General features: G+C 62.6%; 53 protein-coding genes and 2 tRNA genes (2 of these 55 cut by a window edge). 36 read left to right on the plus strand and 19 right to left on the minus strand.

Features of this window, described 5'->3' with window-relative positions; translation table 11 throughout:
- The 3 genes in view from GC125_RS10360 to GC125_RS10370 are tightly spaced (at most 2 nt apart) and all read right to left on the minus strand, a layout consistent with a single transcriptional unit that may run on beyond the window.
- A protein-coding gene (locus GC125_RS10360; protein WP_151985601.1) for a LutB/LldF family L-lactate oxidation iron-sulfur protein crosses the window boundary here: on the minus strand, window positions 1-780 show its 5' portion. 651 nt of this gene lie to the left of the window's left edge; 780 of the gene's 1,431 nt are visible here — the first part of the coding sequence; its start codon is at window positions 778-780; the stop codon falls past the left edge of the window.
- 2 nt (window positions 781-782) lie between these two features.
- Complete coding sequence (locus GC125_RS10365; RefSeq protein ID WP_502706050.1) at window positions 783-1,562, minus strand: (Fe-S)-binding protein; 780 nt, start codon at window positions 1,560-1,562, stop codon at window positions 783-785.
- A complete protein-coding gene (locus tag GC125_RS10370) occupies window positions 1,559-2,383 on the minus strand; it encodes a FadR/GntR family transcriptional regulator (protein ID WP_151985602.1) in 825 nt (274 codons plus the stop codon). The genes GC125_RS10365 and GC125_RS10370 overlap by 4 nt, the downstream gene beginning before the upstream one ends.
- 169 nt (window positions 2,384-2,552) lie before the next feature.
- Here GC125_RS10370 and GC125_RS10375 point away from each other — a divergent pair, with 169 nt between their 5' ends.
- On the plus strand, window positions 2,553-3,875 hold the full coding sequence (locus GC125_RS10375) for a DUF3422 family protein (protein ID WP_151985603.1): 1,323 nt from the start codon (window positions 2,553-2,555) through the stop codon (window positions 3,873-3,875).
- A 23-nt stretch (window positions 3,876-3,898) separates the two neighbouring features.
- On the opposite strand, the gene GC125_RS10380 is transcribed toward GC125_RS10375, so the two are convergent.
- Window positions 3,899-4,927, minus strand: a complete 1,029-nt coding sequence (locus GC125_RS10380; RefSeq protein ID WP_151985604.1) for a LysR family transcriptional regulator — start codon at window positions 4,925-4,927, stop codon at window positions 3,899-3,901.
- Between the two features lie 197 nt (window positions 4,928-5,124).
- Here GC125_RS10380 and GC125_RS10385 point away from each other — a divergent pair, with 197 nt between their 5' ends.
- The 6 genes from GC125_RS10385 (at window position 5,125) to GC125_RS10410 (ending at window position 12,276) form a co-directional block, all read left to right on the plus strand.
- Window positions 5,125-6,615: an FAD-linked oxidase C-terminal domain-containing protein gene (locus tag GC125_RS10385; RefSeq protein ID WP_151985605.1), complete on the plus strand. Its 1,491-nt coding sequence runs from the start codon at window positions 5,125-5,127 to the stop codon at window positions 6,613-6,615.
- Between the two features lie 23 nt (window positions 6,616-6,638).
- Complete coding sequence (glcE, locus tag GC125_RS10390; protein WP_151985606.1) at window positions 6,639-7,874, plus strand: glycolate oxidase subunit GlcE; 1,236 nt, start codon at window positions 6,639-6,641, stop codon at window positions 7,872-7,874.
- Window positions 7,875-7,902: 28 nt separating this feature from the next.
- Window positions 7,903-8,301 (plus strand): DUF4870 family protein, encoded by a 399-nt coding sequence (locus GC125_RS10395; RefSeq protein WP_151985607.1) that lies wholly within the window; start codon window positions 7,903-7,905, stop codon window positions 8,299-8,301.
- An 11-nt stretch (window positions 8,302-8,312) separates the two neighbouring features.
- A complete protein-coding gene (gene glcF, locus GC125_RS10400) occupies window positions 8,313-9,638 on the plus strand; it encodes a glycolate oxidase subunit GlcF (RefSeq protein WP_151985608.1) in 1,326 nt (441 codons plus the stop codon).
- A gap of 27 nt (window positions 9,639-9,665) precedes the next feature.
- The gene (locus GC125_RS10405; protein WP_151985609.1) at window positions 9,666-11,021 is read left to right on the plus strand and encodes an NAD(P)H-dependent oxidoreductase; all 1,356 of its coding nucleotides are present in this window, start codon (window positions 9,666-9,668) and stop codon (window positions 11,019-11,021) included.
- A gap of 115 nt (window positions 11,022-11,136) precedes the next feature.
- On the plus strand, window positions 11,137-12,276 hold the full coding sequence (locus GC125_RS10410; RefSeq protein ID WP_151985610.1) for a vWA domain-containing protein: 1,140 nt from the start codon (window positions 11,137-11,139) through the stop codon (window positions 12,274-12,276).
- Here the strand turns inward: GC125_RS10410 and GC125_RS10415 are convergent.
- A tRNA-Val gene (locus GC125_RS10415) sits at window positions 12,264-12,339 on the minus strand. The genes GC125_RS10410 and GC125_RS10415 overlap by 13 nt on opposite strands.
- 242 nt (window positions 12,340-12,581) lie before the next feature.
- Between GC125_RS10415 and GC125_RS10420 the strand changes: the two genes are divergently transcribed.
- From GC125_RS10420 to GC125_RS10540, 25 genes are all read left to right on the plus strand, one after another.
- Window positions 12,582-12,658 (plus strand) — tRNA-Asp (locus tag GC125_RS10420).
- 344 nt (window positions 12,659-13,002) lie between these two features.
- Window positions 13,003-13,368, plus strand: coding sequence for an NADH-quinone oxidoreductase subunit A (locus tag GC125_RS10425; protein WP_151985611.1), 366 nt, complete (start codon window positions 13,003-13,005; stop codon window positions 13,366-13,368).
- A 38-nt stretch (window positions 13,369-13,406) separates the two neighbouring features.
- The gene (locus tag GC125_RS10430; protein ID WP_164528007.1) at window positions 13,407-13,961 is read left to right on the plus strand and encodes a NuoB/complex I 20 kDa subunit family protein; all 555 of its coding nucleotides are present in this window, start codon (window positions 13,407-13,409) and stop codon (window positions 13,959-13,961) included.
- Window positions 13,962-14,026: 65 nt separating this feature from the next.
- Window positions 14,027-14,638: an NADH-quinone oxidoreductase subunit C gene (locus tag GC125_RS10435; protein ID WP_286165627.1), complete on the plus strand. Its 612-nt coding sequence runs from the start codon at window positions 14,027-14,029 to the stop codon at window positions 14,636-14,638.
- A gap of 3 nt (window positions 14,639-14,641) precedes the next feature.
- Complete coding sequence (locus tag GC125_RS10440; protein ID WP_151985612.1) at window positions 14,642-15,832, plus strand: NADH-quinone oxidoreductase subunit D; 1,191 nt, start codon at window positions 14,642-14,644, stop codon at window positions 15,830-15,832.
- Window positions 15,832-16,113 carry a hypothetical protein gene (locus tag GC125_RS10445; RefSeq protein WP_151985613.1) on the plus strand — a complete coding sequence of 94 codons (282 nt, stop codon included), beginning with the start codon at window positions 15,832-15,834 and terminating at the stop codon, window positions 16,111-16,113. The genes GC125_RS10440 and GC125_RS10445 overlap by 1 nt, the downstream gene beginning before the upstream one ends.
- Before the next feature lie 15 nt (window positions 16,114-16,128).
- Window positions 16,129-17,349: an NADH-quinone oxidoreductase subunit E gene (locus tag GC125_RS10450; RefSeq protein WP_151985614.1), complete on the plus strand. Its 1,221-nt coding sequence runs from the start codon at window positions 16,129-16,131 to the stop codon at window positions 17,347-17,349.
- A 14-nt stretch (window positions 17,350-17,363) separates the two neighbouring features.
- Window positions 17,364-18,671, plus strand: a complete 1,308-nt coding sequence (gene nuoF / locus GC125_RS10455; RefSeq protein WP_151985615.1) for an NADH-quinone oxidoreductase subunit NuoF — start codon at window positions 17,364-17,366, stop codon at window positions 18,669-18,671.
- A 78-nt stretch (window positions 18,672-18,749) separates the two neighbouring features.
- Complete coding sequence (locus tag GC125_RS10460; protein WP_151985616.1) at window positions 18,750-19,628, plus strand: helix-hairpin-helix domain-containing protein; 879 nt, start codon at window positions 18,750-18,752, stop codon at window positions 19,626-19,628.
- An 89-nt stretch (window positions 19,629-19,717) separates the two neighbouring features.
- Window positions 19,718-21,796 (plus strand): NADH-quinone oxidoreductase subunit NuoG, encoded by a 2,079-nt coding sequence (nuoG, locus tag GC125_RS10465; protein WP_151985617.1) that lies wholly within the window; start codon window positions 19,718-19,720, stop codon window positions 21,794-21,796.
- A gap of 18 nt (window positions 21,797-21,814) precedes the next feature.
- The gene (nuoH, locus tag GC125_RS10470) at window positions 21,815-22,861 is read left to right on the plus strand and encodes an NADH-quinone oxidoreductase subunit NuoH (RefSeq protein WP_151985618.1); all 1,047 of its coding nucleotides are present in this window, start codon (window positions 21,815-21,817) and stop codon (window positions 22,859-22,861) included.
- Between the two features lie 24 nt (window positions 22,862-22,885).
- Window positions 22,886-23,374 (plus strand): NADH-quinone oxidoreductase subunit NuoI, encoded by a 489-nt coding sequence (gene nuoI / locus GC125_RS10475; RefSeq protein WP_126010656.1) that lies wholly within the window; start codon window positions 22,886-22,888, stop codon window positions 23,372-23,374.
- 136 nt (window positions 23,375-23,510) lie between these two features.
- Entirely contained in the window at window positions 23,511-24,125 is a 615-nt protein-coding gene (locus GC125_RS10480; protein WP_151985619.1) for an NADH-quinone oxidoreductase subunit J, read from the plus strand.
- A 48-nt stretch (window positions 24,126-24,173) separates the two neighbouring features.
- Window positions 24,174-24,482, plus strand: a complete 309-nt coding sequence (gene nuoK, locus GC125_RS10485; RefSeq protein WP_126010654.1) for an NADH-quinone oxidoreductase subunit NuoK — start codon at window positions 24,174-24,176, stop codon at window positions 24,480-24,482.
- 8 nt (window positions 24,483-24,490) lie between these two features.
- A complete protein-coding gene (nuoL, locus tag GC125_RS10490; RefSeq protein ID WP_151985620.1) occupies window positions 24,491-26,479 on the plus strand; it encodes an NADH-quinone oxidoreductase subunit L in 1,989 nt (662 codons plus the stop codon).
- Window positions 26,479-27,984: an NADH-quinone oxidoreductase subunit M gene (locus GC125_RS10495; protein ID WP_151985621.1), complete on the plus strand. Its 1,506-nt coding sequence runs from the start codon at window positions 26,479-26,481 to the stop codon at window positions 27,982-27,984. The genes nuoL and GC125_RS10495 overlap by 1 nt, the downstream gene beginning before the upstream one ends.
- Before the next feature lie 16 nt (window positions 27,985-28,000).
- Entirely contained in the window at window positions 28,001-29,443 is a 1,443-nt protein-coding gene (gene nuoN / locus GC125_RS10500; protein WP_151985622.1) for an NADH-quinone oxidoreductase subunit NuoN, read from the plus strand.
- Between the two features lie 8 nt (window positions 29,444-29,451).
- On the plus strand, window positions 29,452-30,285 hold the full coding sequence (locus GC125_RS10505; RefSeq protein WP_151985623.1) for a biotin--[acetyl-CoA-carboxylase] ligase: 834 nt from the start codon (window positions 29,452-29,454) through the stop codon (window positions 30,283-30,285).
- 68 nt (window positions 30,286-30,353) lie between these two features.
- Window positions 30,354-32,021, plus strand: a complete 1,668-nt coding sequence (locus GC125_RS10510) for a ribonuclease J (RefSeq protein WP_151985624.1) — start codon at window positions 30,354-30,356, stop codon at window positions 32,019-32,021.
- A gap of 12 nt (window positions 32,022-32,033) precedes the next feature.
- Window positions 32,034-32,444: a methylmalonyl-CoA epimerase gene (gene mce, locus GC125_RS10515; protein WP_151985625.1), complete on the plus strand. Its 411-nt coding sequence runs from the start codon at window positions 32,034-32,036 to the stop codon at window positions 32,442-32,444.
- A gap of 27 nt (window positions 32,445-32,471) precedes the next feature.
- Window positions 32,472-32,738 (plus strand): DUF1467 family protein, encoded by a 267-nt coding sequence (locus GC125_RS10520; protein ID WP_151985626.1) that lies wholly within the window; start codon window positions 32,472-32,474, stop codon window positions 32,736-32,738.
- Between the two features lie 423 nt (window positions 32,739-33,161).
- Entirely contained in the window at window positions 33,162-34,493 is a 1,332-nt protein-coding gene (gene proS, locus GC125_RS10525) for a proline--tRNA ligase (protein WP_151985627.1), read from the plus strand.
- A gap of 31 nt (window positions 34,494-34,524) precedes the next feature.
- Entirely contained in the window at window positions 34,525-35,844 is a 1,320-nt protein-coding gene (locus tag GC125_RS10530) for a lipoprotein-releasing ABC transporter permease subunit (protein ID WP_151985628.1), read from the plus strand.
- Between the two features lie 26 nt (window positions 35,845-35,870).
- Window positions 35,871-36,563, plus strand: a complete 693-nt coding sequence (locus GC125_RS10535) for an ABC transporter ATP-binding protein (protein WP_126010644.1) — start codon at window positions 35,871-35,873, stop codon at window positions 36,561-36,563.
- Window positions 36,564-36,746: 183 nt separating this feature from the next.
- Window positions 36,747-37,253: a hypothetical protein gene (locus GC125_RS10540; RefSeq protein ID WP_151985629.1), complete on the plus strand. Its 507-nt coding sequence runs from the start codon at window positions 36,747-36,749 to the stop codon at window positions 37,251-37,253.
- Window positions 37,254-37,274: 21 nt separating this feature from the next.
- On the opposite strand, the gene GC125_RS10545 is transcribed toward GC125_RS10540, so the two are convergent.
- From GC125_RS10545 to GC125_RS10560, 4 genes are all read right to left on the minus strand, one after another.
- On the minus strand, window positions 37,275-38,510 hold the full coding sequence (locus GC125_RS10545; RefSeq protein WP_151985630.1) for a L,D-transpeptidase family protein: 1,236 nt from the start codon (window positions 38,508-38,510) through the stop codon (window positions 37,275-37,277).
- 107 nt (window positions 38,511-38,617) lie between these two features.
- Window positions 38,618-39,919, minus strand: a complete 1,302-nt coding sequence (locus GC125_RS10550; RefSeq protein WP_151985631.1) for a DNA polymerase IV — start codon at window positions 39,917-39,919, stop codon at window positions 38,618-38,620.
- A 97-nt stretch (window positions 39,920-40,016) separates the two neighbouring features.
- Window positions 40,017-40,673, minus strand: a complete 657-nt coding sequence (locus GC125_RS10555) for a hypothetical protein (protein WP_151985632.1) — start codon at window positions 40,671-40,673, stop codon at window positions 40,017-40,019.
- Between the two features lie 3 nt (window positions 40,674-40,676).
- Complete coding sequence (locus tag GC125_RS10560) at window positions 40,677-40,988, minus strand: DUF3572 domain-containing protein (protein WP_286165460.1); 312 nt, start codon at window positions 40,986-40,988, stop codon at window positions 40,677-40,679.
- A 108-nt stretch (window positions 40,989-41,096) separates the two neighbouring features.
- Between GC125_RS10560 and GC125_RS10565 the strand changes: the two genes are divergently transcribed.
- Both GC125_RS10565 and GC125_RS10570 read left to right on the plus strand, forming a co-directional pair.
- Entirely contained in the window at window positions 41,097-41,468 is a 372-nt protein-coding gene (locus tag GC125_RS10565; protein WP_151985633.1) for a response regulator, read from the plus strand.
- Complete coding sequence (locus tag GC125_RS10570; protein WP_151985634.1) at window positions 41,465-42,832, plus strand: PleD family two-component system response regulator; 1,368 nt, start codon at window positions 41,465-41,467, stop codon at window positions 42,830-42,832. The genes GC125_RS10565 and GC125_RS10570 overlap by 4 nt, the downstream gene beginning before the upstream one ends.
- A 559-nt stretch (window positions 42,833-43,391) precedes the next feature.
- Here the strand turns inward: GC125_RS10570 and rpmG are convergent.
- The 6 genes from rpmG to topA all read right to left on the minus strand — a co-directional run bounded on the left by rpmG (window position 43,392) and on the right by topA (window position 51,167).
- Window positions 43,392-43,559 (minus strand): 50S ribosomal protein L33, encoded by a 168-nt coding sequence (gene rpmG / locus GC125_RS10575; protein WP_126010637.1) that lies wholly within the window; start codon window positions 43,557-43,559, stop codon window positions 43,392-43,394.
- Between the two features lie 147 nt (window positions 43,560-43,706).
- The gene (locus GC125_RS10580; RefSeq protein WP_151985635.1) at window positions 43,707-44,873 is read right to left on the minus strand and encodes an MFS transporter; all 1,167 of its coding nucleotides are present in this window, start codon (window positions 44,871-44,873) and stop codon (window positions 43,707-43,709) included.
- 20 nt (window positions 44,874-44,893) lie between these two features.
- Window positions 44,894-45,628 (minus strand): NUDIX hydrolase, encoded by a 735-nt coding sequence (locus tag GC125_RS10585; protein WP_151985636.1) that lies wholly within the window; start codon window positions 45,626-45,628, stop codon window positions 44,894-44,896.
- Window positions 45,629-45,643: 15 nt separating this feature from the next.
- Window positions 45,644-46,093, minus strand: a complete 450-nt coding sequence (locus GC125_RS10590; RefSeq protein ID WP_151985637.1) for a DUF983 domain-containing protein — start codon at window positions 46,091-46,093, stop codon at window positions 45,644-45,646.
- 98 nt (window positions 46,094-46,191) lie between these two features.
- Complete coding sequence (gene rnr / locus GC125_RS10595) at window positions 46,192-48,507, minus strand: ribonuclease R (RefSeq protein ID WP_286165629.1); 2,316 nt, start codon at window positions 48,505-48,507, stop codon at window positions 46,192-46,194.
- Window positions 48,492-51,167 (minus strand): type I DNA topoisomerase, encoded by a 2,676-nt coding sequence (gene topA / locus GC125_RS10600; RefSeq protein ID WP_151985639.1) that lies wholly within the window; start codon window positions 51,165-51,167, stop codon window positions 48,492-48,494. The genes rnr and topA overlap by 16 nt, the downstream gene beginning before the upstream one ends.
- A gap of 264 nt (window positions 51,168-51,431) precedes the next feature.
- Here topA and GC125_RS10605 point away from each other — a divergent pair, with 264 nt between their 5' ends.
- A complete protein-coding gene (locus GC125_RS10605) occupies window positions 51,432-51,662 on the plus strand; it encodes a hypothetical protein (protein WP_151985640.1) in 231 nt (76 codons plus the stop codon).
- Here the strand turns inward: GC125_RS10605 and dprA are convergent.
- The 4 genes from dprA to GC125_RS10625 are packed head-to-tail and all read right to left on the minus strand — an operon-like array spanning window position 51,612 to window position 55,613.
- On the minus strand, window positions 51,612-52,766 hold the full coding sequence (gene dprA / locus GC125_RS10610) for a DNA-processing protein DprA (RefSeq protein WP_151985641.1): 1,155 nt from the start codon (window positions 52,764-52,766) through the stop codon (window positions 51,612-51,614). The genes GC125_RS10605 and dprA overlap by 51 nt on opposite strands.
- Window positions 52,766-53,380 (minus strand): glycerol-3-phosphate 1-O-acyltransferase PlsY, encoded by a 615-nt coding sequence (gene plsY / locus GC125_RS10615; protein WP_151985642.1) that lies wholly within the window; start codon window positions 53,378-53,380, stop codon window positions 52,766-52,768. Before plsY ends, dprA begins: the two co-directional genes overlap by 1 nt.
- Window positions 53,381-53,394: 14 nt before the next feature.
- Window positions 53,395-54,684 (minus strand): dihydroorotase, encoded by a 1,290-nt coding sequence (locus GC125_RS10620; protein WP_151985643.1) that lies wholly within the window; start codon window positions 54,682-54,684, stop codon window positions 53,395-53,397.
- Window positions 54,681-55,613, minus strand: coding sequence for an aspartate carbamoyltransferase catalytic subunit (locus GC125_RS10625; protein WP_151987794.1), 933 nt, complete (start codon window positions 55,611-55,613; stop codon window positions 54,681-54,683). Before GC125_RS10625 ends, GC125_RS10620 begins: the two co-directional genes overlap by 4 nt.
- Before the next feature lie 151 nt (window positions 55,614-55,764).
- Between GC125_RS10625 and GC125_RS10630 the strand changes: the two genes are divergently transcribed.
- A protein-coding gene (locus GC125_RS10630) for an acyl-CoA dehydrogenase family protein (RefSeq protein ID WP_151985644.1) crosses the window boundary here: on the plus strand, window positions 55,765-56,995 show its 5' portion. Its footprint extends 416 nt past the window's final position; 1,231 of the gene's 1,647 nt are visible here — the first part of the coding sequence; the start codon lies at window positions 55,765-55,767; the stop codon falls past the right edge of the window.

Below are 56,995 nucleotides of genomic sequence, written 5' to 3' on the forward strand. Positions count from 1 at the left end.
GAGCACCCGCAGGATCTGGCTCGTATCCTCGAGTGTCGGCACGATCTTCTCGATCGATGCGACGACGACGTGGCAGCGCCCGAGCGTCTGCGTCATGTCGCCGTTGCCCTCATTGGTCACGATGACCGAGGAACCCGTTTCCGCGACGAGGAAATTCGCGCCGGTTATGCCGACATCAGCCTCGAAATAGCGTTGGCGCAGCACCGCGCGGGCTTCGGCGAGCAGCGTCACCGGTTCGGTCAGGTCGCGATCGAGGGCAAGATGGGTGTGGACCCGGCGGAAATCGGCTTCGACCTGATCGCGGTTGAGGTGAACGGCCGGCGCGATGATGTGGCTCGGATGCTCGCCGCGCAGCTGGATGATGTATTCACCGAGATCGGTTTCGACCGGTTCGATGCCGTGTTCGGTCAGGTAGTCGTTGAGGTGGATCTCTTCCGAGATCATCGACTTGCCCTTGGTGACCGTCTTGGCGTTTCGCTTGCGGCAGATTTCGAGAATGATCCGGCGCGCATCTTCGGCGGTTTCCGCCCAATGGACGTGACCGCCGGATTCGGTCACCCGTCTCTCGTACTCCTCGAGATAGAGGTCGAGATTGGCGAGCGTGTGATCCTTGATTGCCTTGGCATTGTCGCGCAGTGCATCGAATTCGGGCAGCGCCTCGGCCGCCTTTGCCCGTTTTTCGATGAAGTTCTTCTCCACATTGCGCAGCGCCTTTTGCAGCTGCACGTCGGCAAGCGCCTTGACGGAGTTCTGTTTGAATTCGTGCGAGGTGAGTTGCATGGTCAGCGTCCCGATCCGGCGATGGGCGGCGTGTCGGTCATACCAGCCAGCACTTCCGCCACGTGCCGCACCTCTGTCTTCGCGCCCTGGCGCTTGAGCTTGCCCGCCATGTTCATCAGGCAGCCGAGATCGCCGGCAAGCAGCAGATCGGCATCGCTCGCCTCGATATTCGCCGCCTTTTTGGTGACGATGGCGTTGGAGATGTCGGGATATTTCACGCAGAAGGTACCGCCGAATCCGCAGCACACATCGGCATCGCGCAATTCCTTGAGTTCCAAACCGTCGATTGAACCGAGAAGCGCGCGCGGTTGGCTGCGAACGCCAAGCTCACGCAGGCCCGAGCAGGAATCGTGATAGGTGACGGTGCCGTCGAAGGACCCCGGCACATCCGTCATGCCGCGAATATCGGCGAGGAACGAGACGAGTTCGTGAACCTTCGCGGCGAACTCGGCCGCGCGTTTCTCCCAGCGCGAATCGCCTGCGAAGAGCTCCGTATAGTGCTTCTTCAGCATCGCCGCACAGGAACCGGAAGGCGCGACCACATAGTCGAAGCCCTCGAACGTTTCGATCACCTGCCGGGCAATGTCGGTCGTGTCCTTGCGGTCGCCGGAATTGTAGGCAGGCTGGCCGCAGCAGGTCTGCGCGCGTGGCACGTCCACCATGCAGCCTGCCGATTCCAAAAGCTTGATCGTCGCAAAGCCGACGCTCGGCCGGAAGAGGTCCACGAGGCAGGTGACGAAAAGGCCCACCCGCGGCGTGGTGGTGGGGACGTTCAGGCTCACTCGGCTGCCTCCTTGTTGGCAATCATGGCTGGTGCCTTGGCCGTTTTCGGCGCGCGGCGTTGTTTAAGGCGCATGGCGGCGATCTTTTCCCAGTCGTCGACGCGCTCGGCTTCTTCCATGGTTTTGGATACGAAATCGATATGGTCCTGCGCCGTCTTGCGGGCGCGGTCGGGGTCGCCCGCGATCACCGCTTGGGCAATCGCGCAATGCTGTTCGAGCAGGCTGTCCCGAGCGCCCGGCACTCCATAGATCATCGCGCGGTTATAGAAGACGCCGTCGGCGAGAAGCCGGTAGCAAGAACGCAGCGTGTGGAGCAGCACGATATTGTGCGCCGCTTCGCCGACCGCATCGTGCAATTCGACGTCGAGTTCCGCTTCCTCGGCGAAATCGGCGCGGCCGTGGGCTTCCTGCATCGTGTCGACCAGTGTGCAAAGCTGCGCGCGATCGGCAGCGGTTGCCCGCCGCGCCGCAAGCTCCGCCGTCATCCCCTCCATGGCGCGGCGATACTCCAGATAGTCCTCGGTCGCGCGTCGATGCCGGCCGATCAGCTGGACGAGCGCCGGTGCGAATATCTGGCCGACGATGTCGGCAACGAACGTACCGCCGCCATGCCGCGAATGGACGAGACCGCGAAGCTCCAGCTCTTTCAGCGCCTCACGCAGGATCGGCCGGGACACGTCGAGCTGTTGGGCAAGATCGCGCTCGCCGGGCAGGCGGTCTCCCGGCCGTAGCACGCTTTCCAGGATCAACCGCTCGATCTGCAGCACCACGGCATCCGCCGTGCGCGCATGGTCGATGCTGTGGAAAATGTCGGAACTCATGGGGCTTCGCTCCGCCGCGCTCTGTCGGCGCCTGATCATCGCCGAAACTATCAACTGGACCTGTCAGTGGTCAATAATCTTTGCCAGTTGTGTTCTGGTCCGACCCCTTGCCCAATTGCGCGACCACGCCGATAGTGCGCCGTGGGTTTGTGGTTTCGAGGGCGTTGAGTTGAGCAGGGGCAGTTTTGGGTTTCCCGTCGCACCGCAGCGTGCCAAGGCGCTGGGCGAGATCCACGCGCGGCCATCGCCGCTTCTTGAGTCCCCGCGGGTCATCGTACAACTGGCATTCATGACCGATGGCGGGGCAAGCGTCGACCATGCGGTCCTGGCCGATCTTATTCGAGCCCGCGGCCTTTCCGCACCGCAGAAAGATGCCCGCCATCACACCTTGTCCTGGGGGCAGGGCACGTTGCGTTGGGAGCGCCACACCGAATTCTCCACTTATGCCTGGGAAGGGCCGGTACCCGATCGCTTCGACGGCGACCTTGTCGGTCATCCGTTCGGCGATGGCTTCAATCCGCCCGGCAGCCTCATCTCCGGCGTCCGACTGGAAATCCGCAAATGGACCGACGAGGAGGAAGCGCAAGCGATCCGCATCTTCGATCCGTCGAGCCTCTGCTATTCGCTGGTCGAAGACGGGCGCGCCGCGGCGCTGACTGATTTTCGGCAGGACAAGGATGGGCTGACGCGGATTCTCGTGCTCGACAAGGGCTTGTCGCCGGCGCGTGCTGGTGCGTTGACCCAGCGCCTGATCGAGATCGAAACCTATCGAACCCTCGCGATGCTGGGCCTGCCACAGGCCCAGACCCTGTCTCCGGAGATCCGGCGCATCGAGGACCGGCTGACCGAGATCACCCAGAAGATGCGCGAGAATGCCCGCGAAGATGCCGATGCGATGCTGACGGACATCACGCGCCTTGCCGCTGAACTGGAAGCGAATGCCGCAGCCGGACTCTACCGTTTCGGCGCGAGCCGCGCCTATGACGGTATCGTGCTCGAGCGCATCAAGGCGCTGCACGAGCAGGCGGTGCCAGGCTACGACACCTGGGGCGCGTTTCTGGAACGCCGCGTCGCGCCTGCCATGCGCACCTGTCGGTCGATCGAAGAACGCCAGGTCAATCTGTCGCGCAAGCTCGCGCGTGCCACACAACTGCTTCGAAGCTGGATCGATGTGGAGCTCGAGAAGCAGAACTCGGCGCTGCTCCATTCGATGAACCGCCGCGCCAAGCTGCAATTGCGTCTGCAGCAGACGGTCGAAGGCCTCTCGGTCGCGGCCATCTCCTATTACGTCGTGGGGCTGGTTTCCTATCTCGCCAAAGCGTTGTCGGACCTCGGATTGCCGATCGATCCGGCTTTGGTGACCGGTCTGTCCGTGCCGGTCGTCGTGCTGGTCATCTTCCTGATCGTGCGCGGAATCCGTCAGCACCACCGTCGCGAAGACGAAGACGCTGCCGCCAAGGGCACGGCGCCCAGCGGCGACTACGATATCTGAGCGATCTCGGGAGAGCCTGACAACTATTCGGCCGCGGTAGCCTTGCCATTGGCGCGTGTAGAGGCAGCGTGTTCGGTTGCTTTGGCGGCCGATGCCGCCTCCGCCTGCTTCACGGCATTCTTCCGCAAAGCCGCGAGATCGGCCACCTGTGGTTTCGGCAGGTCCCAGTAAGGCGTCGGCCCGAACAGCGCGGCGAGAAAATCGATGAAGACGCGGATCTTGGCCGGCAGGAACCGTCGGCTCGCATAGACGGCGTGAATCGCCACGTTGCGCGATCCTTCGCAGTCCGGAAGCACGCGCACCAGCCGTCCATTCGCCAGCTCGTGTCCGACATCCCATGTCGACCGGAGCGCGATGCCGACGCCGCCGATCACGCATTCGCGCACGACCTCGGACGAATTGGTCGCGAGCGGTCCAAGCGGCCGATAGATCAGGGCGCCGTCTGGACCCTCAATCTTCCATGGCTCGCTGTTGTGCGACGCGATGCAGACATGGCGATCGAGTTCGCCGATCTTTTTGGGCTCGCCCATCCGTTCGATATAGTCGGGCGAAGCACAGAGTATGCGCTGGACCGGGGCGAGCTTGCGCGCGACGAGGCTGGAATCGGAGAGTTCCGCGATGCGGATCGCCACGTCGTAGCCGTCGCCGACGATGTCGACGAATTCATCCGAAAGCACCAGATTGACCGCAAGATCAGGGTTGGCCAGCATGAAGCTGTTGATGTGCGGCGCGATGTGCATGCGGCCGAAGGATGTGGGCGCGGAGACCTTCAAGGTGCCGCGCGCCAGCGCCGACCGACGCGAAACGAACGCCTCCGCTTCCTCGATGCCGGCAAGAATGGCAAGGACGCGCTCGTAGAAACCGTGGCCGGCCTCCGTCAGCGAAATCTGGCGCGTCGTGCGCTGAAGAAGGCGTGTGCCGAGCCGATCTTCAAGGCGGCGCAGACGCTTCGAAACCACGGCGGGGGAAAGGCCGAGTTCGCGCCCAGCGGACGACATGCTGCCGGCTGCGACAACACGCGCGAATATCTCAAGATCGCCCAGATTGTTCATGGCATCCTCGGCGTGTCCGCCCCCCAACTCACTCCGATCTTTTCGGAGCCCCATAAATGTTACGCAGGGTCTCACGGATTGGATTTCGACCTTCGCAGTATTCGCGTGAAAGCACCGTTTCGTCCGATTGCGGATCGCCCGGATTGTCTGGTAAACAAAATAGACCAGACGCCGGGAAGCTGAACGGGAGGCCACCCATGCTGAAGATGCCGGAGCCGGATGCGGACGTCCTTGCGCGCCGCAAAAGCATCGTTGCCGATCTGCGCGACATCGTGCCTGGCGAGGGCGTGGTCGATGCCACCAACGAGATGCGCGCCTTCGAAACCGATGCGCTGACGGCCTATCGCCAGATGCCGCTCGTCGTGGTGTTGCCGGAGACCGTCGAGCAGGTGAGCCGCGTGCTGCGCTACTGCCACAAGAACGGCATTCGGGTCGTGCCGCGCGGTTCGGGCACATCGCTTTCGGGCGGTGCGCTGCCGCTCGCTGATGGCGTGCTCTTGGTCATGTCGCGGTTCAACCGCGTCTTGGAGATCGATTTTGCCAACCGTGCGGTTGTCGTGCAGCCCGGCGTTACCAATCTCGGCATCACCCATGCGGTCCAGGACGAGGGCTTCTATTACGCGCCCGATCCATCATCGCAGATCGCATGCTCCATCGGTGGCAATATCGCGGAGAATTCGGGCGGCGTGCACAGCCTGAAATACGGGCTGACCACCAACAACGTTCTCGGCCTCGAAGTCGTGCTGATCAATGGCGATATCGTCCGGCTGGGCGGCAAGCATCTCGATTCGGAAGGCTACGACCTTCTGGCATTGATGACCGGCTCCGAAGGCCTGCTCGGCGTGGTCACCGAGGTGACCGTGCGCATCCTGCAGAAGCCGGAAACGGCGCGTGCCGCGCTCATCGGTTTCCCGACGTCGGAGACCGCCGGCCAGTGCGTGGCCGACATCATCGCTGCCGGCATCATTCCAGGCGGCATGGAGATGATGGACCGTCCGGCAATCCACGCCGCCGAGGACTTCGTCCACGCCAACTATCCGCTGGATGTCGAAGCGCTGTTGATCGTGGAACTGGATGGACCCGAGGCCGAGGTCGACTTTCTGCTCGCCGAGGTCGAGGCGCTTGCGTTGAAAAACGGCGCCACGACGATTCGGGTGTCGCGCAGCGAAGAAGAGCGCGCCACGTTCTGGGCGGGGCGCAAGGCCGCGTTTCCGTCGGTCGGCCGCATCTCGCCCGATTATCTCTGCATGGACGGCACCATTCCGCGCAAGGAACTGCCGCGCGTTCTGGCCGGCATGCGGGAATTGTCGGAAATTCACGGGCTTCGCGTCGCCAATGTCTTCCATGCCGGCGACGGCAACCTCCATCCGCTCATTCTCTACGATGCCAACAAGCCGGGCGAACTGGCCGCGGCGGAGGCATTCGGTGCCGATATCCTGCGGCTCTGCGTCAAGGTCGGCGGCGTTTTGACCGGGGAGCATGGTGTCGGCGTCGAAAAGCGTGACCTGATGCCGGAGATGTTCAACGAGATCGACCTCGACCAGCAGATGCGGGTCAAGTGCGCCTTCGACGAAAAGCATCTTCTCAACCCGGGCAAGGTCTTCCCGCAGCTGCGCCGCTGCGCCGAGCTCGGCCGCATGCATGTGAGCGCCGGCGCCCTTCCGTTCCCAGACATTCCGCGGTTCTGAACATGGCGGCAGGACAATTGAACATGAAAAGCGGCGATTCTCATCTTCGTCCCACGACCGAAGATCAGGTGCGCGACGCCGTCGCCTGGGCCGCGGCGGAAAAGACGCCGCTCGAGATCGTCGGCCATGGGTCGAAGCGCGCGATCGGCCGGCCGATGCAGACCGCGGAAACGCTGTCGCTCGCCGATCTGAATGGATTGACGCTTTACGAACCCGACGAACTGGTGCTGGCCGCCTGGGCCGGGACACCGCTCGTCGAAATCGAGAAAGTGCTTGCCGAGAACAACCAGCGCTTCGAATTCGAGCCGATGGATTATGGGCCGCTTCTCGGTGAGGAGCCGGGCAGGGGCACGATCGGCGGCATGCTGTCGGCCAATCTCGCCGGGCCGCGGCGCCTGAAGGCGGGAGCGGCCCGCGACCACGTTCTCGGCATCCGCTGCGTCACCGGCCGGGGCGAGATTGTCAAATCGGGCGGCCGCGTCGTCAAGAACGTCACCGGCTACGATCTCTCCAAGGGCCTTGCAGGTTCCTGGGGAACGCTGGCCGTGCTAACCGAAGTGACCATGAAGGTACTCCCGCGCGCGGAGACCGAAGCGACGCTGGTGCTGTTCGGGCTGACCGACAGCGATGCCACGGCCGCGATGTCGCTCGCCATGGGTTCGAGCGGCGAGGTGGCGAGTGCCGCGCATCTGCCGGAAAGCGTGAAAGGCCGTTTCATCGACGGTCAGTTACCGCGCGCCGCCACCGTCCTGCGTCTCGAGGGCTTCGGCCCCTCGGTCGACTATCGCATCGAAAAACTTGCGCAACTGATGACGCCCTTCGGCCCGGCCGAGAGGCTCGATGCGCCGATGTCTCGTACGCTCTGGCAGGAAATCCGCGACGTGAAGCCCTTCGCCGACGGCACGATGCGCCCGGTCTGGCGCGTTTCCGTCGCGCCGATGGAAGGCCATGCACTGGTTGCCGCGCTGCGGCTCAAGGCCGGCATCGACGCCTTCTATGATTGGCAGGGCGGGCTCGTCTGGTTGCGCATGGAGGCGGGCGCCGATGCCGTGGGGCTGCGCCAGGCAATCCGCGCCGTCGGCGGCGGTCACGCCACGCTGGTGCGGGCCGCGCCGGAACTGCGCCGTTCGGTCGATGTGTTCGAGCCACAGCCCGGCCCGCTCGCAGCGCTTTCGGCGCGTCTCAAGGCTGAGTTCGATCCGATCGGCATCCTCAATCCGGGACGCATGACCGCGCTGAAGGCGCACGAGCCCGCGTGAGCGCCCAAATGTCGAAAGGTACGCGTCTATGAGCTCGCATGAAGAGAGCCCACGGGCACCGCAACCCGGCGGCAGCGGCCCCATTGGTGGCGGCTGGTTCGAGCCCGGCAAGAACAACATCATGCTGATCTACGGCCTCTACCTGGCCAGCGCGGTCGTCGGCGTGACGGCATTCGTCGGCCTCATCATGGCCTATATGAGCCGCAGCACGGCGCAGCCCTGGGCAGAGACCCACTACACTTGGGCGATCCGAACCTTCTGGATCGGCGTTCTCTACACCATCATCAGTTCGATCCTCGCGCTCGTTGCGATCGGCTTCCTCCTGATGATCCTCGTCGCGATCTGGGCGATCGTCCGCATCATTGCAGGCCTGCAGAAAGCATCGCGCGAAGAGCCGATGCCCAATCCGCAGAGCTGGCTTTTCTAGGAACCGCTGCTTTGGAAACCAATTTCTCAGCTGCCCAGCTTGCCGATCCCGGCGTCGCCGAGTCGGAAAAGATCCTGCGCAAATGCGTCCACTGCGGATTCTGCACGGCGACGTGCCCGACCTATGTGACGCTCGGCAACGAACTCGACAGCCCGCGTGGCCGCATCTACCTGATCAAGGACATGCTGGAGAATGATCGGCCGGCCGACAAGGAGATCGTCACCCACATCGATCGCTGCCTCTCCTGTCTCGCCTGCATGACGACGTGCCCGTCGGGCGTAAACTATATGCACCTCGTCGACCATGCCCGCGTCCATATCGAGAAAACCTACAAGCGGCCTCTGATGAACCGACTGACGCGCCAGGTGCTCGCCGCCGTCCTGCCCTATCCCGCGCGGTTCCGCCTGGCGCTCAATGCTGCACGCCTCGGCCGGCCATTGGCACCCCTGTTCGATTCGGTGAAGCCGCTGAAGCCCTTCGCCGCGATGCTGCGCCTAACGCCCTCGTCGGTGCCAGGCAAATCGCAGTCCGCCGAGCCCGGCAACCACACGGCCACCGGCACCCGCCGCGGCCGCGTCGCCATCCTGACCGGATGCGCCCAGCCGGTCCTGAAGCCCTCGATCAACGAAGCGACGATCCGGCTTTTGACGCGCCTCGGCATCGAGGTGGTTGTTCCAGAAGGCGAGGGCTGCTGCGGCGCGCTCGTCCATCATATGGGCCGCGAGGAAGCGGCCCTCGAATCGGCACGGCGCAATGTCGATGTCTGGACGCGCGAGATCGAGCGAGGCCTCGACGCGATCGTCATCACCGCATCCGGCTGTGGGACGACGATCAAGGATTACGGCTACATGCTTCGGCTTGATCCTGACTATTCGGAGAAGGCGCGAATCGTGTCCGAACGGACCAAGGACATCACCGAATACCTGATGACGCTTGCGATCCCCGCGGTCGCTGCGCCGGAGCCGCTGACGGTGGCGTATCACTCGGCCTGTTCCATGCAGCACGGCCAGAAGATCACGCGCCAGCCGAAGGATCTTCTGAAGGCTGCGGGTTTCACCGTGAAGGATCCGCCCGAAGGCCATCTGTGCTGCGGCTCGGCCGGCACCTACAACATCATGCAGCCTGAAATTTCGGTCCGACTGAAAACGCGCAAGATCGCCAATATCGAAAAGACGCGGCCGGATGTCGTGGCGACCGGCAATATCGGCTGCATCACCCAGATCGCAAGCGGCACGGCCATCCCGGTCATCCATACGGTCGAACTGCTGGACTGGGCCCATGGCGGACCGAAGCCTGCCGGTCTCGCTGCCACACGGACGCTGGAGGCGGCCGAGTAACGTCAGGAAAACTCACCGGAGGATGGAATGAACCTATATGCCAAGCTCTGCCGCAGGGCAGAGGAGGGCCGGCCCGTTCGCGTCGGCCTCATCGGGTCGGGCAAGTTCGGCTCGATGTTCCTGTCTCAGGTTCGAACCATCCCCGGCATGCATCTGATGGGCATCGCGGACCTTTCGGCCGAGCGTGCCCGCAAGGCGCTTGAGGCAACTGGTTGGGATGCCGATTCGGCGATCGCTCAATCATTCGATGACGCCCGGTCTTCCGGCCGCACGATGATCACCGAGGACGCGCAGGCGCTGATCGCGGCCGACAGCCTCGATGTGGTCGTCGATGCTACAGGCAATCCCGCCGCCGGTGTGCGGCACGCAATTCTCGCCGCCGAGCACGGCCGGCACATCGTTATGGTCAATGTCGAGGCCGATGTGCTCGCCGGCCCGCTTCTGGCCGAGCGCTTCCGCCGTGCCGGGCTCGTCTACGCCATGGCCTATGGCGACCAGCCGGCGCTCGTCTGCGAAATGGTGGACTGGGCCCGCACCTGCGGGTTCCGGGTCGTGGCCGCCGGCAAGGGCACCAAATATCTGCCCGAATACAGCCGCTCCACGCCCGACACCGTCTGGGGTCACTACGGAATCACACCTGAAGATGCCGCCAAGGGCGGCATGAACCCGCAAATGTTCAATTCCTTCATCGATGGCACCAAATCTGCGATCGAGATGGCGGCGATCGCCAATGCGACAGGGCTTTCGGCGCCCGCCGACGGCCTGGCGTTTCCGCCCTGCGGCGTGCACGATCTGGCCGATATCCTGAAGCCGCGCGCCCATGGCGGGCTTCTGGAAAAGAGCGGCATGGTCGAGGTGATCTCCAGCGAGGAGCGCGACGGCCGCCATGTCTTCGGCGATCTGCGCTGGGGCGTCTACGTGACGTTCGAGGCCGAGGACGAGGGCGCACGCGGCGATTATGCAAGACGCTGCTTCAAGGAATACCAGGTCGTGACCGACCGCTCCGGCCGCTTTGCCTCGCTCTATCGTCCCTCCCATCTGATCGGGCTCGAACTTCCCGTCAGCGTCGCATCGGCCGCGCTGCGCAACGAGCCGACCGGCGAACCGGTCAGCTTCTCGGCGGATGTCGCCGCCGTCTCCAAACGTGCCATGAAGGCTGGCGAAATGCTCGACGGGGAGGGTGGTTATACCGTCTGGGGCAAGCTCATGCCGGCCGAGCGCTCCCTGGCGGCCGAAGCCTTGCCGATCGGCCTCGCCCACGGCGTGAAGCTCACGCGCGACGTGGAGGCCGGTGCGATCGTCACATGGGGCGACGTCGCGATCGAGGACAGCCAGGCAGTGCGCATTCGCCGCGAGATGGAAGCGGGCTTCAGCCGATCCTAGAATCGGCGATTGTCCCGTCGCGGAACGCTTCGCAGGCTAGCCGCTTTCCTATGGTCAGGTCGATTCGGTGCAATGTCGCCGCATCGTATGGGATGGCCGACTTCAGGAGAGCCCGATGAGAGCACGCATCATTGCCGCCGCCGCGATTCTTTCCGCTGGCACAGTCCATGCCCAGGAGCGCAACGTCGATGCGCTGCTACAAAGCTTCCTGGATTCGCGGGAAGAGACGGTCGAAGCCTGTTTCGGCGACATACCCGAGATGGATGCGGGGCTTCGCGACGCTGATTTCCGATCCGCCAAGCAGGACGGGCCGGTCGAGCCGCGTCGGTTGGTCGTGGCGTTCGACGCCTCCGGGTCGATGGCAGGCGCGCTGGGCAGCAGAACGAAGATGGAAGCCGCGCGCGAGGCGGTGGATGCCCTGCTGGAAGAAATGCCGGAAGACGTCACGCTCGGCCTCGTCGCTTTTGGGCATCGCGGGACCAACGACGATTCGGGAAGGGCGGAGAGCTGCGCGGGCGTCGAAGCCTTGGTCGACGTGGCCAGTGGCTCGATCGATCAGCTGAGCGACGAGCTCGCCGCGCTTGAACCAGCCGGATGGACCCCGCTTGCCGCAGGCCTCGAAGAGGCCGGGCGCCAGCTGACGGAAACGCAGACGCCGGGCGAGCAGGTGATCTATGTCGTCTCCGACGGCGAGGAAACCTGCGGCGGCGACCCGGTGGCGGCCGCTCGCGCACTGCACGAAGGGGACATCCGCGCCGTCGTCAACATTCTCGGCCTCGACCTTCCAGCGACGGACAGGGAGCAGCTGGAGGCGGTTGCCGATGCTGGCGGCGGGTTGTTCACCTCCATCGAAAGCGAGAGCGAACTGGCCCGCAGCATCGAGGAGATGCGCCGGCAAAACAGCAATTCCCTAGAGGTGCTTCGCAGCCGTAACCAGTCGGCCGGCACCCAACTTCGCAACAGCAACGTCACGTTCTCCGCGCTTCTGCAGCTCGATAATTGCGTTGCCGGTCGTGCGCTGCGCGAAAGCAATGGCCTATACAGCTGGATGCGGGACAACGAGACGCCGCCTGAAGTTCAGCAGATCCTGGTCGATACCCTGAACGAAGGGCACGATGCCTATCTGGCCCGCGCCGCGGCGATCCGCGAGGAAGCCGAATCGGCCCGCGACGACGCCAACAGCGACATCGAGCAACGCTTGGAAGAAACCGAAGAAGACTTTGAAGGAACCAAGTTAGGGAATGGTGGGCGATGACAGGCTCGAACTGCCGACATCCTCGGTGTAAACGAGGCGCTCTACCAACTGAGCTAATCGCCCCCGGCCGGTAGCGGTGACCGGCGGTACGGGCGTCCATCTAGGCGTTTTGATTGGGCAGTGCAAGAGAAAAACGCGGCCGTTGTGAAGACGAGTTGGGGGAGACCGGCCGCGAAAAAACTGGCGTCGCGCAATTGTCGTATTTCGCCGATCTCGCGCTTGACAGCCCTGAAGCAAGGTCCTATTCAGCCGCCACGAACGAAGCGCCGGCCACGCAAACACGGTCACTGCTTCGCTTCATGGATGCGGGTGTAGCTCAGTTGGTTAGAGTGCCGGCCTGTCACGCCGGAGGTCGCGGGTTCGAGCCCCGTCACTCGCGCCACTTTCCTCTGAAAATTCAGATTGTTGGAAAGTGGCGCTCACGCCTCGTGTGAGCACGCATCGATTTCTCCCTCTGCGTCATCGCTCGTCTACACGGGTCACGCCGTTCCACAGGTTCAGCAAAGCCTCCCGCATATCAATGACATTACAGCGCCCCGCGGCACGCCGTTCGTCTGTCATGAAGACGACATCGCGGGTTGGAATTGGCCGCGTTCGCCCTTGCTTCGCGGGTCCCCGTGCGATAGTCAGACACCGCATTGCAACATGACCTGCTTCCGGACGATTGGGCATCTCGGGCCGTCTCGCGCGACCTTCAGGTGGCCTCGGAAGCAAGAGGCAGCCATCATGAACGAACTTCTCGGTTCCTACGTCCCCATCGCCATCTTCCTGGGGCTTTCGCTTTTTATCGGATGCGCGCTTCTGCTAGCGCCTTTCCTCGTTGCCTATCGGGCGCCGGACCAGGAGAAGCTGTCGGCTTACGAATGCGGCTTCAACGCGTTCGACGATGCCCGCATGAAGTTCGACATTCGATTCTACCTCGTGGCGATTCTCTTCATCATCTTCGATCTTGAAGTAGCCTTCCTGTTCCCGTGGGCTGTGTCCTTCGGTGAAATTGGCTGGATCGGCTTCTGGTCGATGATGAGCTTCCTTGTCGTGCTGACCATCGGCTTTATCTATGAATGGAAGAAGGGAGCGCTCGAATGGCAGTAGCCTACCCGCAGCGTCCGGCGGCACAGGGCGGCGCGACCATGGTAGCCCCGGCTTCGTCGGGCATCATCGATCCGAATACCGGCAAGCCGATCGGTCACGACGATGCTTTTTTCGGCGAGATCAACAACGAGCTTGCCGATCGCGGATTTCTGGTCACCTCGACCGACGAGCTGATCAAGTGGGCGCGTACCGGCTCTCTCATGTGGATGACGTTCGGGCTTGCCTGCTGCGCCGTCGAGATGATGCAGATGTCGATGCCGCGCTATGACGCGGAGCGGTTCGGATTTGCGCCGCGCGCGAGCCCGCGCCAGTCCGACGTCATGATCGTGGCAGGGACGCTGACCAACAAGATGGCGCCTGCGCTGCGCAAGGTCTACGACCAGATGCCGGAGCCGCGCTACGTGATCTCCATGGGCTCCTGTGCCAATGGCGGCGGCTACTACCACTATTCCTATTCGGTGGTGCGCGGCTGTGATCGCGTCGTGCCAGTCGACATCTACGTCCCGGGTTGCCCGCCGACCGCCGAAGCCCTGCTTTACGGCGTCATGCTGCTGCAGAAGAAAATCCGGCGCACGGGAACCATCGAGCGCTGACACGTGCCGCGGCGTCCGGCGCTGGGCTGGACGGCCGCTTCCCTTTGTGGAGAAAACGGTTGGATATTGCTGTTACGAGCGCCGGGCTGAAAGAGCTTGCGGCCTATATTCGTGAAGAGCATGGCGCTCTCGTCACCGATGCGAAAATCTCGTTCGGAGAGCTGACGCTGCACGTGCAGCCTTCCGGCCTGATCGAGCTGGCGACGTTTCTGCGCGACGATCCGCAATGCCAGTTCGTCAATTTCATCGACATCTGCGGCGTCGATTGGCCCGGCCGGGCCGAGCGCTTCGACGTGGTCTACCATTTCCTGTCACCGCGCCAGAACCTTCGCATTCGTCTGAAGCTCATGACGGGCGAGGATGTGCCGGTGCCGTCGCTCTGCGGCGTCTTCCCCGGCGCCGACTGGTTCGAGCGTGAGGCTTACGATCTCTACGGCATCCTGTTCACCGGCCACCCGGATCTGCGCCGGATCCTCACCGACTACGGCTTCGAAGGCCATCCGCTGCGCAAGGACTTCCCGCTGACGGGCTTCGTAGAAGTGCGCTACGACGACGAGGTCAAGCGCGTCGTCTACGATCCGGTGGAACTGCGCCAGGAATATCGCGACTTCGACTTCCTCTCGCCTTGGGAAGGCACCGACTACGTGCTGCCCGGCGACGAAAAGAAGAGCCAGTAGGCCATGAACGAACACAACGTCCGCAATTTCAACATCAATTTCGGTCCGCAGCACCCGGCCGCCCACGGCGTTTTGCGTCTCGTGCTGGAGCTCGACGGCGAGATCGTCGAGCGCGTCGACCCGCATATCGGGCTCCTGCATCGCGGCACCGAAAAGCTGATCGAGCACAAGACCTATACGCAGGCGATCCCGTATTTCGACCGCCTCGACTATGTTGCGCCGATGAACCAGGAGCACGCTTTCGCGCTTGCCGTGGAGCGTCTCGCAGGCGTCGAGGTGCCGATCCGCGGCCAGTTGATCCGCGTGCTCTATTCCGAGATCGGCCGCATTCTCTCGCATCTTCTGAACGTGACCACGCAGGCGATGGACGTCGGTGCACTGACGCCGCCGCTCTGGGGCTTCGAAGAGCGCGAAAAGCTGATGGTGTTCTACGAGCGGGCGTCCGGATCGCGCATGCATGCCGCCTATGTGCGGCCGGGCGGCGTTCACCAGGACCTGCCGGAACAGCTCGTCGAGGACATCGGCAAGTGGTGCGACCCGTTCCTCAAGACGGTCGACGACATCGACGAGCTTTTGACGGAAAACCGCATCTTCAAGCAGCGTAACGCCGATATCGGCGTCGTGACGCTCGACGAATGCTGGGCCTGGGGTTTCTCGGGCGTGATGGTGCGCGGCTCGGGCGCTGCCTGGGATCTGCGCCGCTCGCAGCCCTACGAGTGCTATTCGGATTTCGAATTCGACATTCCGATCGGCAAGAACGGCGATTGCTACGATCGATATCTCATCCGCATGGAAGAGATGCGCCAGTCGGCCCGCATCATGAAACAGTGCGTCGAGCGCCTGCTCGGCAAGGAAAAACTTGGCCCGGTCTCATCGCGCGACGGCAAGATCGTCGCGCCGAAGCGGGGCGAGATGAAGCGCTCGATGGAAGCGCTCATCCACCACTTCAAGCTCTACACTGAAGGCTATCGCGTGCCGGAAGGCGAAGTTTACGCCGCCGTCGAAGCGCCGAAGGGGGAGTTCGGGGTCTATCTCGTGTCGGATGGCACGAACCGGCCGTATCGCTGCAAGATCCGCGCGCCGGGCTACGCGCATTTGCAGGCGATGGACTTCATCTGCCGCGGCCATCAGCTGGCTGACGTTTCGGCGATCCTCGGTTCGCTCGACATCGTGTTCGGCGAGGTCGATCGCTGATGCGCCGGCTGGTCGCGCTTATGGTGCTCGGGCTGGTAATGATGCCGGCCGCCGCGCAGACGGTTTCGCCGACACCTGGCCAACCGGGCCCGCTTGGTGGTTCGTCCAGCGCGCCGTCGTCCGGGTCGCGGTCCATGGGATCGCTGATCGCCGACGGCTACGAGATCAAGGCGTCATCGCCGACCGGAAACAGATTCGTCGTCTTCCTGCAGAAGGAAGGCTCCGCCTATGCCTGCGAATTCGTGACGCTGTCGAATTCGCGCTGTGGCGAAATCGACTAGAGAGGCAGTTGCGAAATGTCCGTGCGTCGTCTTGCTGAAGACCATGTCCAACCCTCGGCATTTGCTTTCAATGCCGATAATGCCGACTGGGCTGCAGCCACCATTCGGAAATACCCCGACGGACGCCAGCAGTCGGCCATCATCCCGCTTTTGATGCGGGCTCAGGAGCAGGAAGGCTGGGTCACCAAGGCTGCGATCGAAGGCATCGCCGATATGCTGTCGATGCCCTATATCCGGGCGCTCGAGGTCGCGACCTTCTACACGCAGTTCCAGCTGAAGCCGGTCGGTACCCGCGCCCACGTGCAGGTGTGCGGTACGACGCCCTGCATGCTTCGCGGCTCGGAAGACCTGATGCGCGTCTGCCGCGAGAAAATCCACTCCCAGCCGTTCCACACCAACGAGACCGGAACGCTCTCTTGGGAAGAAGTGGAATGCCAGGGTGCTTGCGTGAACGCACCGATGGTGATGATCTTCAAGGACGCCTACGAGGACCTGACGCCCGAGCAACTGGCCGACATCATCGACAGGTTCGATGCGGGCGAGGGCGCTTCGGTGACGCCGGGTCCGCAGAACGGCCGGCACCTGTCCGCGCCGCTCGGTGGGGCGACGACCCTGCTCGATGAGGAAGCGATGCAGCGTGTCGCCGATCGCGACGTGGCCGAGCGCGCCGTCAAGCCGTCCGCGCCCGAAGGCGCTGCCGGTGGCGAAGAAGCCGTCGAGAAGGGTCGACCGGCGCAGAAGGGCGTGCCGCTCGAAGCTGATCCAACGGTCGCAAGCCCGCAGGACGCCAAAGGCCCCGGCGGCCCCTCGAAGACCAAGGACGAGGCAGGCGGCGAGCCTGCCGATCCGAAGCAGGCCGAAGGCGACACGGCCCCGGCAGCAAGCGGCCGCACTGGCGGCGATCGCACCGACGCGCCGGCTGCCACCACAGCGTCGACGCAGGCGGCTCCAGTCGATGAAGCCAACAAGCCGGCGCCTGTCGAGAAGCCGGCACAGCCGGACGATCTCAAGCTCATCTCCGGTATCGGCCCGAGGATCGAAGCGAAGCTGAACGATCTGGGGATCTGGACCTATAAGCGCGTTGCGAGCCTGACGGCCGCCGAGCGCGCCTGGGTCGACGATCACCTGAAATTTTCCGGCCGCATCGAGCGCGACGACTGGGTCCGCCAAGCCGAGGCGCTCGCCAAGGGTGGCGAGGCGGAATACATCCGCGTCTTTGGCAAGAAGCCGCGATAAGGAAGGTCTGAACGATGCTGAAAGACGAAGATCGCATCTTCACCAATATCTACGGCCTCAAGGACAAGTCCCTGAAAGCGGCGATGAATCGCGGCCATTGGGATGGCACCGATATCCTCATCGCCAACGGCCGCGACTGGGTCATTTCCGAGATGAAGGCGTCGGGCCTCCGTGGACGCGGTGGTGCCGGCTTCCCGACGGGATTGAAATGGTCCTTCATGCCGAAGGAAAGCGACGGCCGCCCGCACTACTTGGTCGTCAACGCCGACGAATCCGAGCCCGGCACCTGCAAGGACCGGGACATCATGCGCAACGATCCGCATACGCTGATCGAAGGCTGCGTGATCGCGGGCTTCGCCATGGGCGCCAATGTCGGCTACATCTATCTGCGCGGCGAGTATATGCGCGAACGCGAAGCCCTTCAGGCCGCAATCGACGAGTGCTACGATGCCGGCCTGCTCGGCACGGGCAACAAGTGTGGCTGGGATTTCGATCTCTATCTCCACCACGGCGCAGGCGCCTATATTTGCGGTGAAGAGACAGCACTTCTCGAAAGCCTCGAAGGCAAGAAGGGCCAGCCGCGCCTCAAGCCGCCATTCCCGGCTAACGTGGGGCTCTATGGCTGCCCGACGACCGTCAACAATGTTGAATCGATCGCCGTTGCGCCGACCATTCTGCGTCGCGGCGGTGCCTGGTTTGCCGGCATCGGCCGGCCGAACAACACCGGCACCAAGCTTTTCTGCGTCTCCGGCCACGTCAACACGCCGTGCACGGTCGAAGAGGCCATGTCGATCCCGTTCCGCGAACTGATCGAGAAGCATTGCGGCGGCATTCGCGGTGGATGGGACAACTTGCTCGCCGTCATTCCCGGCGGCTCGTCCGTACCCGTCGTGCCAGCCGACCAGATCATCGATTGCCCGATGGATTTCGATTCGTTGCGCGACCTGAAGTCCGGCCTCGGCACGGCAGCGGTGATCGTGATGGACAAGTCGACCGACATCATCAAGGCGATTGCGCGTCTGTCGGCATTCTACAAGCACGAAAGCTGCGGCCAGTGCACGCCGTGCCGTGAAGGCACGGGCTGGATGTGGCGTGTGATGGAGCGCATGGTCGAGGGCCGCGCCCAGAAGCGCGAAATCGACATGCTCTTCGATGTGACGAAGCAAGTCGAAGGCCATACGATCTGCGCGCTCGGCGATGCTGCCGCATGGCCGATCCAGGGCCTGATCCGCCATTTCCGTCCGGAGATGGAAAAGCGCATCGAGGCATACACCTACCGGGCCGATTCGACCCGGAACACGACACTGCAAGCGGCCGAATAAGCCGCAGCTCAAAGACTGATCTAGAGGAAACGTCGAGACGGGAACGATGACTTCATGACGACTGCAAGGAGCACTCCTATGTCGCAAGCAGCATTTCCCTTTGGCATGACCCCGGAAACGATGATGCAACCGGTCGCCGATATGCAGAAGATGATGAGCGAGATGGCGTCGGCCATGCCGGCATCGCGCATGATGTCGCCACTGATGGCCCATCCGACGGCTGCCGCAGTTGCGGCAAGTGCCATCGGCATGGGTGCCGCCAGCCAGATGATGGGCATCTTCTTCGGCTCGATGCAGGGCGCGATGGAAGCATCCCGTCGGTTCGGTCTCCCCGTCGCGCCGGTGGCGTTCGATGCGAAAACAGCGTTCAGGACCGCTGACGTCGAAGGCATGGCCAATGCTGGCGCGAAAGTCGTCGATGACGCCGTGAAGCAGACTGAAAAGGCCTCGAAGGCCGTCGAAAAGACGGTGGCCGAAAGCGTCAAGACAGCGACCAAGACTGTCGATGCTTCCAGCAAAGTTGCCCGCAAGGCGGAGAAGTCGGTCAAGGAAGCCGTCGCCTCGAGTTCTGCAGCTATCGAGAAGGCCGTGAAGTCGGCTTCGACCGCTTCTGTCAGATCGGCCGAGCCTGTTTCGGCCAAATCGATGCAGAAAGCGGCGAATGCGACCCTCGAAACCGTTGCCAAGGCTCAGACGGACGCCGTCAAGGTCGTCGAAGCGATGATGGTCGCGCCGGCCTCCATGGCTAAGCCCGCCAGCCCGGACGATCTGAAGACGATTGCTGGAATCGGTCCGAAGGTCGAAGAAGTTCTGAACAAGCTCGGCGTCTGGTCGTTCGCCCAGATGGCCGCATGGAGTGACAAGGAAATCGCCTGGGTCGAGGATCATCTCCAGCTAAAAGGTCGCATCGGCCGGGATGATTGGATCGGCCAAGCGGCAGGATTCGCCAAGAAATAGGTTGCACTGGCGGCCTGTCCGATGCGAAAGCCGGGCCGGCCGCCGATGCGGTTCAAAGACACGCGGCATCGGCTGCATGAGGACTGAGAATGGCCAGGTTGAAAGTCGACGGAAGAGAGATCGAGGTTCCGGATCACTACACGCTGTTGCAGGCGTGTGAGGAAGCCGGCGCTGAAGTTCCGCGATTCTGCTTTCATGAGCGGCTTTCGATCGCCGGCAACTGCCGCATGTGCCTCGTCGAGGTGAAGGGCGGCCCTCCGAAGCCGGCAGCATCCTGCGCCATGGGCGTGCGCGACATGCGCCCCGGCCCGAACGGCGAATTGCCGGAAGTCTTCACCACCACGCCGATGGTGAAGAAGGCGCGCGAAGGGGTGATGGAGTTCCTCCTCATCAACCACCCGCTCGATTGCCCGATCTGCGATCAGGGTGGCGAATGCGACCTGCAGGACCAGGCAATGGCCTTCGGCATGGACAATTCGCGGTTCTATGAGAACAAGCGCGCCGTCGAAGACAAGTATATCGGCCCGCTCGTCAAGACGATCATGAACCGCTGCATCCACTGCACGCGCTGCGTTCGCTTCACGACCGAGGTCGCCGGCATTTCCGAGCTCGGCCTCGTTGGTCGCGGCGAGGATGCCGAGATCACCACCTATCTCGAACATGCGATGACGTCGGAGCTTCAAGGCAACGTCATCGACCTTTGCCCGGTCGGTGCGCTGACCTCCAAGCCCTACGCCTTCCAGGCGCGTCCGTGGGAACTCGGCAAGACCGAGTCGATCGATGTCATGGATGCCTGCGGCTCCGCGATCCGTGTCGATACGCGCGGTCGCGAAGTCATGCGCATCATGCCGCGCATCAATGAGGCGATCAACGAAGAATGGATCTCAGACAAGACCCGCTTCATCTGGGATGGCCTGCGTACGCAGCGCCTCGATCGTCCTTATGTGAAGCGCGACGGCCGTCTTCAGCCGGCAAGCTGGGGCGAAGCCTTTGCAGCCATCAAGGCGCAGGTTTCCGCTACCTCGGCAGACCGGATCGGCGCGATTGCCGGCGATCTGGCAGCCGTCGAGGAGATCTACGCGCTGAAGCTTCTCATGGATAAGCTTGGCTCGACCAATATCGACTGTCGGCAGGATGGTGCAGCGCTCGATCCTTCGCTCGGCCGCGCCTCCTACATCTTCAATCCGACGATCGAAGGCATCGAGGACGCCGATGCACTGCTGATTATCGGCGCCAATCCGCGCTTCGAGGCTTCGGTTCTGAATGCGCGCATCCGCAAGCGCTGGCGAATGGAAAACTTCCCCGTCGGCGTGATCGGCGATGAAGCCGACCTTCGCTACGATTACACCTATCTCGGCGCCGGTACCGATACACTCGCGGGCCTCGTCGATGGCTCGGGCGATTTCTACAAGGTTCTGCAGGACGCCGAACGGCCGATGATCATCGTCGGGCAGGGCGCACTCGCTCGCAACGATGGCGCGGCGGTTCTCGACAGCGTGCTCGCCCTTGCTGACGCAGTCGGCGTGGTGGGTGAGGACTGGAACGGCCTCGGCGTTCTTCACACGGCCGCTGCCCGCGTCGGCGCCCTCGATGTCGGCTTCGTGCCGGGCCAGGGCGGCAAGAATGCCGCGGAGATGCTCGGTGAAACCGACGTGCTCTTCCTTCTGGGTGCGGACGAACTGGATTTCTCCGCCCGCAAGGCTGGCTTCACCGTCTATATCGGCACCCATGGCGACAATGGCGCCCACCAGGCGGACGTCATCCTGCCCGGCTCGGCCTATACCGAGAAGTCCGGCACCTATGTGAACACGGAAGGCCGTGTGCAGATGGCGTCCCGCGCCGGCTTTGCGCCTGGCGATGCCAAGGAAGACTGGGCGATCCTGCGTGCTCTGTCGGACGTGCTTGGCCACAAGCTGCCGTTCGACTCGCTGCCGCAGCTGCGCGCGCATCTCTATGCCGCGCATCCGCATTTGGCAGCGATCGACGAGATCGCGGTCGGCGACGTGTCCGGCATTCGCGGCCGCAAGGCTGGCAGCAATTTCGACAAGACGCCGTTCCGCTCGCCGGTTACGGACTTCTACCTGACCAACCCGATTGCCCGCGCTTCAGCGGTCATGGCCGAATGCTCGGCGCTTGCGCGCGGCGACGTCAAAGTCGCAGCCGAATAGCCGCCGAGGGGGACGATGATGGACGGATTTTTCGCAACATACGCCTGGCCGACCCTGGTCATTCTCGGGCAGTCGCTTCTGCTTCTGGTCGCGCTGCTGGTATTCATCGCCTACGTGCTCTACGCCGACCGCAAGATCTGGGCGGCCGTGCAGATGCGCCGCGGCCCGAACGTCGTGGGTCCTTGGGGGCTGCTTCAGTCCTTCGCCGATCTTCTGAAATTCGTCCTCAAGGAGCCGGTCATTCCGTCCGGTGCCAACAAGGGCATTTTCCTTCTGGCACCGCTCGTCTCCGTGACGCTGGCGCTTGCCGCCTGGGCCGTGATTCCGATCAACGAGAACTGGGCGATCGCCTCGATCAATGTCGGCATCCTCTATGTCTTCGCCATCTCCTCGCTCGAGGTCTACGGCGTGATCATGGGCGGCTGGGCATCGAACTCGAAATATCCGTTCCTCGGCGCGCTGCGCTCGGCGGCCCAGATGGTGTCCTACGAAGTCTCCATCGGCTTCGTCATCGTGACCGTTCTTCTCTGCGTCGGCTCGCTCAGCCTGACGGACATCGTCCTGTCGCAGCGCGACGGCCTCGGCACGATGGTCGGCCTGCCCAATTCCTTCCTGGATTGGCATTGGCTCGCGCTGTTCCCGATGTTCATCATCTTCTTCATCTCGGCGCTTGCCGAGACGAACCGGCCGCCCTTCGACCTCCCGGAAGCCGAATCGGAACTCGTCGCCGGCTTCATGGTGGAATATGGCTCCACGCCGTACATGATGTTCATGCTCGGCGAGTATGCCGCCATCGTTCTCATGTGCGCGCTGACCACGATCCTGTTCCTCGGCGGCTGGCTTCCCCCGGTCGATTTCTGGCTCATCAACTGGGTACCGGGCGTCGTCTGGTTCGTCCTCAAGATGTGCATGGTCTTCTTCATGTTCGCCATGGTGAAGGCGTTTGTGCCCCGTTACCGCTACGATCAGCTGATGCGGCTTGGCTGGAAGGTGTTCCTGCCGATCTCGCTCGCTATGGTCGTCATCACTGCATTCGTTCTCAAACTGACCGGCTGGTCCGCCTGATCGGCCGGGAGAGGTTGAAAAGCCATGGCTCTTGCTCAAGCCGCTAAATCGCTGTTCCTCAAGGAATTCGTCGGGGCGTTCTTCCTATCGATGCGCTACTTCTTCGCGCCCAAGGCAACGGTGAACTACCCGTTCGAAAAAGGTCCGGTCAGCCCGCGCTTCCGTGGCGAGCACGCCCTGCGCCGCTATCCGAACGGCGAGGAACGCTGCATTGCCTGCAAGCTCTGCGAGGCGATCTGCCCGGCACAGGCGATCACGATCGAGGCCGGCCCGCGCCGCAATGACGGCACCCGCCGCACGGTGCGCTACGACATCGACATGGTGAAGTGCATCTACTGTGGCTTCTGCCAGGAAGCCTGCCCGGTAGACGCCATCGTCGAAGGTCCGAATTTCGAGTTCGCGACCGAGACGCGTGAAGAGCTTTATTACGACAAGGATCGCCTGCTCGAGAACGGTGACCGCTGGGAGCGCGAAATCGCCCGCAACATAAAGATGGATTCGCCGTACCGGTGATGATCTAGACGGGGCGAAGGCCCTGATCTAAGAGAACCGCGCGAGGTTCTGCCTCTCGCACCTGCGAAAGATACTCTTGAGCGCCGCTTTCGAATTTCGGAACTGCGCGGCATTCGGGAAGACAAAGGCACGCCAGATGGGTCTTCAGGCCGTATTCTTCTATCTCTTCGCCTTCGTCGCCGTGGCATCGGCGTTCATGGTGATATCGGCCCGCAATCCGGTTCATTCGGTGCTGTTCCTGATTCTGACCTTCTTCAATGCGGCCGGCCTGTTTCTGCTGACGGGTGCCGAGTTCCTCGCGATGATCCTGCTCGTCGTCTATGTCGGCGCGGTCGCCGTTCTCTTCCTCTTCGTCGTCATGATGCTAGACGTCGACTTCACGCAGCTCCGCTCGGGTGTGCTGGAATATGCGCCGATCGGCGCGCTGGTCGGCCTGATCCTGGCGGCAGAGCTCATCATCGTGCTCGGCGGGGCGACATTCTCGCCGGAGATCGCGGGTTCTGGCGCGATGGCGATCCCGCCATTGACCGAACGGCAGAACACGCAGGCGCTCGGCGACGTGCTCTACACTGACTTCATCTACTTCTTCCAGATCGCCGGCCTGATCCTTCTGGTCGCGATGATCGGTGCGATCGTTCTGACGCTGCGCCAGCGTGACAACGTCAAGCGCCAGGACATCGCAGCCCAGGTCGCCCGCGGCCCCGCCAACTCGATCGAGGTGGTGAAGGTCAAGCCGGGGCAGGGCGTCTGATTGCTTTATTATAGCCTTCCACGAGGGCTACGAGGGGTTTAGGGACTCATGGAAATCGGGATTTCCCACTATCTGACGGTCGGCGCGCTGCTCTTCACGATCGGCGTCTTCGGCATCTTCCTCAACCGGAAGAACGTCATCGTCATTCTCATGTCGGTCGAATTGATCCTGCTCGCCGTCAACCTGAACCTGGTCGCCTTCTCCGCATTCCTGAACGACATCGTCGGCCAGGTTTTTGCGCTGTTCATCCTGACCGTCGCGGCGGCGGAAGCGGCCATCGGCCTTGCCATCCTCGTCACGTTCTACCGCAACCGCGGCTCCATCGCGGTTGAAGACATCAACACGATGAAGGGCTGACCTGCGTCATGTATCACGCGATCGTCTTCCTGCCGCTGATCGGCGCCATCATCGCCGGGCTTTTTGGCCGCTCCCTTGGCGCCAAGGCCTGTGAGTACATCACGTCCGGCTTCCTGGTCTTTGCCGCGTTCCTGTCGTGGATTGCCTTCTTCTCGGTCGCCTATGGCGATACCGAAGTTCTGCGCGTTCCGGTTCTGCAGTGGATCCAGTCGGGCTCGATGTCCGTCGACTGGTCGTTCCGGATCGACACGCTGACCGCCGTCATGCTGGTTGTCGTCAACACCGTCTCGGCCTTGGTGCACATCTACTCGATCGGCTACATGCACCACGATCCGCACCGGCCGCGTTTCTTCGCCTATCTGTCGCTCTTCACCTTCGCCATGCTGATGCTGGTGACGTCCGACAATCTGCTGCAGATGTTCTTCGGCTGGGAAGGGGTCGGTCTCGCCTCCTACCTGCTGATCGGTTTTTGGTACAAGAAGCCTTCGGCCACCGCGGCTGCCATGAAGGCCTTCATCGTCAACCGTGTCGGCGACTTCGGCTTTGCGCTCGGCATCTTCGGCATCTTCGTCCTGTTCGGCTCGATCAGCTTCGACACGATCTTCGCCGGTGCGGCCGACTTCATGCCGGTCGAAGGGGGAGACCCGGGGACCGAAGTCGTGCTGAACTTCCTCGGCTACAGCCTGACCCGCGCCGATGCGCTGACCGTCACCTGCCTGCTGCTCTTCATGGGCGCCATGGGCAAGTCGGCCCAGTTCCTGCTTCACACCTGGCTGCCGGACGCCATGGAAGGCCCGACGCCGGTTTCGGCGCTCATCCATGCCGCCACCATGGTCACCGCCGGCGTCTTCCTTCTCGCCCGTATGTCGCCGGTCTTCGAACTCAGCATCGATGCGCGCACGGTCGTCGTCATCATCGGGGCCATCACGGCCTTCTTCGCCGCAACCGTCGGTCTCGTGCAGAACGACATCAAGCGCGTCATCGCTTATTCGACCTGCTCGCAGCTCGGCTACATGTTTGTGGCGCTCGGCATCGGCGCCTATGGCGCGGCGATCTTCCACCTCTTCACGCATGCCTTCTTCAAGGCGCTGCTGTTCCTTGGCGCCGGCTCCGTCATCCATGCGGTTTCGGATGAGCAGGACATGCGCCGCATGGGCGGCCTGCGCAAATACATCCCGCGCACCTACTGGATGATGATCATCGGCACGGTCGCGCTGACGGGCGTCGGCATTCCGGGCCTCTATTTCGGTACCGCCGGCTTCTTCTCCAAGGATGCGATCATCGAAAGCGCCTTCGTCGCCGAGAATGCGGCTGCCGGCTTCGCCTTCACCATGCTGGTCATCGCCGCGCTCTTCACGAGCTTCTACTCCTGGCGCCTGATCTTCATGACTTTCCACGGCAAGCCGCGCGCATCGGCCGATGTCATGCATCACGTGCATGAATCGCCTGCCATCATGATGGTGCCGCTCTACATTCTCGCCGCCGGCGCTCTTCTGGCAGGCATCCTCTTCCACAAGCAATTCTTCGGGGATTATTACGAAGGCTTCTGGCAGGGGGCGTTGTTCACGCTGCCGACCAACCAGATCCTGGAAGAGTTCCACCACGTTCCGTTCTGGGTGAAGCTGAGCCCCTTCATGGCCATGCTCATCGGCCTCGTGACGGCCTGGTACATGTATATCCGCTCGCCCGAGACGCCGAAGGAACTCGCCGCTCAGCATCGCGGGCTCTACCAGTTCCTCTTGAACAAGTGGTACTTCGACGAACTCTATGACTTCCTGTTCGTGCGCTCGTCCAAGGCGCTTGGCCGGTTCCTCTGGAAAGAGGGCGACGGGCGTGTCATCGACGGCTTCGGGCCGAACGGCGTTGCCGCTCGCGTTCAGGACGTGACGGGCCGCGTGGTCCGCCTGCAGACCGGTTACCTTTATCATTACGCATTCGTCATGCTGATCGGCGTCGCGGCGCTCGTCACCTGGATGATGCTCGGGAGTGCCTTCTGATGACCGATTGGCCGATCCTTTCCACGGTCACGTTTCTTCCGCTCGTCGGTGCGCTTCTGATCCTGATGATCCGGGACGATTCCGAGATCGGCCGGCGCAACATCCGCAATGTGGCGCTGCTGGCGACGAGCTTCACCTTCGTGCTGTCGCTGTTCATCTGGATCAATTTCGACATCGCCGAGCCGAACTTCCAGATGGTCGAGCGCGTCGACTGGCTGGCGACCGGCATCGCATACCACATGGGCGTCGACGGAATTTCGATGCTGTTCGTCATCCTGACGACGTTCCTGATGCCGATCTGCATCCTCGCCAGCTGGCGGGTGGAGAAGCGCGTCAAGGAATACATGATCGCGTTTCTCGTGCTCGAAACGTTCATGATTGGCGTCTTCTGCGCGCTTGATATCGTCCTCTTCTACATCTTCTTCGAAGCCGGCCTCATTCCGATGTTCATCATCATCGGTGTCTGGGGCGGCAAGCGGCGTGTCTACGCCTCGTTCAAGTTCTTCCTCTACACGCTGCTCGGTTCGCTGCTCATGCTGCTCGCCATCATGGCGATGTACTGGGATGCCGGCACGACGGACATTCCGCTGCTGTTGAACCATGATTTCTCGGCCGAGATGCAGTTCTGGCTGTGGATCGCATTCTTTGCGTCCTTCGCAGTGAAGATGCCGATGTGGCCGGTCCACACTTGGTTGCCGGATGCACACGTCGAGGCGCCGACCGCGGGCTCTGTCATTCTGGCGGCCATCCTGCTGAAGCTCGGCGGCTATGGCTTCATCCGCTTCTCACTGGCGATGTTCCCGCTGGCTTCCGCCGATTTCGCGCCCTTCGTCTTTGCGCTGTCGGTCATCGCCATCATCTACACCTCGCTGGTAGCCTTGATGCAGGAAGACATCAAGAAGCTGATCGCCTACTCGTCCGTCGCCCACATGGGCTACGTCACGATGGGTATCTTCGCAGCCAACGCTCAAGGCCTGCAGGGCGCGATCTTCCAGATGCTGTCGCACGGCCTCGTGTCCGGCGCGCTCTTCCTCTGCGTCGGCGTGATCTACGACCGGCTTCACACCCGCGAGATCGCGGCCTATGGCGGCCTCGTCAACAACATGCCGAAATACGCGCTGGTCTTCATGGTCTTCACCATGGCCAATGTCGGCTTGCCGGGAACATCGGGCTTCGTCGGCGAATTCCTGACACTCATCGGCATCTTCCGCGTGAACACCTGGGTGGCTCTCTTTGCCACGACCGGCGTCGTCTTCTCGGCCGCCTATGCGCTCTGGCTCTATCGCCGCATCATCTTCGGTGCGCTGGAGAAGGAGAGCCTGAAGGCGATGCTGGATCTCAGCCGCCGCGAGAAGGTCATTCTCTATCCGCTCGTCGTGCTCGTCATCTTCTTCGGTGTCTATCCGATGCCGATCCTCGATGTGACGGCGGCTTCGGTCGAAAATCTCTTGAACAACTATACGGCCGCGATCCAGTCCGCGGGCGATGTCGCCCTCTCGAACTGATGCTCCGAGGAACGAAATGACCGCTGAACTGCTGCTGCAAAGCATCCAACTGTCGATGCCGGAAATCATTCTGGCAGTCGGCGCCATGGCATTGCTCATGGTCGGCGTCTTCTCGGGCGAGCGCTCCACCAGCATGGTCACCGGCCTCGCGGTCGGCGTCCTGATCATCGCTGGACTTTGGCTCCTGCTGGTCACGAACACAGGCAGCGCCTTCGGCGGCGCATTCCTCGCGGATCCATTCGCCAAATTCATGAAGGTGCTGATCCTGATCGGCTCGATCACGGCGATGGTCATGTCCGTCGGCCAGGCGCGGGAAGAGCGCATCAACCGCTTCGAATTCCCGGTTCTGATCGTTCTGGCCACGCTTGGCATGATGCTGATGGTTTCTGCCAACAGCATGATCGCGCTCTATCTCGCGCTCGAGCTGCAGTCGCTGGCGCTCTACGTCGTCGCCGCGATCAATCGCGACAGCGTCCGCTCGACGGAAGCTGGCCTCAAATATTTCGTGCTCGGCGCTTTGTCCTCCGGCATGCTGCTTTACGGCGCCTCGCTCATCTATGGCTTCACTGGCCACACGGGCTTCCAGGAAATCGCGGCGGTACTTGCCGCTGACGAGCGGTCGCTCGGTCTGGTCTTCGGCCTCGTCTTTGTCTTGGCCGGCCTGGCGTTCAAGATTTCGGCCGTCCCGTTCCACATGTGGACGCCGGACGTCTATGAGGGCGCCCCGACAGCGGTCACGGCGTTCTTCGCGGCCGCTCCCAAGGTTGCGGCCATGGCCATGCTGACCCGCATCGTCATCGAAGCCTTCGAGCCGATTACGCCCGACTGGCAGCAGATCATCGTGTTCGTATCGATCGCATCGATGATTCTCGGCGCCTTTGCAGCCATCGGCCAGAAGAACATCAAGCGCCTGATGGCCTATTCCTCGATCGGCCACATGGGCTATGCGCTGGTCGGCCTTGCCGCCGGCACCCAGGCAGGCGTATCGGGCGTCGCGCTCTACATGCTGATCTACATGGTCATGACGCTTGGCACCTTCGCCTGCATCCTCGCGATGCGGAAGAAGGAAGAGGGCAATGTCGAGGAGATCGACGATCTTGCCGGTCTGGCTTCCACGCACCCTTTCATGGCGATGATGCTGACGATTCTCATGTTCTCGCTGGCCGGCATCCCGCCGCTGGCAGGCTTCTTCGCCAAGTATTTCGTCTTTGTCGCCGCCATCGAAGCCGAGCTTTATGCGCTGGCCGTCATCGGCGTCCTCGCCTCCTGCGTCGGTGCCTATTACTACCTGCGCATCATCAAGATCATGTGGTTCGATGAAGCGACGGAAAGCTTCGTGCCGGCGTCCGGCGAGCTGAAGCTCGTCTACGGCATCGCGGGCATCTTCACGCTTGGTTATCTGTTCATCGGCGGCCCGATCGGTGCCGCTGCGCAGGCAGCCGCAGCGTCGTTCTTTTGAGCCTGGGCGTGGCGGTCGAGCAAGCGCACTTCGCCCTGGCACCGACGGCCGCCCAATCGGGCTACCGCGTCACAAGCTTCGAGACCGTCGGCTCGACCAATGCCGAGGCGCTCGATGCAGCGCGCGCCGGCGACACGGGTCGGTGCTGGTTCGTATCCGATCATCAGCAGACCGGGCGAGGGCGCCGGGGTCGGCCATGGCAGACCGAGCGGGGAAACTTGGCCGCGTCGCTTCTGATCGTCGATGATCTGGAGCTCAAGGCGACAGCCACTCTCGGCTTCGTCGCGGGCCTCGCACTCCACGATGCGCTGAGCGCGCTCATTCCGGACGCCGGTCTCGCCGTGGCTCTCGACGGCGACTCGCGCCGGCGGTTCGAGCTGAAATGGCCGAACGACGTTTTGGCCGGCGGCGCGAAGCTTTCCGGAATTCTGCTGGAATCGACCAAGCTGCCGAATGGCCGCCAGGCGACCTCGATCGGCTGGGGCGTCAATGTGGTTTCCCATCCGAGCGACACGGAGTTTCCGGCAACCTCGCTTCGGGCCCTGGGCAGTCGCGCCGATGCCGGCGACGTATTCCTTGCGCTCAGCGATGCCTGGGCAGAGAATTATGCGCTCTGGAATGCGGCCTCCGGTCTCGATGTCATCAGGTCGCGCTGGCTCGAACGCGCAAGCGGGCTCGGCGGACAGGTTGCTGTCAGGATCGACGGACGGGTCGCGCGCGGTATATTCGAAACGATCGACAGCGATTGTCGCTTCGTCATCCGTGAAGATGACGGTCGCCTGACCCATATAGCAGCCGGGGACGTGCATTTCGGCGCAGTCGCGTCCGCGCGCGCGGTCTGAACGCACCTGGACGACGAGCGGCGCTGTCGACATCGATTACGCCAGAACAAGGAATTCGAAGAAAGCTCATGGCGAAACAGGACGAACTTGTATTTCTCCCGCTCGGTGGCGTCGGCGAGATCGGCATGAACATGGCGCTCTACGGCTGGGGTCCCGCCGGTGCGCGCCAATGGCTGATGGTCGATTGCGGCGTTACCTTTCCCGGCCCGGACTTGCCGGGCGTGGACCTTGTCCTCCCGGACATCTCGTTCATCGAGGAAGAGCGCGCCAATCTTCGCGGCATCGTCATCACCCACGCCCATGAGGACCATTACGGCGCGCTGTCCGATCTCTGGCCGGGCTTGAACTGCGCGGTCTACGCGACGCCGTTCACGGCAGGGATGCTGGAAGCCAAGCGGTCCTACGAGCGCGAGCGCAATCCCGTGCCGATCACCATCTACAAGCCCGGCGAACGCTTCACGGTCGGCCCGTTCCAGGTCGAGGCAATTCCGGTCAACCACTCGATCCCCGAACCCGTGTCGCTCGCGATCACGACCCCCGCAGGCACCGTCATCCATACGGGCGACTGGAAGATCGACGAGGAGCCCACACTTCTTCCCAAGACCGATGCGCATCGCTTCCAGCAACTCGGCGATGCCGGTGTGTTGGCTATGATCTGCGATTCGACGAATGCCATGCGCGAAGGCGTCTCGCCGTCTGAGCGCGCCGTCAGCGACAGCTTACGCTCGATCATCGAGCGCGCCGAGGGCAGGGTCGCGATCACCACTTTTGCTTCCAACGTCGGCCGAATTCGGTCGATCGCCGAAGCCGCGCGTGACGCCGGGCGCCAGTGCCTCCTGCTCGGATCCTCCATGAAGCGCGTCGCCGACGTCGCCACTGAAGTGGGTCTGATGGAAGGCATTCCACCGTTTATCGCTGAAGACGAGTTTGGCTATATCCCGCGCGACAAGGTCGTCGTGATCCTGACCGGGAGCCAGGGCGAGCCTCGGGCAGCTCTCGCCAAGATCGCGCGCGACGAGATGCGCCATGTGGCGCTTACAGCCGGCGACACGGTCGTCTTTTCCTCGCGCACCATTCCGGGCAACGAGAAGGCGATTCTCGATATCATCAATGGCCTGGTCGACCAGGGCATCAAGATCATCACCGATGGCGCCGAACTGGTGCATGTGTCGGGCCATCCGCGCCGCTCGGAACTCCAGCAGATGTATTCCTGGGTCAAGCCGCAGATCCTCGTGCCGGTGCACGGCGAGGCTGCGCATCTGACCGCTCATGCGGAACTCGCCAAGGCATCGGGCATCAAGCAGGTCCCGAGGCTTCGAAACGGCATGATGCTGCGTCTCTCGCCTGGCCCCGCCGAGATCATCGATGAGGCACCGGTGGGTCGGATCTACAAGGACGGCCGGTTGATCGGCGACCTGGAAGAGATGGCCATCGGCGAGCGCCGCAAGCTCTCATTCGTCGGTCATGTCGTCGTCAACGTGCTGCTCGATGCGAAGTATGAGCTTGAACGTGACCCCGAGATCATCACCCAGGGCGTTCCGGCCTTCGACGACGAAGGAGACGCCATCGCCGATTTGCTGGTCGATGCGGCGATTGGCGCGGTGGACTCAATCCCGCGTGCTCGGCGAAAAGACCTCGCGACCGTGCGTGAATCCGTGCGTCGATCGGTGCGCGCCGAGGTCAACAATATCTGGGGCAAGAAACCGGTGACAACCGTTCTCGTCACCCGGATTTAGGGAGGAGACGCCGTGCTGGGACGTTTGAACCACGTCGCGATCGCGGTTCCGAACATTGCCGCGGCAAGCGCCATCTATCGGGAAACGCTCGGCGCCGAGGTATCGGCGCCGCAGTCGTTGACGGATCACGGCGTGACGGTCGTCTTCGTCGATCTCGGCAACACCAAGGTCGAACTGCTCGAACCCTTGGGCGACGCGTCGCCGATTGCCGCCTTTCTGGAGAAGAACCCGTCCGGCGGCATGCACCATATCTGCTATGAGGTCGAAGATATTTTCGAGGCGAGAGACCATCTGATCAAGGAGGGCGCACGCGTCCTCGGCGATGGCGAGCCCAAGATCGGCGCCCATGGCAAACCCGTCCTGTTTCTTCACCCGAAGGACTTCTGCGGGACGCTCGTTGAACTTGAACAAAGCGCGGCCTGACCGCCTCCAAGCCAAGGCACTTAAGCCATGTCGTTCTTTTCCGGATTTGCCGTCTATTTCATCATCTGGTGGGTGACGCTTTTTGCGGTGCTTCCGCTTGGTGTTCGCACGCAGGAGGAAGCCGGCGACATCACCCTCGGCACGACGGAAAGCGCGCCGCTCGCCGCCAGGCTGGGTTGGAAGGCCATGATCACCACATTGATCGCGGGCGTCATCTTCGGCGTCTACATTGTCGTGACTTCAGTCTACGGCCTATCGGTGGACAGCATCCCGCGCATCGTGCCGAATTTCTGACGAACAGACGAAGCGCATTTCAGGGAAGAAGAAAGCAAAAAAAAACAAGGCCAAAGCCTTGTTTTTTGAAGTCCCGCGTGATCGACCCGATTTCTCGGTGGCAGCGATTTAACGCGCCGGCGACCTGATCCTCCCAAGACTTGACCGCGAATGGGCAGAAATTCATCGATCTCTGCCTCGTTTGTGGGCACAAGCTAACGCACGGGGCTTCGAATGTCACCATTAATCTTCGAAAAACTGTCACATTTCGTCGCAGGGTTGTAGCCCGCTCGCAAATGATGATTGGTGCCGCCGCAACTGTGCTGGATGCCAAGCCATGCGCGGGTTCCCTTCAATCCGCGAAGCCGCTATGAACGCGCGTCTTTCCATCGCCAATTCGCCTGATTCCGGGGCTAGCCCAATCAGGCCACACCTGGACACATCATGCGCCTTTCACGCTACTTCCTTCCCATCCTGAAAGAGATACCCAAGGAAGCGGAGATCGTCTCGCATCGGCTCATGCTGCGCGCGGGCATGATCCGCCAGCAGTCGGCGGGCATCTATTCATGGCTGCCGCTCGGAAAGCGTGTGCTCGATCGGGTGAATGCGATCGTTCGGGAAGAGCAGAACCGCGCCGGCGCCATAGAAATCATGATGCCGACCATCCAGTCGGCTGATCTCTGGATGGAAAGCGGCCGCTACGACGATTACGGCAAGGAAATGCTGCGCATCGAGGATCGCCAGAAGCGTGCGATGCTTTATGGCCCGACCAACGAGGAGATGGTGACCGACATCTTCCGGTCCTATGTGCGCTCCTACAAGAGCCTGCCGCTCAACCTCTACCACATCCAGCTGAAGTTCCGTGACGAGATCCGTCCGCGTTTCGGCACCATGCGCTCGCGCGAGTTCATGATGAAGGATGCCTATTCCTTCGACATCGACAAGGCGGCAGCGGTCCACTCCTACAACAAGATGTTCGTTGCCTATCTGCGCACCTTCGCCCGGCTGGGACTGAAGGCGATTCCGATGCGCGCCGATACCGGCCCGATCGGCGGTGATCTCAGCCACGAATTCATCATCCTGGCATCGACCGGCGAGTCGGAAGTGTTCTGCCACCGGGATTTCATGGATTTCGACATTCCCGGCGACGACACGGATTTTGACGACGTCGCGAGCATTCAGTCGACGGTCGATCGCTGGACGTCGCTTTATGCGGCAACATCGGAAATGCACGATGCGGAGGCTTTCGCAGCCGTTCCCGAGCACTCCAAGGTGTCGGCTCGCGGTATCGAAGTCGGTCACATCTTCTATTTCGGCACCAAGTATTCCGCGCCGATGAAGGCGACGGTGACTGGCCCCGACGGTAAGGATCACCCGGTCCACATGGGTTCCTACGGCATCGGCCCGACGCGCCTCGTTCCCGCAATCGTCGAGGCGAGCCATGACGAGGGCGGCATCATCTGGCCAGCCGGCGTCGCGCCTTTCGATGCGGTCATCATCAATATGAAAGCCGGCGATCAAGCCTGTGATGCGGCCTGCGAAAAGGTCTATGCTGCCATGACCGCTACCGGGCTGGATGTGTTGCTGGACGATACCGACGAGCGGGCAGGCGGCAAGTTCGCAACGGCCGACCTGATCGGCGTGCCGCTGCAGGTGATCGTCGGTCCACGCGGCATTGCGGCCGGCGAAGTGGAAATCAAGACACGCAGCACGGGCGAGCGCGAGACTCTGCCGCTCGATGCGGCGATCAACCGACTGACTGCGACGGCACGCTGAACGAAACCGACGATCCAGAGGGACAGCCGACATGAGTGACGCGACCGCCGTGCCGGACGATGCACCCGAGGAGAAGACGCGTCCGGTTTCCCGATCGGCAGGAGCCTTTTCGGCATTTGAGCGCATGGTCGCCTGGCGGTATCTGCGCTCGCGCCGCAAGGAAGCGTTCATTTCCGTGATCGCAGGTTTCTCGTTCGTCGGTATCGTGCTCGGCGTCGCGACCCTCATCATCGTCATGGCTGTGATGAACGGGTTCCGCACCGAACTGATCGACCGCATTCTCGGCATCAACGGCCACATGATCGTGCAGCCGATGGACCGGCCGCTCGATGATTATCGGGATCTGGCCATTGCATTCGAGGGCGTCGAAGGCGTCGACATGGCGATCCCTCTCGTCGAGGGTCAGACGCTTGCGTCCGGCTTTCAAGGCGCGGGCACCGGCGCCATCGTCAAGGGTATCAGCGCCGAAGATCTGACCCGCATGTCCACCGTGTCGGAGAATATCCGTTCGGGCGATCTCGTCGGCTTCGCCGCGGGGCAGGGTGTGCTGGTCGGCTCCCGTATGGCAGAAGCGCTCGGCGTCGGCGCCGGCGACGACATCACGCTCGTAGCACCGGATGGCGATATCACGCCTCTTGGCGTGACGCCGCGGGTCAAGTCCTACCCGATCTCCGGCGTGTTCGAGATCGGCATGTCGGAATTCGATGCGGCAATCATCTTCATGCCTCTCGAGGAAGCCCAGCTCTATTTCAACGCCGAAGGGCTGGTACAGTCCATCGAACTCTTCGTCGACAACCCCGACATGGTCGAGACCTATCGGGCGGCTGTCGAAGAAGCGGCAGGTCGCCAGATCTTCGTGACCGATTGGCGTCAGCGCAACCAGACGTTCTTCTCGGCGCTCGAAGTCGAACGCAACGTGATGTTCATGATCCTGACGCTGATCGTGCTTGTCGCCGCGCTCAATATCATCTCCGGCCTGATCATGCTGGTGAAGGACAAGGGCCGCGACATCGCGATCCTGCGCACCATGGGCGCCACGTCGAGTTCGATCATGCGCATCTTCTTCATGACGGGCGCGGCCATCGGCGTTACGGGGACGATCGCGGGCGTTCTGCTGGGCGTCATCGTCTGCCTCAACGTCGAGTCGATCCGCTGGTTCTTCTCCTGGCTGTCGGGAACGACGATCTTCGATCCGGAACTTTATTTCCTGTCGCAGCTGCCGGCCGAGATGGATCCGGGCGAGACGCTGTCGGTGATCCTGATGGCCTTGCTGCTGTCCTTCATCGCCACGCTGTTCCCGGCCTGGCGTGCTTCGCGCCTCGATCCCGTCGACGCTCTTCGCTACGAATAGACCTCCGAACAGAATAGAAAATCCGCATGGTCCTCGATACCGCACCCTATGTGCTGCAACTTCAGCAGGTCGAACGGCACTACAACCAGGGCGACACCGAGCTCGCGATTCTGCGCGGCGCCGACTTTTCGTTGAAGCGCGGCGAGATCGTCGCGCTTGTCGCACCGTCGGGCGCGGGCAAGTCGACGCTGCTTCACGTCGCGGGTCTCCTGGAAAAGCCGGATGCCGGTGAAGTGCTTCTGGCTGGCGATCCCTGTTCCAACCTGACCGATGAGCAGCGGACGGATCGCCGGCGCAGCGATATTGGCTTCGTCTACCAGTTTCACCATCTGCTGCCCGAGTTTACGGCGCTCGAAAACATCATGATGCCGCAGCTGATCGGCGGGTTGCCGGAGAAGGAAGCCTCGGAGCGCGCCGCGCAGCTGCTGGATTACATGCGGATCGGCCATCGCGCCGGCCACAGGCCGTCGGAGCTTTCAGGCGGCGAACAGCAGCGCGTGGCGATCGCCCGCGCCGTGGCGAACGCACCGCTCATTCTGCTTGCCGACGAGCCCACCGGAAACCTCGATCCCGAGACGGCCGGCTACGTTTTCGAGGCTCTGGAAGCATTGGTGCGGCAATCCGGTCTCGCGGCACTGATCGCGACGCACAACCACGAGCTGGCTGGCCTGATGGACCGCCGGGTTACGCTGAGCGAAGGCCTCGTCGTCGACTTCTAGCGACCCAGTTCCCTCATCATCCATCAAGTTCGGCGCAGCTTTCGGCATGCGTTGTTCGCATCAACACGCTTTTGTGATCGCACCCGTCTTATCCCGCACGCATTGCCGCGCCTATTGGGACGCGGCGATCGATGAAGGGCGCGCTCGTCAAACGACAACAACAATCTGTCAGGAGACTGGATCATGAAGCTTTTTCTGGCCTTGGTGCCCGCCCTCGTCATCGGCGCAAGCTTTCCCGCAGCCGCCGAAGATACTGCATTCATTCAAGGTCTGTCCGGCTCATGGGCCGGTGAAGGCACGGCGCGGCGCACGGCCGATAGCGAGCCCGTCGGCGTGAATTGCCAGTTCACCTCCAGCACCGAAGCCCAGAGTTTCAGCCTCGACGGCACCTGCCGCGCCATGGCCATCATCCGTCAGGATTTGTCGGCCCAACTGACCAACACCAGCGGCACCAGCTACGAAGGCATCTATACCGGTCCGCGCGGCGGACAGTCGGCGCTTTCCGGTGCCCGCAACGGCAATACGCTCGATCTTCAGGTTGCTTGGGCTCAGGAAGTCAATGGCGACAGCGAAGCGCGCATGCAGGTCGAGGTGCCCGGACCGGACTCCATGATCATCCGCACGATCGACACCAGCCCCACCACGGGTGCCGAGGTCGTGACGAGCGAGATCAATCTCAGCCGGCAGTAACCAGCGCCGCTCTCTTCATTGTCATCCCCGCCGCGTCAGCACGATGAAATCGGTGCCTTTGCCGGTTTCCGTGCCGAGGCCGTTGTCGGAGATGGCCAGCGACGAGCCGACCGTCAGTTCTCGTGACAGGCGCTCGGCAACAGACGGCGTCAGCTGCAGTCGGTCGAGCGTCGATGCCAGATCGACCTGAGTGGCAGTCAGCGCCGTCTCGGGATCCAGTGCGGTCAATCCGGCGACGGATGGGGCAGGCCGATCGGTCAGGGTCAATCCGGACCATGTCGCCCTGCCGGCTGTGATCGCCGACACCGTGGCCAGATGCGCCCCCAGCGGGCGCTCCGGCGCTTTCAGATGCACGGGCATGTCGAAGATCGGCGTGAAGTCGCGCCGCGCGTAAAGATGCCCGGCTGGCACGTCGCCCTTTCCCGCCGCCTCGTACAAGCCGTCGATATCGGCCTTGGACAGAGAGCCGGAGGGCGTCAGTCCCGCTTCTCTCTGGAACCGGCGCAGTGCGTCGGTGGTTCTCGGACCTGCAAACCCATCGGCCGCGCCGGCATCGAAACCGAGCGTGTTGAGCAGTTGCTGCGCGTCGCGAGTGAGTTCGCGGTGAGTGCGGCGGGTGAGGAAGAGCCGCAGCGGCGATCGTGGCTCGACCGATCCCGCATCATTGGCCGTTGCATTCATCTGACCCGCAGACGCCACTTCCACCCCGTCGGCGTGTGGATCAAGCGTATCCAGCCGCAGTTCCAGATTGCCGGCCATCAGCCGGTCGTAGGGCGAGAGCGCGTCCGGCAAAGTGCGATGCCGAATGGATTGCGGGCTGATGCTTTCGCGCGTGATGATCACATGGGCCTGCAACTGCGTCATGGCGAAGAGGTCGCGCGCAAAGCCATCCGGCATGCGCACGCATCCGTGCGATGCGGGATACCCGGGGACATGGTTGGATGCATGAAGCGCGATGCCTGACCAGGTGAGCCGCTGCATATGCGGCATCGGCGCATTCGAATAGATGTTCGAACGGTGGAAGGTTCGTTTGTCGAGGATCGAGAAGATGCCCGTTGGCGTCGCATGCCCGGCCTTGCCGCTGGAGATCGGCGAGGACGCGATCTCGTCGACACCGGAAAAGACGACGAGGCGCTGCGTATCGAGCGACACACAGATCGTCAGCGGTTGCCTGCTTCCTGAAGCAGCGGCTTTGCGAATGCCGCCGGGCGCTAAAAGCGCGACGGACAGAAGGCCCAGAAAAGATCGTCGATCCATGATTTCATACTCGATACAGACAAGGGATCGTCCTCAGTCTGCCCGAGATAGATTTCAGGAGTCTTGCGATTGCCGCGCAGTGTCTGCCTTGGGAAACTCAGCGCGCCTTAAGCGTCGTCCCGCTCTGGACGGCCGCGATTGCCCCGGCCGAACGTGTATCCGGTTTCGACGCTCGACCGCCCGAATTTGGCCCGCACGCTGTCCATCGCGCTTTCGGCAATGGCCCGGCGGCCTGCCAGCGGATCGACGAGATCCGGCATGTCGGCACGGGCAAGATCGGTGAGATCGGAGACGCCGATGCCCAGGAGCCGGAATTTCGTTCCGTCCATTTCACGTTCGAGCAGAGACAGGCCGGTGCGAAAGATTCGGTCGGCATAGCGCGTCGGGTCGTCCAGACGCCGGTTGCGGGTGCGGATGCGAAAATCCGCCGTCTTCAACTTCAGCACCACGGTCTGCCCGGCGATGCCCGATGCCTTCAATCGATGTGCCACCGTCTCGGAAAGAGCGCGAAGAACAGGCACGAGATCGTCGGGACGGCCAAGGTCGCTGTTGAAGGTCGTTTCGGCCGAAACGCTCTTGGCGGCCTCGCGAGGTTCGACGACCCGCTCGTCGCGCCCGCGTGAAAGGCGGTAAAGCCGCTGGCCCATGGAGCCGTAGCGCGCCATGAGAGCGCCTTCCTCCATGCGCTGCAACTGGCCGATCGAGCGGATGCCGTCGGCGGCGAGCTTGTCCGCGAAGGCCTTGCCCACGCCCCAGACCATCGTCACGGGCTTGTCGGCCAGAAACTCGAGCGCATCGGCTTCGCCGATGACCGCAAAGCCCCGTGGTTTGTCGAGATCGGAGGCGACCTTCGCGAGAAACTTGCAGTAGGAAAGCCCGACCGAGACGGTGATGCCGATCTCGTTCTGGACGCGCGTCGCAAAGCGCGCCAGCGTTCGGGCAGGGCTGTCCCGGTGCAGTTTCTCCGTTCCCGTGAGATCAAGAAACGCTTCGTCGATGGAGATCGGCTGTACCAGCGGGGTCAGCGATTCCATCATCCGCCGCACTTCACGGCCGACAGCAACGTATTTCTCCATGTTCGGCTTGATGACGACCGCCTCGGGACAGGCCTCGAGCGCCTTGAACATCGGCATGGCCGAGCGGACGCCGGAGATGCGGGCGATGTAGCAGGCCGTGGAAACGACGCCCCGCTTGCCGCCGCCGATGATCACCGGCTTGTCGGCAAGCTCGGGGTTGTCGCGTTTTTCCACGGCGGCATAGAATGCGTCGCAGTCGATATGGGCGATCGACAGCCGATCGAGTTCGGGATGGCGCACGAGTCGCGGGCTGCCGCATGCATGGCAAAAGCGGCCGCTGGAGACGGCCGGCCGCAGACAATCCCGGCAGAAGCTCAAGACGGCGTCACCCATGGCGCGAGATTGTCTTCCTCTGGAACATAAGTTGAACACCCGCACGATAAGCGCTAGCGTTCAGATGCTCAAGACGTCGGAAGATCGAGTCGGAGCCTCAGTTGTCTAGAAATGCGAGGATCAGATCACGCGCCTCGTTCCAATCCTCGGCCTTCGCGACTTTCTCGCCCGGATGCGGCGCGAGGGCGCGAAACGTGTCGTTGGCCATGAGGTTGATCAGAAGAGCGTTCGGCAGCCGTTCGCGCACGGAGTGGAGATTGTGGAAGATGTCGTCGATGAAAACGACCTTGGTGTCGCGCTCGCCGTGAATGAGGTGAAGTACCGTGCCTTTCTCGTCTTCGGTCGCAATCAGCGGGTAGGGCATGTCGTGCGCGTCGAGAAGCGCGCGCCGAACGGCGAAGTGGCGTGGAGGCATCGCCGTGAGGAAAACGATGTCGGCGTGATGCTTCAAGGCAGCGAGGGTTTCGGCGGCGCTGGAAACCGGAGTTTGCCAATCATGCTGCTCGACGAAGAACGCCTCGATGCTGGCCGAGATGTCCCGATCCGAAACAGGCGTGCCGTCGTCGCGCCGAAAGACATTGCCATGAAGTCGAAACGACGAGGGCCGAAGCTCAAGACCTCGATTGTCGAGATAGGCGATGAACGGCGTAACGAATTCGAGCACGACCTCGTCGACATCGCAGACGATGAGAGGGCGACTGGACCGCGCCACCCAATCGAACTGAGCGAGATCTTCGGGAAGGACAGCTGGCATCGGTCAGAAGCTGTTGGTGTAGAGGCCAGGCGGGCCGGACAACGCGCGGTGGGCGCGCGCAACGCGCTCGGGCTTTTCGCCGGTTGCCGCGCAGAAATCCATCAGGGTCCGCTCGTGGTCCATCAGGAAGTCGATGAGCGCGAGGTGAAAACCGGGCTCGCCGGCGGACTGGCGCAGGGTCGAAACGCTCATTCCGGTCAGCGACAGAAAGCGACCGAGAAGCTCCGGTTCGTTCGCCAGCCAGCCAAGTATAGAAATCGCGATCGTCTCGGCCTCGGTCCCATCTTTTATGGGTTGTGTTGCATTTGATGCCAAGAGTTTGCTTTTCCTCAACCAGATGCCGATACGGTAAAACAGTGAAGGGAGCGGCTTCCGCCGGCGACGAGACGTCAGAGCCGAAGTGAACCGCTGATGGGAGTATCTATGCCCAAGACCGTTTTGATTGTCGAGGACAACGAGCTGAACATGAAGCTGTTCCGCGACTTGATCGAGGCGTCCGGCTACGAGACCATCCAGACCCGCAACGGAACGGAGGCAGTAGATCTCGCCCGCGCCCACCGACCCGATCTGATCCTCATGGACATCCAGCTCCCGGAAGTTTCTGGCCTCGACGTCACCAAGTGGCTGAAGGCCGACGACGAGCTTCACATGATCCCGGTGATCGCCGTCACGGCCTTTGCCATGAAGGGAGACGAGGAACGCATCCGCCAAGGCGGCTGCGAGGCCTATATTTCGAAGCCGATTTCCGTGCCGCGGTTTCTTGAAACCATAAAGACCTATCTGGGTGAGGCATGACCGCGCGTATCCTCGTCGTTGACGATGTTCCGGCCAACATCAAGCTGCTCGAAGCCCGGCTGCTTGCCGACTATTTCGAAGTTCTGACGGCCGTGGACGGACCGACCGCGCTGCAGGTCTGTGCGGCGACGCAGGTCGATCTCATCCTGCTCGACATCATGATGCCCGGCATGGACGGGTTCGAGGTCTGTGAGCGGCTGAAGGCCAATCCGCGCACCGCGCACATTCCTGTCGTGATGGTGACCGCTCTCGATCAATCGGAAGACCGGGTGAGGGGACTGCGCGCAGGCGCCGACGAATTTCTGACCAAACCGGTCAACGACATCCAGCTCATGACGCGGGTGCGAAGCCTCCTGCGGTTAAAGGCGCTCGGCGACGAGTTGCGCATGCGCGCCGAAACCGCCGAGCTCATCGGCACCCAGGATCTGATCAACGGCATCGACGGCATGGACAAGGCACATGTCCTCCTCGTCGATGAGCGCGTCAGCGCCCAGGAACGCGTCACCCGTATGCTGGCGTCGATCGCCGAGGTCGTGTGCATGTCCGATCCGCAGGCGGCGCTGTTCGAAGCAGCGGAACGGCCATACGATCTTGCCATCATCAGCGACAATTTCACCAACTATGATCCGCTGCGGCTTTGCTCGCAGCTTCGCTCGGTGGAGCGCACACGCTTCCTGCCGGTGATGCTCATGGCGGAGGCGGCATCGCATGCGCTGGTCACGCGGGCACTGGAACTCGGCGTGAACGACTACATCCAGCGCCCGATCGATCCGCATGAGCTTCTGGCGCGCGCCAACACCCAGATCAAGCGCAAGCGCTACAACGATCACCTGCGCAGCAGCGTGCGCGCGACCATCGAACTGGCGGTTACCGACGCGCTGACGGGGCTCTACAATCGGCGCTACCTCGACACGCATATGCCGGTGCTCGTGGAGCGCTCAAGCCGGCGCGAGCGGCCCCTGTCGGTCTGCATGATTGATCTCGACCGCTTCAAGTCGGTCAATGACACCTTCGGTCACCAGGCTGGTGACGATGTGCTGCGAGAGCTGTCACGGCGCATCAAACAGGCCGTGCGCGGCGCCGACCTTGCCTGCCGCTACGGCGGCGAGGAATTCGTGGTCGTAATGCCGGACACGGACGGCGCGCTGGCCGCTGCCGTTGCAGAACGTCTGCGGGTCAGCATCGAGGCCGTGCCGTTTCGCGTGAGCGCCAGGGCCGAGCCTCTCTCCGTCACCGCGTCTCTCGGCATCGCCACGCTGAAAGAAGGCGAGGCGACAGCACAAAGCGTCTTTCAGCGTGCCGATGAGGCGCTCTATGCCGCCAAGCGCAGTGGCAGGAACAAGGTCGTCGCCGACGCGGCTTGAGGCCGAAGGCTTCAGCTGGTCTCAAGATCGACCCTTTCCATTTCCGGAAAAAGTCAAAATTGGATTGTGCCAGACCCGCACGAAATCCCATCGACGTGTACAGGTTGCGCGGGCTGAGCCACTACACTTTCCCAGAACATGCCGGAGTCGCACTATACAGGGCTATTTTGGCGTTTTGCTGAGACTAAACCGTCCCAAATTAACCAAGCCCGCATGCGCTTTAGAAAATGCTTAACGGATGATTGATTTCCTTGGGTTTTTGCGCGAAGCTTTAAAGGTGAGGCGTTGGGACACTTCACCTACATAGCATACCCCGTGATGTTCAGGTCCGCCGCATCTCCTGGGTCATGGGGTCGGTCGATCAGAGCGCTCGGTCAAACGTGGATCCTCGTACCACGTCGAGCGCCTGATCGACCCCTTTTTACTGGCTTTTGGAGCCGACCTCCCAGCTATTCCCCAGCAACCGGCTCCCGCAACGACAAAACCCCGGACACGAAGTCCAGGGTTGCCAAATGCTCTTCCGACAATGTCCGCGCAGCGAACCGCGCGAAACGAAGACTTACTTGATCTTCGTTTCCTTGAACTCGACGTGCTTGCGCGCAATCGGGTCGTACTTCGTCTTGTTCATCTTGTCGGTCATGGTGCGGCTGTTCTTCTTCGTGACGTAGAAGAAGCCGGTGTCTGCCGTCGAAAGCAGCTTGATCTTGATTGTGGTTGCCTTGGCCATGGGAATTCCTGCTCGTCAAAAACGACGCCGCGGACAGCCATCCGGCTCCACGGCGCGAGAAACTTGGGGCGATACCTACTGATTGTCCCGCCGATGTCAAGGCGGATTAGGCTCCAGGTCGCATGTCGCGGCCGTGTTCCAAGGCTTTCAGCCGCGTGTCGGCCCGAAAACCATGCGACCAAGCGTCAGGAGCACGTAAAGGCTGAAGAAGAATCCGAGGGCGATCGCGAATCCATCGGTCCCGAAGATGTCCATCGCGATTCCGATCGTCTGTGGGCCGATGAGGGCGCCCAGCGCATAACAGAGAATGAAGGCTGCGTTGGCGGCTGCGAGATCGGCCCCTTTGAGAGAGGCGCCGAGATGTGTCAGTCCAACGGTGTAGAGCCCGCAGACGACGCCGCCCCAAACGAACAGCACCGCAGCCATAAGCCACCAGCCCTCGACGATGAACGGCAATGCAGCAGAGCCCGCAAGCCCGACCAGCGCCAGCAGCGTCAGCAGCATGCGCCTGCTCCTCACCCGATCGGCAAAGAGGCCTATCGGGATTTGCAGCAACACGTTGCCGAGGCCGATCGCCGTCAGGAGAAGCGCCCCTTCCGATTCGCTGAAGCCTGTGCGCGCCGCATAGATCGGGAAGAGCGCCAGTCCGCCCGCTTCGACGGCGCCGAAGACGAAGACGGCAGCCGTTGCCGTTGGTACCAGGAATACATAGCGCAGGAAGCTGCGCCGAGGCTTCTCCTCGATCCGCGGCGCTTCGTTGCGCGCGAGAGCGATGGGAATGACGGCTGCGAGCACGATCGCCGCGCCGGCGGCAAAGGGCAGCACCCCTTGGCTGCCGATCATCGCGAAGATGAGCGGACCGGTCGCGAAGCCGAGAGCCAGCACGGTGCCATAAACGCCGAGCACCAGCCCGCGCCGTTCCGGCGGCGCCGCGGCGTTGATCCAGAATTCCGACAGGATGAACACGATGGTGACGGCGCCGTGAAAGACCACGCGCAGCGGAAACCATGTCCAGAACGGCTCTGCGATGTAGAAGCACAGGCCGCTTGCTGCTGAAAGGCACAGCATCACGATCATGGTGCGCGCGACACCGAACCAGCGTGCGAGTTTCGGCGCGAGCGGCGCGGCCGCGATGGATGCGAGACCGGCGAAGGCCGTGTTGAAGCCGATCATCGATGAGGAGATGCCACGCCTCTCCATGATGACGCTGAGCAGCGGCAGGCCGAGGCCAATGGCGACGCCCACGGCACCGATGGCCGCAAGCGCGGCGATCAACGAAGACCACCGGATCGTGACACCGACCTCGGACCGCATGGCATTGCTCCGCATGGATTTCAGATGATGTCGCGCACGAAGGTGCCGTGCTTCACGTAGTAGAAGGGGACCGGTTGTCCATAGGGCAGTTCCGTTTCGGAGCCGAGCACGTTCTGAAGATCGTCGATGATCGTGCGGGTGATGCGCGGCAACTGCATCTGGTCGACGTCGGCAAAGCCGATCCAGGTCAGGTCCTGCAGTTCCTCGCTGTCGGAAACGTCTTTCGGGTCGGCGCCGATCTCATCCAGAAAACAGGCAAAAAAGCGCGTGTCGAACCGCCGGCTCTGACGGGGTGGCGTGATCGCCCGCGCCACGTAGCGGAGCGCGGAGAGGTCCGGTGCAAGTCCGCGTTCGGAAAAGCCGGTCCAGTCGGAATGGAGCCCGACCTTGCCGTCGCCGGCGATGACGAGACCTGCCTCCTCAAACGTCTCGCGGATGGCGGCGACGGCGAGCGCCTGCGCCCGCGCCGTGGTCATCGTGCGATCGGTCCGCGCCATGAGGCGTTGGATCACGGGCTCTTTGAGGGGCTTTGCGACGCCGACGCGAGAGTCGGCCCGATCGCGACGCCCTCCGGGAAACACGTAGAAATTCGGCATGAACGTATGGGCGCGAGCACGCTTGCCGACGAGGAATCGAATGTCAGGCCCGGCACGGTCGAGGAGGATGATCGAAGCGGCATCCTTCGGCCTCAGCAGGGGATGCTCGTTCGAGGTGATATAGCGTGTGCCAACTCGGGGCGCCTGGTCGCGCGCCATGCCAGTCATGTTCCGTCAGGTCCGGCTCTCATCGGGCACCTCGTCCAGCGGATCGTCCTCGCCGCCGAAGCCATGCATACGCAAGGCCCATTGCAGACCGATGACGCCACCTTTCAGCGGCTGCATGCTCGCCACCGTCAGGATCAGTGTCACCGGGATCCAGAACGCAAGCGCCTGCCACGACGTCCAGTCAACGACGCGTTCCCCGAACATGTAGCCGGCAACCACAACGTGGCCGACGATGAAGATAGCGAGATAGGGCGGCAGGTCGTCGGAGCGGTGGTGATGCATCGCTTCGCCGCACGAAGCGCAGTGATCGACAGGCTTCAGGAACGCGCGGAACAGCTTTCCTTCGCCGCAGGCCGGACAGCGGGACTTCAAGCCACGCATGATCGACCCTCCAAGCGCGCGAGGAGCACCATCATGCCGGTCGTCTGCCGCGTGCGATTGTCCGAAAGTCTGCATGATCGACGGTCTCTGTTCTGAACCCGGGCGCTGATGGACCATATAGGCGCGAACGGTGCCGATGTCGCCCCTCTCAGCTTTTTCGGCGCGCTATTGTCTCAGCGACGGCCGCGTGGCGGCCTTGTACCGGGCTTTTTAGACGCGCCACGCCGTTTTTCACCGTGCTTTGCCTTGTGGAACGACCTTGCACCCGCAGGCATCTTGCGCGGCTCGCTGACGATCTCGAAACGCAGGGCGCCGGCAAGCGGAAGCGCCTCGACCAGCTTCACGTCCACCGTGTCACCAAGCCGGAAGCCTTCACCGCTTTCACGACCCGTCATCGACTGATGGGCCTCATCATAGATGAAATAGTCATAGCCGAGCGTCGATACCGGCACGAAGCCATCTGCCCCGAACTGCGGCAGCGAAACGAAGAGGCCGGACTTGACGACGCCGGAGACACGGCCCTCGAAAGTATCGCCGACCCGGCTGGCAAGATGATGTGCGATCAGACGGTCAACCGTGTCGCGCTCTGCGGCCATCGCCCGGCGCTCGGACGTGGATATATCGGCGGCGATGTCGACCAGTGCCGCTTCTTCGTCAGGCGTGATCGCGCCATCGCCAAGCTTCAGGGAACCGATGAGCGCCCGGTGGACGATGAGGTCGGCGTAGCGGCGAATTGGCGAGGTGAAATGCGCGTACCGCATCAGGTTCAAGCCGAAATGGCCGAGATTGTCAGGGCTGTAGATCGCCTGGCTCTGCGACCGCAGGACCATCTCCGACACCATCGTCTCATGCGGTTTGCCGCTAGCCGAAGCCAGGATGTGGTTGAAATTGTTGGCGCGGAGGCTGCCTCGGGCAAGCGACAGGTCAAGCGTCGCCAGAAATTCACGCAGCGTTTCCTGCTTGGCCAGCGATGGAGCGTCGTGGATGCGATAGATCAGGCTCTGGCGCTTCCGCTCCAGCGTTTCCGCCGCCGCGACGTTCGCCTGGATCATGCACTCTTCGATGAGCTTGTGGGCATCGAGCCGTGGCGGCACGATCACCTTGTCGACCTTGCCGTCGTTGTCGAGAACGATCTTGCGTTCCGGCAGATCGAGTTCCAGCGGCTGTCGCTTGTCGCGGCCCTTGCGCATCGTACCGTAGGCTTCCCAAAGCGGCTTCAGGACGCCTTCGAGCAGCGTGTCCGTCTTGTCGTCCGTCGCGCCGTCTATGGCAGCCTGCGCCTGTTGATAGGACAGCTTGGCAAGGCTCTTCATCATGATGCGGTGGAAGGTATGGCGCAGCTTCTGGCCATCCTTCGAAAACGTCATGCGAACGGCGAGTGCAGGCCGGTCGACGCCTTCCTTCAGCGAGCAGAGGTCGTTGGAAATGCGCTCGGGCAACATGGGCACGACCCGGTCGGGAAAGTAGACCGAGTTGCCGCGCTTCAGCGCCTCGCGGTCGAGCTGCGATCCGGAACGCACATAGTGGGAGACGTCTGCGATCGCGACCGTGACGATGTGCCCGCCCTTGTTGTCGGGCGAGGGGTCCGGCTCGGCGTGAACCGCATCGTCATGGTCCTTCGCATCCGGCGGGTCGATCGTGACCAGCGCGAGATCACGCCAGTCTTCGCGGTGCGCCATGGTCGCAGGCTTCGCGGCCTCCGCCTCGGCGATGACGCTATCGGGAAAGACATGGGGAATGCCGTGGTCGTGGATGGCGATCATCGAGATCGCCTTCTCGCTCGAAACCGAGCCGATGACGGACAGCACTTCCGCCCGGGCGAGCCCGAAACGGCCGATCCGCGTAACTGCGATCTCGACCAGATCGCCGTCCTGGGCATTATTCGCCTGCGCCGCTTCGACGGTGAGTTCGTTCTGCTGCCGTTCGATCGGCATGATGCGTCCGCCGCCACCGGGCTCGGCACGGAAGACGCCGAGCGATGCGTCCTTACGCTTGTCGATCAGCTTGATGACGCGGGCGGTGTAGGCCGGGCCGGTCTTTTCCTTGGAAGGGAAGATCTTCGCCAGCACCCGGTCGCCGACGCCGGGCGTTCGGCCGGGTTTGCCAGAGCGGCCCACCGCCTTGTTCAGGCGGATCGACACGGCGGGCGCCACCTTCTCGGCATCGTCCCATTCGGCGGGCCGGCCGATCAGTCCGCCTTCGGCATCGCGCGTCGTGATGTCGAGAAGCGTGACCGGCGGCAGCTTGTCTGGACGCACGAGCTGCTTGCGATCCTTCTGGACAAGGCCGTCATCTGCAAGATCGCGCAGCAGATCCTTCAGCGCGACGCGATCCTCTCCCTTGAGCCCGAAGGCCTTGGCGATATCGCGCTTGGTGGCGCGATCCGGGTTGTCCGCAATGAAAGCGAGCAGCGTCTCGCGGTCGGGCAGGCTGGAGTGGGCGATGGTCTTGCCTCCGGCGAAGGGATAGACCCCTACGCCTCCTTCGATTTTGCCGAACTTGTCTTCTCGGTCGATGTCTTGGCCGCTGCTGCCTTTTTCTTCGGAGCGGCCTTCTTTGCGACTGCCGGTTTCTTGGCAGGGGCTGCCTTCTTGGCGGCCGCCTTCTTCGGCGCAGCCTTCTTGCCGCTTTTGCCGGCGCGCTCGGCAATCAGCTCCAGCGCTTTTTCAAGCGTCACGGCCTGTGGGTCGAGGCCTTTCGGAAGCGTCGCGTTGACTTTGCCCCAGTTGACATAGGGGCCATAGCGGCCGTCACGCACGGTGATTGCACCGCCATCGGGATGGTCGCCGAGTTCCTTGAGTGCGGCAGCAGACGTGCGACCACGCGCCGGACCCTTGGCCTTGCGATCCGCGATCACAGTCACCGCCCGGTTGAGGCCGATGGTGAACACGTCCTCCACCGTCTCGAGGTTGGCGTAGCCGCCATCGTGCAGGAGGAAGGGGCCGTACCGGCCGAGGCCGGCCGAAATCATCTTGCCGCTTTCGGGATGCTTGCCGATGTCGCGCGGCAGACCGATCAGCGCCATCGCCTTTTCATGGTCGATGTCGTCCGGCTTCCAGCCTTTCGGCAGGCTCGATCGCTTCGCTTCCTTGCCGTCGCCACGCTGAACGTAAGGGCCGAAACGGCCGGACCGCAGGGTGATCGGCTCGCCTGTATGCGGGTCGCGGCCGAGATCCTTCGGCTCGCCGGAAAGCTGCGCTTCGTCGCCATTGGCGCTCTCGGCGGAAAGCTGGCGCGTGAAGTTGCATTCCGGATAGTTCGAGCAGCCGACGAAGGCACCGAACTTGCCGAGCTTCAACGATAGATTGCCGGTACCGCAGGTCGGGCAGATGCGGGGATTGCCGCCATCTTCGCGCTTGGGGAAGACGATCGGCGCAAGCTCTTCGTTCAGAACATCGAGTACGTCGGAGACGCGCAGTTCCTTCGTGTTCTCGATCTGCGCGAAGAAGTCCTTCCAGAACGCGCGCAGCACGTCTTTCCAGGCGAGATCACCGTTCGAAATCTTGTCGAGCTGCTCTTCGAGATTGGCTGTGAAGTCGTACTCGACATAGCGCTCGAAGAAGTTCTGCAGAAATGCCGTGACCAGGCGGCCCTTGGCCTGCGGGATCAGCTTGCGCTTGTCGATCTCGACATATTCACGGTCCTGCAGCGTCGAAAGCGTTGCCGCATAGGTCGAAGGCCGGCCGATGCCGAGCTCTTCCATGCGCTTGATCAACGTCGCTTCCGAATAGCGCGGTGGCGGTTCGGTGAAATGCTGGGATGCGTTGATCTTCTCTTTGGCGACGGTCTCGCGCGCATTGATTTCCGGCAGGCGGCCATCGTCCTCGCCGTCGTCGGATTGCTCGCCGTCTTCCTTCTGATCCGTATAGGCAGCGATGAAGCCGTCGAACCGGATGACCGAGCCCGTGGCCCTGAGGCCGGCGACCTTGTCGCCGTTATTGGCGGCAATCTCGACGGTGGTGCGCTCGATTTCCGCCGATGCCATCTGGCTGGCAATCGCCCGTTTCCAGATCAAATCATAGAGGCGGATCTGATCCTGATCGAGGTAGCGCTTCACGTCATCGGGACGGCGCTCGAATCCGGTGGGGCGGATCGCTTCGTGCGCTTCCTGTGCGTTTTTCGCCTTGGTCGAATAGAAGCGCGGCTTCTCGGGGCGGTAGCGGTCGCCGAAGTTCGACGCGATCTCCTCGCGCGCGGCTTCGATGGCGCTGATGTCCATCTGCACGCCGTCGGTTCGCATATAAGTGATGAGACCGACGGTCTCGCCGCCGATGTCGATGCCTTCATAGAGCTTCTGCGCGACCTGCATCGTGCGCTTGGCGTTGAAGCCGAGCTTCGAGGATGCGGCCTGCTGCAGGGTCGAAGTCGTGAAGGGCGGCGCGGGGTTGCGCTTGGTGGGCTTCGCTTCGACGCTTTCGACCGTGAACGACGCACCTTCGAGCATCGCCTTGATCGTATCGGCTTCGCCGACATTGGTGACCGTCTGGCGCTGGATGCGCTTGCCTTCAAAGGATGCGAGGCGTGCATTGAAGACATCGTTGCGCGGCGTCTTCAGATCGGCGCTGATCTGCCAGTATTCTTCTGCGACGAAGCGTTCGATTTCCGCTTCGCGATCGCAGACGAGGCGCAGCGCCACCGACTGAACGCGGCCGGCCGACCGCGCGCCGGGCAGTTTGCGCCACAGAACCGGGGAGAGATTGAAGCCGACGAGATAATCGAGCGCGCGGCGGGCCAGATAGGCATCCACGAGCGGCGCATCGATATCGCGCGGATTGGCCATCGCATCGAGCACGGCCTTCTTGGTGATCGCATTGAAGACAACGCGCTGGACCGACTTGTCCTTCAGCGCCTTCTTCTTGTTCAGCACTTCCAGCACGTGCCAGGAAATGGCTTCTCCCTCGCGATCAGGGTCGGTCGCGAGAATGAGGCTATCGGCACCCTTGAGGGCGTCGGTGATGTCCTTCAGACGCTTGTTGGAGGCCGTATCGACCTCCCAGGTCATCTCGAAGTCTTCATCCGGCTTCACCGACCCGTCCTTGGCCGGCAGGTCGCGCACATGGCCGAACGAGGCCAGAACCTTATAGTCCTTGCCAAGGTACTTGTTGATTGTCTTTGCCTTTGCAGGCGATTCGACGACGACGACGTACATGAACACGCTCAAATTCTGATGATTGAGCACCGCGCGACCAGTGCTGGATAATGCCGCTTGGCGGCGATCACAGGCTCGGAGATGGACAGCAAGCGGCCTGAGGTCAAGTCATTTCCGATACGACGGCATTTGCGCATGTTGTTATACAACCTTAGAGCGCATCGCGACGTGTTGCACTTATGACTAGAGGCGCTATGGTTATGACACTGGCTCTGGATCACGAATCCGGGCTTCGATGAGGCGCTGCGCGCGGGAGTCCTCGGAATGGACGATCAAGAGAACGGCAGGCACGACATTGCTCACGATCCGGAGAAGATTGCCTACATCCGGCAGTTGCTCGGCGAACTGCGCGTCATGGCAGAACAGCAGCGATGCTTCATGCTCTGCTATATTATCGAAATGGCCTATGTGGAGGCGGGCGACATCCAGCTCGGCGTCAAGCCGTCAGAGATCCTCCGTAAGAAGACTGACCAGTCCGGACGGATGACGGGATAGACGCCCGGCAAGATCAAGCTCGAGCAGGATGAGATAGACGACCGCCGGCGGCAATTCCGTATGGCGCACGATATCGTCCACCTCGACAGGCGTGGCGCCCAGTGCCGACACCACCTTGTCGCGATCCGTTTCCCCCGGGTCGGCCCGCAACGACAGTCCGTCCTCGTCCCGTTCGCGCACCGAGAGCGGTGCCGCAGGGGGCCTTCCGACCAGAGGCGCCATGGCTTCCAGAATGTCGGCGCTGCCGGTGATCAGCGTCGCTCCGTCCTTGATCAGTGCGTTCGTCCCGGCCGATCGCGGGTCAAGCGGCGATCCCGGGACCGCAAAGACGATGCGCCCGAAATCCGCAGCACGCCGCGCCGAGATAAGCGAGCCCGAGCGGGTCGCCGCCTCGACCACGACGAGGCCGTAACCGATGCCGGCAATCAGGCGGTTGCGGCGCGGAAAGTCGCGCGCTCGCGGTTCCCAGCCGAACGGCATTTCGGAAACGGCTAAACCGCCGCCCTCCGTGATCGAGCGGTAGAGATCGAGATTTTCAGGCGGGTAGGGCATGTCGAGACCGCCCGCCATCGCTGCGATCGTGCCCGTTTCGAGCGTAGCGCGGTGCGCCGCCGCATCGATCCCCCGGGCGAGACCGGATACGACGACGTATCCGGCCGCACCGACTTCACGCGCCATGCGAGCGGTGAACTTCGCGCCCGCAGCCGATGCGTTGCGCGATCCGACGAAAGCGACAGCCGGCTTCTGGGTAATCGATGTATCGCCCTTCACTGCTAGCAGCGGCGGGGCCGCATCGATGCTGCGCAGCAGTGGCGGGTAGTCCGGCTCGCCGATCCCGACGAAGCGCGCACCGAAGCGCGTCGCCTGTTCGAGTTCACGCTCGGCCTGTTCGACACTCGCCACGCGCAACGACCGCCCGCCACCGCGCGCCGAAAGGTCGGGCAGGGCATCGAGCGCAGCTTCTGCCGAGCCGCAATGATTGATCAGTTCGCGAAAGGTGGCAGGTCCGACATTGTCGCTGCGGATGAGGCGGAGCCACGCGAGGCGCTGGCGATCGGTTAGCGCGATCCCACGCACCCGCGCAACGCCGCCTTCGTGCGCCATCAGCCGCGCGCTCCGATCCGGCTTTCGGTGCCGTTGATCAGGCGACCAATATTCGCGCGGTGCTTGATGAAAGTGATGATGCTCATGATGACGAACAGCTCCATCAGTCGCATTTCACCGAGAATGAAGAACGACAAGGGGACGACAGCCGCCGCGAGCAACGCCGCCAGCGAGGAATAGCGCGTGAAATAGGCGGTTCCGATCCAGATGACCGCGAAGATCAGCACCATGGCGGGCGCAAGCCCGAGCAGCACGCCCACATAGGTTGCGACGCCCTTGCCACCGCGAAACTTCAGCCACACGGGGAAGAGGTGGCCGATAAACGCACCGAAGCCCGCGATGATGGCGAGGATTTCGGAAAACTGCGCGGCGACGACGACCGCCAGCGTGCCCTTCAGCGCATCTCCGATGAGTGTTGCGGCAGCCAGCTTCTTGTTGCCGGTTCGCAGCACATTGGTGGCGCCGATGTTGCCAGACCCGATCTTGCGCACGTCTCCAAGCCCGGCCATGCGCGTCAGGATGAGGCCGAAGGGTATCGAGCCGAGCAGGTACCCAAACGCCAGCGCAACCAGGAACAGGTCGAAAGGGACCTGCGTGATGATCGGTTCAGGCATGCGTCAACTCCGGCTCAATCCGCTTTGAAGACTGTGGCGCCCGCCACGAAGGTTTGCAAGACGCGCCCCTGGAAGCGTGCATCTTCGAAAGGCGTGTTCTTGGAGGTCGAGACGATGCGCTCCTTGGAAAAGACGAATGGCTCGAAGAGATCGACGATCGCAAGATCGGCTCGTGCACCGGCTTTCAGCGTACCGGCATCGAGGCCATAGCGCTTTGCGGGGCTCGTCGAGAGCGCGTCGACCAACCGGGATAGCGGGACATCGCCGGAGTGGTGCAGCCGCAACGCGGCAGCGAACAGCGTTTCCAGGCCGATGGCGCCGTTTTCCGCGTCGGAGAAAGGCAGGCGCTTGGTATCGACGTCCTGTGGGTCATGGGCCGAAGCGATGATGTCGATCGTGCCGTCGCGCACCGCATCCACCATTGCGCGCCGGTCTTCCTCGATCCGCAGCGGTGGCGACAGCTTGAAGAAAGTGCGGTACTCGCCGATGTCGTTCTCGTTCAGCGTCAGATGGTTGATCGAGATGCCGGCGCTCACATCGAGCCCGCGCGCTTTCGCGGCGGCGATGGCGCCGGTGGATTCGGGTACCGAGATGCTTGTCGCGTGGTACCGTCCGCGCGTCAGGGCGGCGAGGCGCAGGTCGCGCTCCAGCGGAATGATCTCCGCCTCGCGCGGGATCCCCGAAAGGCCAAGCCAGCTTGCAAAAAGCCCTTCGTTCATGACGCCTTGGGCGGCAAGATGCTTGTCCTGCGTCTCGCAGGCGATCAAGGCACCGAAATCGCGGGCGTAGGTTAGCGCGCGACGGATGACGGCTGTGTTGGCGAGCGTGCGTCTGCCATCTGTGAACACGACTGCGCCGGCCGCTGCGAGCAGGCCGATCTCGGTCATTTCCTCGCCTGCAAGCGCCTTGGTGAGGGCGGCGGCCGGATAGACGCGCACGACGGCCGAATCGCGCGCCGTCTTCAAAACGAACTCGACGAGCGCCACATCATCGATCGCCGGGCTCGTGTCCGGCATCATGACGAAGGATGTGACGCCGCCCGCGGCGGCTGCGCGACTGGCCGAAGCGATCGTCTCGCGGTGTTCGCTGCCGGGCTCGCCGACGTGAACGCGCGTGTCGACGAGGCCCGGGATCACGAGCTTGTCGCGACAATCGATGACTTCGGCGCCGTCCGGTATGCCCTGGTTGTGGGCGCCAGCGCCGGCTGCCTCGATGATGCCGTCCTTGATGATGACGGATCCGATTTCATTGATGCCGCGAGACGGATCGATGATCTGCGCGTCGGTGAGGACTGTGAACGTCATGGCTGCACCTCCTCGCCGATGAGAAGCGTTTCCATGACGGCCATGCGCACGGCGACCCCCATTTCGACCTGCTGCTCGATGACGCTCTGCGGACCGTCTGCGATCTCCGAGGCGATCTCGACGCCGCGGTTCATCGGGCCCGGATGCATGACCAGCGCATCCTCCTTGGCATAGGCAAGCTTATCCGCATCGAGGCCGTAGAAGCGGAAATATTCGCGCACGGATGGCACGAAGGCGCCGGACATCCGCTCGCGCTGCAGGCGCAGCATCATCACGACGTCGGCGTCTTTCAGGCCTTCCTTCATGGACGTGTAGACTTCGACGCCCATGTCGCGAATGCCCGAGGGCATCAGAGTAGACGGGCCGATGACCCGGACGCGCGCGCCGAGCAGATTGAGCAGCACGATGTTGGAACGCGCCACCCGGCTGTGCAGCACATCGCCGCAAATGGCGACGATCAACCGGCCGACCTTGCCCTTGGCGCGGCGGATGGTCAGCGCATCGAGCAGCGCCTGTGTCGGATGCTCATGCGCGCCGTCGCCGGCATTGACGACGGAACAGCCGACTTTCTGCGAGAGAAGCGCCGCGGCACCCGCCGACGAATGCCGCACGATCAGGATATCTGGCCGCATCGCGTTCAGCGTCATCGCCGTGTCGACGAGCGTCTCGCCCTTTTTGACCGAGGAATTGCCGACCGACATGTTCATCACATCGGCGCCGAGCCGCTTTCCGGCCAGTTCGAACGAGGCCTGCGTGCGGGTCGATGCTTCGAAGAAGAGGTTGATCTGCGTCAGCCCACGCAGGCTCGCCTTCTTTTTCTCGCGCTGACGGCTGAGCGCAACGGCGGCGTCGGATCGATCGAGGAGATAGTGGACGTCGGCCTCGTTCAGACCCTTGATGCCGAGAAGGTGGCGGTGCGGAAAGGACATTGTCGCGACGGGCTCCGGCTTGCGGCTCGTCGCTCTATAGGCGCGGCCCGCCGTCCGAACAAGCGCCGGCCCTGCGCGCATGCACGCTGCTCCACCGCAATTTCTCCGTCTATCCCGCTGCAATCGCGCTCGAATCCGGTTAGGAAGGGCCATGAGCACCCGTCCCCCGCCAGCGACCCACGACGTCTTCAACCAGCCGCCGCGCTTTTCGGGGATGAACGCCTATCGCGCCGACCCGCTTCTCGTTGAAATCACGCTCGACATGGATCGCGCGCTCCGGCTGGACTTCGAGGGCATCGGCCGTTTCGTGATGAGCGCCGAAGCGCAGGACCTGGCGCGGCTTGCCAACCGCAACCCGCCGGAACTCAAGACGCACGATCACCAAGGCAACCGCATCGACCAGGTGGATTTCCATCCGGCCTACCACGCGCTCCTGCGTAAATCGGTATCGGGCGGGCTTCATGCCTCGGTTTGGGAAGACCTGCCGGCCGAGGCGGGCGTTGCGCACAAAGCACGAGCGATCCGCTTCTTCCTGACGGCCGGGCTCGAAACCGGGCATCTCTGTCCCGTGACGATGACCAATGCATCGGTCGCCGCGATCATGGCGTCGCCGCGGATCGAGCGGGACTGGCTGCCGAAGATCCTGTCCCGCAAATACGATTCCGCCCACAAGCCGGCGATGCAGAAGACCGGCATCACGCTCGGCATGGGCATGACGGAGAAGCAGGGCGGCACGGATGTGCGGGCTAACACAACTTCCGCCGAGCGCGTGGGCGAGGGCATCTATCGCCTGACCGGCCACAAATGGTTCATGTCCGCGCCGATGAGCGACGCATTCCTGATGCTGGCCCAGACGCCAGAGGGTATCGGCTGCTTTCTCGTCCCCCGCATCCTGGAGGATGGTTCACCAAATGGCCTCCGTTTCCAGCGTCTGAAGGACAAGCTCGGCAACCGGTCGAACGCATCGAGCGAGGTCGAGTTTTCCGACACCTATGGCTTCCTGCTCGGCGAACCGGGCGAGGGCATCCGTACGATACTCGACATGGTGACCATGACGCGGCTGGATTGCGCGGTTGCCTCCGCTGGCATCATGCGATCGTCACTTGCCGATGCGGTTCATCACACCAGGCACCGCTCGGTCTTCGGCAAGAAGCTGGTCGATCAGCCGCTGATGGCCCGCGTGCTCGGCGACATGGCGCTCGACGTGGCCGCCGCCACGGCTCTCTCCATGCGGCTTGCCACCGCCTTCGACCGCGCCCGCAACGATCCGCGCGAAGCGGCTTACGCAAGGCTGATGACGCCCGTCGTCAAATACTGGGTCTGCAAGATCGCCCCGGCGCTCGTCTACGAGGCGATGGAATCGGTCGGCGGCAATGGATATG

The organism is Rhizobium sp. EC-SD404 (genome assembly GCF_902498825.1).
Taxonomy (GTDB): domain Bacteria; phylum Pseudomonadota; class Alphaproteobacteria; order Rhizobiales; family Rhizobiaceae; genus Georhizobium.

Excerpts from the sequence above, each read along its gene's own strand:
- GC125_RS10480 (WP_151985619.1), top strand. The coding sequence starts at position 23,511 with ATGGGTCTTCAGGCCGTATTCTTCTATCTCTTCGCCTTCGTCGCCGTG.
- nuoK (WP_126010654.1), top strand. The coding sequence starts at position 24,174 with ATGGAAATCGGGATTTCCCACTATCTGACGGTCGGCGCGCTGCTCTTC.
- GC125_RS10550 (WP_151985631.1), bottom strand. The coding sequence starts at position 39,919 with ATGGGTGACGCCGTCTTGAGCTTCTGCCGGGATTGTCTGCGGCCGGCC.
- GC125_RS10405 (WP_151985609.1), top strand. The coding sequence starts at position 9,666 with ATGAACCTATATGCCAAGCTCTGCCGCAGGGCAGAGGAGGGCCGGCCC.
- GC125_RS10425 (WP_151985611.1), top strand. The coding sequence starts at position 13,003 with ATGAACGAACTTCTCGGTTCCTACGTCCCCATCGCCATCTTCCTGGGG.
- GC125_RS10580 (WP_151985635.1), bottom strand. The coding sequence starts at position 44,873 with ATGCGGTCCGAGGTCGGTGTCACGATCCGGTGGTCTTCGTTGATCGCC.
- GC125_RS10440 (WP_151985612.1), top strand. The coding sequence starts at position 14,642 with ATGAACGAACACAACGTCCGCAATTTCAACATCAATTTCGGTCCGCAG.
- GC125_RS10510 (WP_151985624.1), top strand. The coding sequence starts at position 30,354 with ATGGCGAAACAGGACGAACTTGTATTTCTCCCGCTCGGTGGCGTCGGC.
- GC125_RS10530 (WP_151985628.1), top strand. The coding sequence starts at position 34,525 with ATGAGTGACGCGACCGCCGTGCCGGACGATGCACCCGAGGAGAAGACG.
- GC125_RS10590 (WP_151985637.1), bottom strand. The coding sequence starts at position 46,093 with ATGCAGACTTTCGGACAATCGCACGCGGCAGACGACCGGCATGATGGT.
- nuoI (WP_126010656.1), top strand. The coding sequence starts at position 22,886 with ATGGCTCTTGCTCAAGCCGCTAAATCGCTGTTCCTCAAGGAATTCGTC.
- GC125_RS10620 (WP_151985643.1), bottom strand. The coding sequence starts at position 54,684 with ATGACGTTCACAGTCCTCACCGACGCGCAGATCATCGATCCGTCTCGC.
- GC125_RS10410 (WP_151985610.1), top strand. The coding sequence starts at position 11,137 with ATGAGAGCACGCATCATTGCCGCCGCCGCGATTCTTTCCGCTGGCACA.
- rpmG (WP_126010637.1), bottom strand. The coding sequence starts at position 43,559 with ATGGCCAAGGCAACCACAATCAAGATCAAGCTGCTTTCGACGGCAGAC.
- GC125_RS10495 (WP_151985621.1), top strand. The coding sequence starts at position 26,479 with ATGACCGATTGGCCGATCCTTTCCACGGTCACGTTTCTTCCGCTCGTC.
- GC125_RS10625 (WP_151987794.1), bottom strand. The coding sequence starts at position 55,613 with ATGTCCTTTCCGCACCGCCACCTTCTCGGCATCAAGGGTCTGAACGAG.
- GC125_RS10605 (WP_151985640.1), top strand. The coding sequence starts at position 51,432 with ATGGACGATCAAGAGAACGGCAGGCACGACATTGCTCACGATCCGGAG.
- GC125_RS10545 (WP_151985630.1), bottom strand. The coding sequence starts at position 38,510 with ATGGATCGACGATCTTTTCTGGGCCTTCTGTCCGTCGCGCTTTTAGCG.
- GC125_RS10570 (WP_151985634.1), top strand. The coding sequence starts at position 41,465 with ATGACCGCGCGTATCCTCGTCGTTGACGATGTTCCGGCCAACATCAAG.
- GC125_RS10450 (WP_151985614.1), top strand. The coding sequence starts at position 16,129 with ATGTCCGTGCGTCGTCTTGCTGAAGACCATGTCCAACCCTCGGCATTT.
- GC125_RS10445 (WP_151985613.1), top strand. The coding sequence starts at position 15,832 with ATGCGCCGGCTGGTCGCGCTTATGGTGCTCGGGCTGGTAATGATGCCG.
- glcE (WP_151985606.1), top strand. The coding sequence starts at position 6,639 with ATGAAAAGCGGCGATTCTCATCTTCGTCCCACGACCGAAGATCAGGTG.
- topA (WP_151985639.1), bottom strand. The coding sequence starts at position 51,167 with ATGTACGTCGTCGTCGTCGAATCGCCTGCAAAGGCAAAGACAATCAAC.
- GC125_RS10460 (WP_151985616.1), top strand. The coding sequence starts at position 18,750 with ATGTCGCAAGCAGCATTTCCCTTTGGCATGACCCCGGAAACGATGATG.
- GC125_RS10380 (WP_151985604.1), bottom strand. The coding sequence starts at position 4,927 with ATGAACAATCTGGGCGATCTTGAGATATTCGCGCGTGTTGTCGCAGCC.
- GC125_RS10395 (WP_151985607.1), top strand. The coding sequence starts at position 7,903 with ATGAGCTCGCATGAAGAGAGCCCACGGGCACCGCAACCCGGCGGCAGC.
- GC125_RS10385 (WP_151985605.1), top strand. The coding sequence starts at position 5,125 with ATGCTGAAGATGCCGGAGCCGGATGCGGACGTCCTTGCGCGCCGCAAA.
- proS (WP_151985627.1), top strand. The coding sequence starts at position 33,162 with ATGCGCCTTTCACGCTACTTCCTTCCCATCCTGAAAGAGATACCCAAG.
- GC125_RS10535 (WP_126010644.1), top strand. The coding sequence starts at position 35,871 with ATGGTCCTCGATACCGCACCCTATGTGCTGCAACTTCAGCAGGTCGAA.
- GC125_RS10540 (WP_151985629.1), top strand. The coding sequence starts at position 36,747 with ATGAAGCTTTTTCTGGCCTTGGTGCCCGCCCTCGTCATCGGCGCAAGC.
- GC125_RS10520 (WP_151985626.1), top strand. The coding sequence starts at position 32,472 with ATGTCGTTCTTTTCCGGATTTGCCGTCTATTTCATCATCTGGTGGGTG.
- GC125_RS10430 (WP_164528007.1), top strand. The coding sequence starts at position 13,407 with ATGGTAGCCCCGGCTTCGTCGGGCATCATCGATCCGAATACCGGCAAG.
- GC125_RS10565 (WP_151985633.1), top strand. The coding sequence starts at position 41,097 with ATGCCCAAGACCGTTTTGATTGTCGAGGACAACGAGCTGAACATGAAG.
- nuoL (WP_151985620.1), top strand. The coding sequence starts at position 24,491 with ATGTATCACGCGATCGTCTTCCTGCCGCTGATCGGCGCCATCATCGCC.
- dprA (WP_151985641.1), bottom strand. The coding sequence starts at position 52,766 with ATGGCGCACGAAGGCGGCGTTGCGCGGGTGCGTGGGATCGCGCTAACC.
- nuoF (WP_151985615.1), top strand. The coding sequence starts at position 17,364 with ATGCTGAAAGACGAAGATCGCATCTTCACCAATATCTACGGCCTCAAG.
- nuoH (WP_151985618.1), top strand. The coding sequence starts at position 21,815 with ATGGACGGATTTTTCGCAACATACGCCTGGCCGACCCTGGTCATTCTC.
- GC125_RS10370 (WP_151985602.1), bottom strand. The coding sequence starts at position 2,383 with ATGAGTTCCGACATTTTCCACAGCATCGACCATGCGCGCACGGCGGAT.
- GC125_RS10555 (WP_151985632.1), bottom strand. The coding sequence starts at position 40,673 with ATGCCAGCTGTCCTTCCCGAAGATCTCGCTCAGTTCGATTGGGTGGCG.
- plsY (WP_151985642.1), bottom strand. The coding sequence starts at position 53,380 with ATGCCTGAACCGATCATCACGCAGGTCCCTTTCGACCTGTTCCTGGTT.
- nuoG (WP_151985617.1), top strand. The coding sequence starts at position 19,718 with ATGGCCAGGTTGAAAGTCGACGGAAGAGAGATCGAGGTTCCGGATCAC.
- nuoN (WP_151985622.1), top strand. The coding sequence starts at position 28,001 with ATGACCGCTGAACTGCTGCTGCAAAGCATCCAACTGTCGATGCCGGAA.
- GC125_RS10585 (WP_151985636.1), bottom strand. The coding sequence starts at position 45,628 with ATGGCGCGCGACCAGGCGCCCCGAGTTGGCACACGCTATATCACCTCG.